The 57,671-nt window shown below is 45.7% G+C and carries 41 protein-coding genes, 1 pseudogene and 1 riboswitch (2 of these 43 cut by a window edge); of the genes and pseudogenes, 2 read left to right on the top strand and 40 right to left on the bottom strand.

What is annotated here, in order from left to right; all coding sequences use genetic code 11:
• A protein-coding gene (locus GC097_RS08435; protein ID WP_171682848.1) for a family 43 glycosylhydrolase crosses the window boundary here: on the top strand, positions 1-5,776 show its 3' portion. Its footprint begins 1,292 nt before the window's first position; the window shows 5,776 of its 7,068 coding nt (coding positions 1,293-7,068); its start codon lies beyond the left edge, outside the window; the stop codon is at positions 5,774-5,776.
• A gap of 124 nt (positions 5,777-5,900) precedes the next feature.
• On the opposite strand, the gene GC097_RS08430 is transcribed toward GC097_RS08435, so the two are convergent.
• From GC097_RS08430 to GC097_RS08250, 38 genes and pseudogenes are all read right to left on the bottom strand, one after another.
• Positions 5,901-6,227, bottom strand: coding sequence for a hypothetical protein (locus GC097_RS08430; protein ID WP_171682847.1), 327 nt, complete (start codon positions 6,225-6,227; stop codon positions 5,901-5,903).
• Between the two features lie 143 nt (positions 6,228-6,370).
• Complete coding sequence (locus GC097_RS08425) at positions 6,371-7,354, bottom strand: copper amine oxidase N-terminal domain-containing protein (protein ID WP_246294072.1); 984 nt, start codon at positions 7,352-7,354, stop codon at positions 6,371-6,373.
• A 474-nt stretch (positions 7,355-7,828) separates the two neighbouring features.
• The gene (locus GC097_RS08420; RefSeq protein ID WP_171682845.1) at positions 7,829-8,044 is read right to left on the bottom strand and encodes a hypothetical protein; all 216 of its coding nucleotides are present in this window, start codon (positions 8,042-8,044) and stop codon (positions 7,829-7,831) included.
• 55 nt (positions 8,045-8,099) lie between these two features.
• Positions 8,100-8,190, bottom strand: a riboswitch (cyclic di-GMP riboswitch).
• Between the two features lie 101 nt (positions 8,191-8,291).
• Positions 8,292-9,293 carry a hypothetical protein gene (locus GC097_RS08415; protein ID WP_171682844.1) on the bottom strand — a complete coding sequence of 334 codons (1,002 nt, stop codon included), beginning with the start codon at positions 9,291-9,293 and terminating at the stop codon, positions 8,292-8,294.
• Positions 9,294-9,345: 52 nt separating this feature from the next.
• On the bottom strand, positions 9,346-10,239 hold the full coding sequence (rfbA, locus tag GC097_RS08410; protein WP_171682843.1) for a glucose-1-phosphate thymidylyltransferase RfbA: 894 nt from the start codon (positions 10,237-10,239) through the stop codon (positions 9,346-9,348).
• Positions 10,240-10,269: 30 nt separating this feature from the next.
• Positions 10,270-11,427 carry a beta 1-4 rhamnosyltransferase Cps2T gene (gene cps2T / locus GC097_RS08405; protein WP_171682842.1) on the bottom strand — a complete coding sequence of 386 codons (1,158 nt, stop codon included), beginning with the start codon at positions 11,425-11,427 and terminating at the stop codon, positions 10,270-10,272.
• A 3-nt stretch (positions 11,428-11,430) separates the two neighbouring features.
• Positions 11,431-12,789 carry a glycosyltransferase gene (locus GC097_RS08400; RefSeq protein ID WP_171682841.1) on the bottom strand — a complete coding sequence of 453 codons (1,359 nt, stop codon included), beginning with the start codon at positions 12,787-12,789 and terminating at the stop codon, positions 11,431-11,433.
• Positions 12,789-13,718 carry a glycosyltransferase family 2 protein gene (locus tag GC097_RS08395; RefSeq protein ID WP_171682840.1) on the bottom strand — a complete coding sequence of 310 codons (930 nt, stop codon included), beginning with the start codon at positions 13,716-13,718 and terminating at the stop codon, positions 12,789-12,791. The genes GC097_RS08400 and GC097_RS08395 overlap by 1 nt, the downstream gene beginning before the upstream one ends.
• A gap of 20 nt (positions 13,719-13,738) precedes the next feature.
• Entirely contained in the window at positions 13,739-15,049 is a 1,311-nt protein-coding gene (locus GC097_RS08390) for a glycosyltransferase (RefSeq protein WP_171682839.1), read from the bottom strand.
• Positions 15,050-15,065: 16 nt separating this feature from the next.
• The gene (locus GC097_RS08385) at positions 15,066-16,256 is read right to left on the bottom strand and encodes an O-antigen ligase family protein (protein WP_171682838.1); all 1,191 of its coding nucleotides are present in this window, start codon (positions 16,254-16,256) and stop codon (positions 15,066-15,068) included.
• Between the two features lie 320 nt (positions 16,257-16,576).
• Positions 16,577-17,845 (bottom strand): flippase, encoded by a 1,269-nt coding sequence (locus tag GC097_RS08380; protein ID WP_171682837.1) that lies wholly within the window; start codon positions 17,843-17,845, stop codon positions 16,577-16,579.
• Between the two features lie 20 nt (positions 17,846-17,865).
• Positions 17,866-19,110: a UDP-N-acetyl-D-mannosamine dehydrogenase gene (gene wecC, locus GC097_RS08375; RefSeq protein WP_171682836.1), complete on the bottom strand. Its 1,245-nt coding sequence runs from the start codon at positions 19,108-19,110 to the stop codon at positions 17,866-17,868.
• A gap of 23 nt (positions 19,111-19,133) precedes the next feature.
• On the bottom strand, positions 19,134-19,835 hold the full coding sequence (locus GC097_RS08370) for a sugar transferase (protein WP_171682835.1): 702 nt from the start codon (positions 19,833-19,835) through the stop codon (positions 19,134-19,136).
• Between the two features lie 10 nt (positions 19,836-19,845).
• Positions 19,846-20,739, bottom strand: a complete 894-nt coding sequence (galU, locus tag GC097_RS08365; protein WP_171682834.1) for a UTP--glucose-1-phosphate uridylyltransferase GalU — start codon at positions 20,737-20,739, stop codon at positions 19,846-19,848.
• Positions 20,740-21,005: 266 nt separating this feature from the next.
• Positions 21,006-21,695, bottom strand: coding sequence for a CpsD/CapB family tyrosine-protein kinase (locus tag GC097_RS08360; RefSeq protein ID WP_171682833.1), 690 nt, complete (start codon positions 21,693-21,695; stop codon positions 21,006-21,008).
• Positions 21,676-22,431, bottom strand: a complete 756-nt coding sequence (locus GC097_RS08355; protein ID WP_171682832.1) for a YveK family protein — start codon at positions 22,429-22,431, stop codon at positions 21,676-21,678. Before GC097_RS08355 ends, GC097_RS08360 begins: the two co-directional genes overlap by 20 nt.
• 113 nt (positions 22,432-22,544) lie before the next feature.
• Positions 22,545-24,971, bottom strand: coding sequence for an S-layer homology domain-containing protein (locus GC097_RS08350; RefSeq protein WP_171682831.1), 2,427 nt, complete (start codon positions 24,969-24,971; stop codon positions 22,545-22,547).
• Positions 24,972-25,002: 31 nt separating this feature from the next.
• On the bottom strand, positions 25,003-25,776 hold the full coding sequence (locus GC097_RS08345) for a tyrosine-protein phosphatase (protein WP_171682830.1): 774 nt from the start codon (positions 25,774-25,776) through the stop codon (positions 25,003-25,005).
• Between the two features lie 497 nt (positions 25,777-26,273).
• On the bottom strand, positions 26,274-28,169 hold the full coding sequence (locus GC097_RS08340; RefSeq protein WP_171682829.1) for an ATP-dependent protease PrkA: 1,896 nt from the start codon (positions 28,167-28,169) through the stop codon (positions 26,274-26,276).
• 103 nt (positions 28,170-28,272) lie between these two features.
• The gene (locus GC097_RS08335; protein ID WP_216625687.1) at positions 28,273-30,573 is read right to left on the bottom strand and encodes a glycoside hydrolase family 95 protein; all 2,301 of its coding nucleotides are present in this window, start codon (positions 30,571-30,573) and stop codon (positions 28,273-28,275) included.
• Between the two features lie 23 nt (positions 30,574-30,596).
• A complete protein-coding gene (locus tag GC097_RS08330; RefSeq protein ID WP_171682828.1) occupies positions 30,597-32,417 on the bottom strand; it encodes a cache domain-containing sensor histidine kinase in 1,821 nt (606 codons plus the stop codon).
• Positions 32,414-33,433, bottom strand: coding sequence for a response regulator transcription factor (locus GC097_RS08325; RefSeq protein WP_171682827.1), 1,020 nt, complete (start codon positions 33,431-33,433; stop codon positions 32,414-32,416). Before GC097_RS08325 ends, GC097_RS08330 begins: the two co-directional genes overlap by 4 nt.
• A gap of 45 nt (positions 33,434-33,478) precedes the next feature.
• On the bottom strand, positions 33,479-35,614 hold the full coding sequence (locus GC097_RS08320) for a TIM-barrel domain-containing protein (protein ID WP_171682826.1): 2,136 nt from the start codon (positions 35,612-35,614) through the stop codon (positions 33,479-33,481).
• Positions 35,615-35,632: 18 nt separating this feature from the next.
• The gene (locus GC097_RS08315; RefSeq protein ID WP_246294043.1) at positions 35,633-36,613 is read right to left on the bottom strand and encodes a Gfo/Idh/MocA family protein; all 981 of its coding nucleotides are present in this window, start codon (positions 36,611-36,613) and stop codon (positions 35,633-35,635) included.
• Between the two features lie 65 nt (positions 36,614-36,678).
• The gene (locus GC097_RS08310) at positions 36,679-38,253 is read right to left on the bottom strand and encodes an extracellular solute-binding protein (protein ID WP_171682825.1); all 1,575 of its coding nucleotides are present in this window, start codon (positions 38,251-38,253) and stop codon (positions 36,679-36,681) included.
• A gap of 180 nt (positions 38,254-38,433) precedes the next feature.
• Positions 38,434-40,005 (bottom strand): extracellular solute-binding protein, encoded by a 1,572-nt coding sequence (locus GC097_RS08305; protein ID WP_171682824.1) that lies wholly within the window; start codon positions 40,003-40,005, stop codon positions 38,434-38,436.
• A 45-nt stretch (positions 40,006-40,050) separates the two neighbouring features.
• A complete protein-coding gene (locus tag GC097_RS08300) occupies positions 40,051-40,920 on the bottom strand; it encodes a carbohydrate ABC transporter permease (protein WP_171682823.1) in 870 nt (289 codons plus the stop codon).
• Between the two features lie 30 nt (positions 40,921-40,950).
• Positions 40,951-41,907, bottom strand: a complete 957-nt coding sequence (locus GC097_RS08295; protein WP_171682822.1) for an ABC transporter permease — start codon at positions 41,905-41,907, stop codon at positions 40,951-40,953.
• A gap of 100 nt (positions 41,908-42,007) precedes the next feature.
• Entirely contained in the window at positions 42,008-43,219 is a 1,212-nt protein-coding gene (locus GC097_RS08290) for a glucuronate isomerase (protein ID WP_171682821.1), read from the bottom strand.
• 43 nt (positions 43,220-43,262) lie between these two features.
• Positions 43,263-44,255, bottom strand: coding sequence for an aldo/keto reductase (locus GC097_RS08285; protein WP_171682820.1), 993 nt, complete (start codon positions 44,253-44,255; stop codon positions 43,263-43,265).
• Positions 44,256-44,273: 18 nt separating this feature from the next.
• Complete coding sequence (locus GC097_RS08280) at positions 44,274-46,043, bottom strand: glycoside hydrolase family 36 protein (RefSeq protein WP_171682819.1); 1,770 nt, start codon at positions 46,041-46,043, stop codon at positions 44,274-44,276.
• Positions 46,040-46,414 (bottom strand): cupin domain-containing protein, encoded by a 375-nt coding sequence (locus tag GC097_RS08275; protein WP_171682818.1) that lies wholly within the window; start codon positions 46,412-46,414, stop codon positions 46,040-46,042. Before GC097_RS08275 ends, GC097_RS08280 begins: the two co-directional genes overlap by 4 nt.
• 2 nt (positions 46,415-46,416) lie before the next feature.
• Positions 46,417-48,630, bottom strand: a complete 2,214-nt coding sequence (locus GC097_RS08270; protein ID WP_171682817.1) for an alpha-galactosidase — start codon at positions 48,628-48,630, stop codon at positions 46,417-46,419.
• A 23-nt stretch (positions 48,631-48,653) separates the two neighbouring features.
• On the bottom strand, positions 48,654-50,033 hold the full coding sequence (locus tag GC097_RS08265; RefSeq protein ID WP_171682816.1) for an MATE family efflux transporter: 1,380 nt from the start codon (positions 50,031-50,033) through the stop codon (positions 48,654-48,656).
• A gap of 13 nt (positions 50,034-50,046) precedes the next feature.
• The gene (locus GC097_RS08260) at positions 50,047-51,432 is read right to left on the bottom strand and encodes a family 4 glycosyl hydrolase (protein ID WP_171682815.1); all 1,386 of its coding nucleotides are present in this window, start codon (positions 51,430-51,432) and stop codon (positions 50,047-50,049) included.
• Positions 51,433-51,698: 266 nt separating this feature from the next.
• Positions 51,699-51,782 (bottom strand): annotated as a pseudogene (locus tag GC097_RS35425) (transposase); the annotation flags it as partial.
• Positions 51,783-52,124: 342 nt separating this feature from the next.
• The gene (locus GC097_RS08255) at positions 52,125-52,931 is read right to left on the bottom strand and encodes a heparin lyase I family protein (RefSeq protein WP_171682814.1); all 807 of its coding nucleotides are present in this window, start codon (positions 52,929-52,931) and stop codon (positions 52,125-52,127) included.
• A gap of 356 nt (positions 52,932-53,287) precedes the next feature.
• A complete protein-coding gene (locus GC097_RS08250; RefSeq protein WP_312875629.1) occupies positions 53,288-54,592 on the bottom strand; it encodes a sn-glycerol-1-phosphate dehydrogenase in 1,305 nt (434 codons plus the stop codon).
• A 320-nt stretch (positions 54,593-54,912) separates the two neighbouring features.
• Between GC097_RS08250 and GC097_RS08245 the strand changes: the two genes are divergently transcribed.
• On the top strand, positions 54,913-55,638 hold the full coding sequence (locus GC097_RS08245) for a DUF2161 domain-containing phosphodiesterase (RefSeq protein WP_171682812.1): 726 nt from the start codon (positions 54,913-54,915) through the stop codon (positions 55,636-55,638).
• Here GC097_RS08245 and GC097_RS08240 read toward each other — a convergent pair.
• Together GC097_RS08240 and GC097_RS08235 are read right to left on the bottom strand one after the other, a co-directional pair.
• Positions 55,635-56,612, bottom strand: a complete 978-nt coding sequence (locus GC097_RS08240; protein ID WP_246294042.1) for an NAD(P)/FAD-dependent oxidoreductase — start codon at positions 56,610-56,612, stop codon at positions 55,635-55,637. The two genes, GC097_RS08245 and GC097_RS08240, sit on opposite strands and share 4 nt — an antisense overlap.
• 42 nt (positions 56,613-56,654) lie before the next feature.
• Positions 56,655-57,671, bottom strand: the 3' portion of a protein-coding gene (locus GC097_RS08235; protein WP_246294041.1) for an MFS transporter. Its footprint extends 213 nt past the window's final position; 1,017 of the gene's 1,230 nt are visible here — the last part of the coding sequence; the start codon falls outside the window, past its right edge; it ends in the stop codon at positions 56,655-56,657.

The following is a 57,671-nucleotide window of genomic DNA, read 5'->3' as shown; positions in this document are numbered from 1 at the left end:
CAATTATCCGACGCCGTTTGGTGTAAAGAGCTCTATTCTTGCCGACGAGACCATGAATCGACTTAATCAGAGTGTGCCGGGTATTGTCGAACATTACGGTAATAAAGGCATCGGATATGTCATGTGGGAACTTGGCATCGGCAGAGATAACACCCGTTTCCCATGGGGGACTGACGTTAAACCGGCGACCTCCGAACCTGCGGTACCCTTTCATGGTATTGTGTATCCCGACGGCCATCCTTGGGATGTCAATGACGTAAAGGCGTTAAAAGGCGAAATATTTGAATCAATGCCAGTTTTCCGCGTCCAGTATTATGGAGACGAGCAATTTACGAATCTAGTGAAAAGTTCCATAACCCCGCGTATCGATTTTGATTTGGGCGACGAGAAAGGAACGGGATCGCCTGACGCTTCCGCGGGCATTGGTGAGGACCATTTTTCAGTCCGCTGGACAGGTAGCATTGAGTCGGCTGCTACAGGTGAATATACGTTCTATGCGGATAGTGACAATATTGCAAAAGTATGGGTAGGGGATTTGTTAGTTGTAGATAAGACAAGCCCTGCAAGAGAAGAAGCAAGCGGTAAAATGACACTGGCAAAAGGACAGAAGGTGCCAGTCAAAGTTGAATACGTGCATGGAACCGGAAATTCCAGCCTGCACATCAGGTGGTCGGGACCTGGCTTGACGAAACAAGCGCTGCTGCCTGTGTATTCCGGGAAAGCGGTTGAGGCCATCTCCCTGAAGCAGAGTGCCTTAACGATCAAGGTTGACGAGAAACAAACCCTTATTCCTGAGTTTAAACCGATTGATGCAGGCAATCAGGAGGTAAGCTGGACATCCAGCATCCCTGCTGTAGCAACCGTGGATGGCAAAGGCGTTGTAACCGGGATTAGCACAGGAAACGCAACGATTACCGCTACCGCTAAGGACGGCGGGGCTACGGCATCTGCTGAAGTGACGGTACAGGCCAGCACAACTTTTAAAAATCCGATTGTTCCTGTTTCCAACAGCAGCGGCGGTTCAGCTGATCCGAGCATCGTATTTAAAGATGGCTATTATTACTATGTAAAATCCAACAAGGATGCGTCTATCTCGATTTCCAAGGCAAAAAGATTGCAGGATATCGGATCAGTCCCGAGAGTAACTGTCTATACGCCGCCAAGCGGCCTCCCCTATTCAAAGGAACTGTGGGCGCCTGAGCTTCAATATCTGGACGGCAAATGGTACATCTACTTTGCGGCAGATGACGGCGCTAACGAAAATCACAGGATGTATGTGCTGGAAGGAAACTCCCAAGATCCTCAAGGAACCTATACGTTTAAAGGGAAAATATCGGACAGCACGAACAAGTGGGCTATTGACGGAACCGTTCTTGTCAAAGACGACAATACCAAATATTTTGTATGGTCGGGCTGGGAAGGCGATGTCAATGTGAAGCAGAACATTTATATCGCTCCAATGAGCAATCCTTGGACGATCAGCGGTCCGAGAGTTCAAATCTCTACGCCGGATCAAGACTGGGAGCGTAAAGGAACTCCTTATATCAATGAAGCACCGGAGATTTTGAAGAAAGACGGCAAAATATTTATCGTTTACTCGGCCAGCGGCAGTTGGACGGACGATTATACGCTCGGCATGCTAAGCAATACGGACGGCCAAGTATTGAACCCTGCATCATGGAGCAAGTCTGGCCCTGTTTTTAGCAAAGTGCCAACAGCCTACGGCCCCGGTCATAACACGTTCACCACTTCTCCCGACGGGAAAGAGGACTGGATCGTGTATCACGCCGATCAATTCTCCGGCGGAAGCTGGGGAAATCGCAGTGTCCGCGCGCAAAAATTCACGTGGAATGAAGACGGCACTCCGAATTTCGGAATGCCTGCCGCTTATGGCGCTTCCATGGAGGAGCCCTCTGGTACTCCGAATGTAATCAGATACAAATATGAAGCTGAACTTGCACGCCTCGGAGGTTCGGCAGCCATCACTTCTTCAGATAACGCATCGGGAGATAAGGTAGTCGGGCATTTGGATCAGCCTGGAAAAGATTATGTAGAATTTACGGTTGATGTCAAGGAAGCCGGCGACTATTCACTCTTGGTGATGGCTGACAATGGATCGGCCAGCGGCGCATCTGCGGCACATGATGTTTCCGTTAATGGCGGTGCAGGCCAAACGATCACCTACAAAAACTTTGGGTGGAAAGGTTTTAACCCGGTATCCATGGATGTTAGCCTGCATGCTGGGATTAACACGATCCGTTTAACCAGTAAACTGAATTTTGCCCAAGTCGATTACATCGTTCTTCAACCTCTGGAAGGGGATGACGTCTCAGCACCGGTAGAAAGCATTACGCTGGATAATCAAACCGTTACGATTGGAGTCGGAGAATCTGCTTCCTTGATTGCATCCGTCAGACCGCTGATCGGAACGAACAAGAATGTCGTGGTAACTTCAACGGCACCTGAAGTAGCGACAATTACCCAAGACAGCAAGGATACAGCTACAGGAAGCACTCTGCTGACGGTAAAGGGACTGAAAGCGGGAACGGCAACAATTCGAGTTATAAGTGCTGATAACGGCTCGGTCATTGGTGAATGTAAGGTTACTATCCGTCAAGCGTCAGGGGAACCGGATTTATCGAAGTTTACCGTTGATTCCTTCGACAGCGCAATACTGGACCCGGCATGGTCGATTTTCCAAGAAAGCAAAAGCAATTGGAGCTTAACTAAAAATCCGGGCTCGATGACTATTCATACGACGCCTACCGACGTTTATCAGGATAACAATAGTCAAAACAATGTATTCCTGAGAGATGTGCCGGCCAATGGGGATTTTGAGATCGTTACGAAAGTTACGGCGCCTATTGCCTTAAATCACCAGCAAGGCGGTCTCTTCGTCTGGCAGGATGCGGATAATTTCGTTAAGCTTGCTCATGTATGGGCGAATGGAAAAATCATTGAAACCGCTTATGAACTTGGCGGTAGTTACAAGAAACCAGGCAATGAGGCGGCTCATCCCGGCGGGGATACGTTGACGCTCAAAATTAAGAAAATGGGGAATATCTATACCACCTATTATTGGGATGGATTTGACTGGATTCAAGCGTCCAACCCTGTCACAGCGAATTTGAAAAATATCAAAGTCGGATTTTACGCAAACAATATTGTTGCAACAAACAATCCGATCGATGCCCGATTTGATTATTTCGCTGTCAGATCTATCCAAGGCGGCGTTGATCTTGACCAGAAGAAGCTTACACTCGAAGCAGGTAAGACAGCGCAGCTTCACAACTTGGGAGCTAGCGGCGAAGAAGTGACTTGGACCTCCAGCAATCCGGAGATCGCGAAGGTCAGCAGCAGCGGATTAGTAACGGCGTTATCGCCAGGCAGAGCGGTCATTGAAGCGGTATCTACAAGCGGTGATTTCCGTTCTCAAGCTAGTGTAACCGTGCCGAACTCCGAGCCTGTGCCGGAGATCCTGTACGCCAACGACTTTAGCGGGCCATCGGCTGAAGGCTGGTCTACGTTTGAAGGCAATTGGACCGTCTCTAACGGTCAGTATGTGGTAAACAGCGGTCCCGGCTATAAAGCGGTGCTTGACAGCAAAAGCTTTACGGACTTCGTACTTGAAGGCGATGTGCAAATTACGAGCGGGAACGAAGCAGGGCTCATTTTCAGAGCATCGAATGTTGCAAATGGCCCGGATCATTTAGACGGATATTATGTAGGCATTAATGCTTCCGCACAATCAGCCGTACTCGGACATATGTCGAAGGGCCAATGGCAAGAGCTTGCTTCCAAAAAGCTGCCGATTTTTGCAAACGAGTGGTATCACATTAAGGTCGTTGCGAACGAAGATCACATTCAGGTTTACGTGAACGACAATCCGCTCAACGTCAACGGGTATCCGAAATTTGACTTGTTGGACGCATCGCATATGGCTACCGGTAAAATCGGACTGCGCACCTGGAATGCGGATGCCAGATTTGACAACATCAAAGTATCTTCGTACCACGATTCGATAACTGGGCCAACTTATACCAACTCCGTGCTGCCAAACATTGCGGACCCATTCGTACTGCAGCATGACGGCAAGTATTACTTGTATGGGACGAATACAGATCCCAAAAAGTCGTCATTGGGCTTCAAGGTATATACATCGACGGATCTGGTAAATTGGTCGGAACAGAATGAATTGGCGTTAAAACAGTCCGATTCTTGGGGGACCAGCGGTTTTTGGGCGCCTGAGGTCGTGGAAAAAGACGGGACATTCTACATGTACTATGTAGTCAATGAAAGGCTAGCGGTAGCAACAAGCAGCTCTCCGTTAGGACCGTTCGTCCAAGACGTCAAACAGCCTATGCATCTGAACACGCCGGAAATCGATGCGCATGTCTTTACGGACAATGACGGAAAAAGATACATTTACTTCGTCCGCTTTAATCAAGGCAATGAAATGTGGATGGCTGAACTGAGTGACGATATGAAGAGCATGAAGGAAGATACGCTGCAATTCGTATTCCGGGCTACACAAGATTGGGAACGCAGTCAGAAGCAGCCGGTTGCAAGCATTAACGAGGGGCCGTTTATGATCAAGCATAATGGTACCTACTACTTAACCTATTCCGGCAACCATTTCGAAAGCCCTGATTATGGCGTAGGGTATGCAACGGCTCCGACTCCAATGGGACCATGGACCAAATACACATATAATCCGATTATGAAGTCCAACACTATTGTGCCTGGAGCGGGACATCATTCCTTGATCTATTCACCGGATGGTACGGAATTGTTCATGGTATACCACACACATTACAAGGCCGGTACAACCGAACCGCGGAAACTTGCGATTGACCGTGTCCATTTTGTACCGCAAGCCGGCGGTATCGATGCGATGGAAGTATGGGGACCGACCATTACTCCTCAGCTTAAGCCTTCCGCCGAGCAATCGGCAGCACCGATGGCTACATTGCAAGGAGCAAGCAGCGTGCAGGTTGGACAGTCCATCGATCTTACGTATGGTCTCAGCCATTTGAGCGCCACTCAAAGTATTTATGCCCAAGACGTCACGGTCACCTTCGATCCTGCACAGGTAGAGTTTGTTGATGCTGAGCCTGTTCAGCAGGGATTAACCGTCGCGGGTAAAAACGAAGCATCCGGTCGCGTGCGCATCCTGCTTGCCAGTATGGGATCAGCCCATGCCATCCATGCCAACGGCGATCTGCTGAAGTTACGCTTTAAGGCAAAGTCTTCCGCACAAACAGCCATTATCGGTCTATCCAATGTGACTATTTCGAATGGCCTAGGGGAGGAAAGCGTACTTGGTAATGTATTCGTGAATGTAGAAATTCAAGCAAGTGATCGAGCAGCGCTAAGCGCAGCTATATCAGCAGCGCAAGCGAAGTTTGATGCCGCCGTGGAAGGAACAGAAGTGAATCAATATCCTTTAGGTTCTAAAGCCGTATTGCTGTCAGCCATCGAGAAAGCAAAAGCTGTTCTGAACAATCCGAATGCTTCCCAACAGCAGATCGATCAAGCAACAACGGAGCTTAACAAAGCGCTTCAGGCCTTTATCGATTCGGTTAATAAAGCTCGTCCTGGGGATGTCAACGGCGATGGACGCGTTGCGATCGGCGATCTTGCCATCGTGGCTGCAGCCTATGGAAAAACTTCCGATGATCCGAATTGGAATGAGTACAAGAAGGCAGATGTTAACGGTGACGGTAAGGTAGATATTGAAGATTTGGCAGAGGTAGCCCGAATGATATTGAATTAATATGAAATGGCGTGCAAATTGACAATCAATTTGACACGCCATTTTTTTGCTTATGAGGAATGATAAACTCAAGCTTCAGCAAGTGGTCTCCCGTCGGTTTTTCGGAGCCCGGTTTTACAACATATTAAATACCTGGATAGCCAGGGGGATATGGATAGTAGGAATATGGATACGGATACGGATACGGGTAGGGATACGGATAATAAGGCTGAGTGGTGCTCCAAATAATAGGGGCTACAGCCCAAGGGAGAAAATCTACGCCGCCGACTCCAGGATCGACGAATTCCGGACCAAGTCCCGTTCCGTGACCGAATCCAGGGCCATGCCCTAATCCGGAACCATGACCAAAGTGCCCTGGGCCTCCTGGGCCTCCCAGTCCGCCATGTCCGATGCCTCCGCCATGTGAACCGCCTGCAGGCGGACGAAATTCTTCATTTTCAAGTTTCGTCATTTCAGGAATCACTCACATTCTGTGGTAGTAGTTTATAGCCTAATACACAGTATGTGTGTGAATGCCCAGTTGGTGAATGATTCGCAGAAAATGGGCGAAAATAAACCGGAAGCCATCCGTTTATGGAGGCTCCCGGTTAAGAATTAGTTGGGATTATTATCCGCTTTTGCTTTCGCTTCTTCATCCGCTTTTTTTTGTTCATATTGTCCCTTATAGGTATCGACAATGCTTGTATCATACCCATTATTCGTTAGCTTCGTACTCAAATCGTTCATGAGTTGATTGAAAGTTGCATCGGCTTCAGCGATTTTAGACAATGCTTCTGCAATTAAACTACTATCTTGGGTACTTTTATATTGATTATATAGGGAAGTCAGATCATTCTTGCTTTTCGTTTGAAGCTCTCTTAGCTTCTCCTCTGTCTCGGATTTAATCGATTCAAAAGAAGGCTTCGCGGAACCTCCGCTAACCGGTCCTCCACCACCAACGGCACCGCCTCCTCCAACTGCTGGCGCTGTCGGCTCAGGTTTAGGAGTCTCCGGTACTTTCACCTCAGGGGCCTTCTTACTAACGGCTGAAACCGTGTAAGTTTCAGGGTCCCATTGAATCGTTTTGCCAACTGACTCGGAGAAAAAGCGAATAGGAACATAAAGACTGCCATCGACAATGTAACCTGGCAAATCTTCAGGCGGATTTTTCGCAACCCCATCGAAAACATATGAAATCTTCTCTTTATAAACATTCAACTTGCTGACTGCCAAATTCGCTTTGTCTAACTTTTTCTCATTACTTTTCGAGTAAACCTGCGTGTTGAGCTTGTACTCTTTGATATTAATTTTGTCTGCTTCCTTAGGTTCGGATATCGTAACTGTATATGTATCCGCATCCCATTTCACCGCTTTATCCAAGGAGTAAGAAATGAACCTGATCGGGACATAAGTACTGCCTTCATAAATAAACCCCATCTGGCCTTCCGGCGGTGCATACTCTTTGCCGTCAAATGTGAAATGCATAGGAACTTGATACACATCCACATCAACAGGAGCTTGTGCGGCGGATGCCCCGGTACTCATTCCCATGAATAATGCTAAAGATAATCCTGCTGCAGTTTTGAACCGATTTTTCATTTTCACTTGATCCACACCTCGTATATTTATTTGGTTGTAACAACTTTTGGCACTGTTTTTATCTAAATTCCAAGTAATAGGTAACTATCCATCATGCCGCGGTACATCAAAGGTTATAAGTTCACATTTTTTCTCAAAACATAGCGCTAACTTTGCAGGGATATACGTGCATCGATGAGAATTAGAGAGTAGCTGCTTATAGCGCGCAAATACTGCATCTCTTTTTGAATTTGTAATATCTAAGTGGCTGTATTTAAGCATAAAACAAAGAGGTGCAGCATTTTGATCGATGGCATGAACGAAAACAAAAACAATCGCTTTTTGATGTTTAAAGGTTGTCTATGGGGACTGCTTATTATGATCCCATTTTGGGTTGTATGTATTTATCTCATAATAAAGTACTTGTAGTCGTTCTTGTCTATATGCCACTTAAACATAAAAAAAGCACCCTTATAGGTGCTTTAATCAATCCCTTTATGATAAACAGACCTGTCCAATAACTTCATGCCCTTTTTCAAAGCGCTGAACATCGTCTGTCATACAATAAGTACTGGAAACTGTGTTTTGAGGAAACTCTTTTGCAAACATAGCCTCAGCCATCTGATCTGCTTGTTTAGCAACTGCAAATATACTAACATAAAAAATACACCCCACAATCCAAAGAATAGTCAACATGGTTAACCAAAACATATTCTTCTCTACCTCCCAATCGTTTGTTCCACATAAGAATCAGACGGAGGCCGTATTCGGCAGCTGGCTGACATACCGGTTCTTTTCCCAGTTTAGTCCCTTTAGCTTTGCGTCACTGACTTTCATCAATTTTGCCATTGTCTTACGATTTATGTGATTGTCGTTTATAGGATTATTTTAGCAAAAGATACAGATGTAGCATGAGCCATCCGAACCATTATTTGGATTCATAAACGGGTCGGTGGAACTACTTGTTTGAAAGAGCTTTTTCGATCTGACCAACTGCACTGTTTTGCGCCGCTTGCTTCATAGCATTATAGGATTGCTTCCAGCCATCAATCTCGCCAGAGCCTACTCCAGCTTTCCCCGCATCCGAAAGGATCCCATTAAAGCCAGAATCGCACTTGGACTCCGCATCCACAAACTTTTGCATAAACGCGCTTTGCAGCTCTTTAAGGCCCAGATCTTTGTTCCCTTTCTTTGCGTTTACTACGCTGGAGACAAGATTGCTGATGTTGCTTTGGCAAGAATTTTTTAGCGAATCTAGCTTGGAGTTGTAGGTTTCGATAAGTGCTGGATCTGACGGTGCAGATGACGGTTCGACTTGAGATGTTAACTGTTTTTCTTCATCTTTGACAACAATCTCTTGTTTATTGTTCTGCTCCTGGATTTGTTGGCTTTTCAGCGACTTTTCCTTGTCTTGTAACTCACTAAGGATTTTTTTACGTTCTTCTGGGTCATACACACCAATTAACTCAATTGGATAATCAGGATCAAGGATTTTTAACTCCTTGCCGTAAGGGGTGGTTATCGCTCGTAATGATTCTATTTCTTCCTTTGTAAGCTTAGAAAGAAGCAGATCGCGAATTTTTTGTTTCTCACTATTGGAAAGCTTATCACTTGCCTGACCTGTTAAATAATAGACTTCTTTCAAGCTAAGACCTGACTTGAGCAAAATGGCCGCTACATCTAATGCATCTTGCGATTGGATCGGCTTGGATGCGAATTCATTGGCTTTATCCACAGGTGATGATACGAAAGAAGGAAGAGCAGTCGAGTTTGTTTGGCTGTTATCTTTTAAACCCTCGATTTGTTCCCCAGCAACACTCGGAGCGTGACGCTTCAAAATATCTTCCATTTGAATAGCATTAATTTTGTAATACATAAACCCAATTGCAAGTAAAACTACAACCAAAAACGAACCAAAAATCCATATCGTCCAACGAATCCAGGGCTTTAACTTTTTCACAATAGGCACCTCCCTCATTCCATAAAGCTTTTACATATCTTCAATTTCCACTTCAAATATAAATAGGTTTCTTCCTCAGACCCTGATTCGCTATTTTTAGTAAATACTTACCGTACTCATTTTTAATCATAGGCTCGGCCAAATTTAATAGCTGATCCTTTGATATGTATCCTTTGTTAAAGGCAATTTCCTCAAGGCATGCAATCTTTAAGCTTTGTCTTTTCTCAATGGTCTCAATAAACTGTGAAGCTTCTAATAAAGATTCATGTGTGCCGGAATCCAACCAGGAATATCCTCTTCCAAGAATCTCAACATTTAACTGTCCAAGAAGCAAATATTCTTTGTTAATATCCGTTATCTCAAGTTCTCTACGAGCTGAGGGCTTAGTTCTTTTTGCCATTTCTACCACTTTGTTATCATAGAAATACAACCCCGTGACTGCATAGTTGGAGCGAGGTTCTACAGGCTTCTCTTCAATCGAGAGCACTTTTCCCTGTTCATCAAAGTCAACTACACCAAAGCGCTCCGGATCATTTACATAATAGCCGAATACTGTCGCTCCACGGCTTCTCTCTACTGCTCTTTGTAACATTTCTGTCAATCCGTGGCCGTAAAACAGATTGTCGCCTAAAATAAGTGCCACTGAATCATCACCAATAAAATCTTCTGCAATAATAAAAGCTTGAGCAATTCCATCTGGCGAAAGCTGAACAGCATAAGTAAGCGAAATTCCGATATCCGCCCCATCTCCTAATAATTGTTTAAATCTAGGAGTATCTTCGGGTGTAGAAATGATAAGAATCTCCTTGATACCAGCAAGCATTAATACGGATAATGGATAATAAATCATCGGTTTATCATAGATAGGAAGCAACTGTTTTGATACTGTTTTCGTTAACGGATATAATCTTGTTCCACTTCCACCGGCTAGAATAATTCCTTTCAAATTGAACAGCTCCTTGCCACTTATTACTTCTTAATTTGTTAAGAACAATCGCTCATATTCATTCACTATTTTTAGCCATGAGTATTCTTCGTTAATTCTTTGTTTGGCCTTTTTCGATAAACCATCAATCATTGGAGAAGAATATTGATCCACCTGATTAACTAAAGCCGCGAATGAACCTTCTTGTTTATTAAAATAAACAGCCCCATCCAACGCAACTTCTTTATTAAAATTAACATCGAGGAGCAAATTTAATTTGGTCGAAGCCAATGCTTCCAGTAAGGAAGGATTCGTTCCTCCTACTTCGTGCCCGTGCAAATATCCATACGCCAGCTCACGAATCTTTTTCAACAATTGTTGATCGTAGACAGTTCCAACAAATTTAATTCTTTGATCCTTGTTAAACTGCGTACGTTCAGATAGACCTTGGAAGAATTGATTTTGTTCCACATTGGTTATAATGACTAAATCTTTATTTGAGTTCGATTTCATAAATTCGCGAATCATTAACTCGTAATTATTTTCCGGTACGAACCTTCCTACTATTAAGTAGTATTCGTTCACTCTGATTCTGTGCTGCTCCATCCAAGTTTGCAGTACTTCTGATTCATCTGTCAGATTTGATTCTGTTACATCGGCTCCATATGCAATAAAAGTTGTTGCCGGGTTATAGGTTTTATATTCGGATTGGATATAACTCTCTATTCCTTTTGAATCGCAAACCAATAAATCCGCATGTTTAACCATCATGCCTTCTGAAATCTTCCAATACTTCTTAATAGCAGCGTTCCATTTACTACGTTTCCATTCATGCCCGTCAGGATTCACATACACAGTGACACCCATCTTTTCCAATTGCCTCTTATAGGCATAAAAAAAAGGCCCGATGCGGCAAGCCAAAATGTAAACTGCACAGTCTTTTAATTGATTTGTTTTTAAATACTTGATGCATCTTCTTAGACTTAGAATATCGTAAAGAACTGCAGTGGCTCCACCAATTTTCTTTGTCTTCACATTGAAGCAGCGGGCGCCATTGTATTCAAATTCATTGTTGTTATTAGCCAAGCAAGATACGTGATAGCGGATGTTTTCGCTTTGCTTTCTCGCGGTAAGCTGCTCTACAAATGTCTCGAAACCGCCATACTTAGCCGGGATACCTTTTGAGCCTATGATGAATATGTTTTTCATTTTCTAAACTCCTGTAGTATAAAAATCAATCATTTGATTCGTATGCTGCTGCATAGAAAATACAAAATCATGATTCAAAATATTTTTATTCATCTTTGATAAAATCTCTCTATTCTCAATAATGGCTGAGATTTGCTCAGACAGTTCCTTTTCGTCTGCTTTAAATATGATTCCTGTTTCTCCATGAGTGATAATATCTTGTAATCCTACATGCTCAGAAATCATGATCGGCACTCCATGCGAGAGCGCTTCAAGACCGATAAATCCAAATGTTTCTTTCCATATGCTTGGTACAATTAGTATGTCTATTTTTTTAAAAATACTCGACAGATCAGCGTGTTGGTACCTTCCATGGAACGTATAATGATTGGAATCGCTATCAACGTCGGCTTTTGCTGAATCTCCGTATATATGTAAGTGCCAATTCCCCCCTTTTAACTCATTTAAAGAATTTTGTAAAAAGTAAAAGCCCTTATATCGATCTACCGGGCCAAGGTAAGCGATTTGTAAGGGCTTGTTATTGTCATATTGTCGTGAAACTCGAGAATCGTGAATATCATTATGTGTTATTGGGATTACTTTCCCTTGAATATTTAAGTACTTCTCAAACTCACTCTTTGCTGTGGAGCTATTAAAATGGAATATATCAATTAAAGAAAACATTTCAAGATAATAATTTCTCAAGTCTACATATTTATTTGCATGAGTTTCATTCAGTTCCGTTAGAACTGCTGATTCCTTTTCATAAATAATATGGTCATTTTTACTTTTTTCTCGTTGACGAATTTTTCTCATAATTGATGTATCTTTCACAAACCGATAAAGTTCGGATTGCATAGCAAGAATTTTGAGTGTACTGTAGCCATTTGCATTGCAGTTGATGCATTTCTCTCCAGCATCGTAGTTATTGCAAATGTTACCGAGATGATCCATCAAATTAACTTTTGGACATATTCCGAAATAATCGTGAGTGGTATAGATGATTCTTATTCCCAACTTTTTCGCTGCCTGAAGAAATTCTTTATGAATTCCTTGTAATGTATGAAAATGTATAGTTTCAGGCCTTATATCTGAAAGGAATTTTAAATACACTTGTATATTAACTGACTTCCTAAATGATTCTGGTTCTTTAATTCCTCCAAGTAAAGGAACTAAAAGTGGGTTAATTATCTCATAAACATTTATCCCTTGAAAATCTCTTTTTCTGGAAATACCCAGACCTCCAAGATGATAAGACCCAGGATATAAAAGAGATACTTTATGTTGCTTTTCCAACTGCATTAACATTAAATCTACAGAGTATTTGGTTAGTCCTCCTGTTCGAAATGGAGGCACACCTAGAGATACATGTAGTATATTCATTATTTTTTTAGCTCCAGGTTCTGTGGCTTTTCTTGGAACTTCATTAATTTTCTTATTTGTTTTAGATACTCTCTTTTTCTGCTTACTTTACATTGAAGTGCAAAACTATTTCTTCTTAACAGTAACAGTGGAATATCTTTACACCATAGCATCATAAATCTTAAAGTATATTGTAGTAGGACATCCGTCTTTTTTTTCGTTTCCATATGCCATTGAGCCATTGAAGCTCCTTCAAGTTTTAGCCTTCTTAAAACATAGTCTTGACTTACTTTATTTCTATGTACTTTGTGTCGAACATAAGCTTCTGGCAAATAATAAATATTTCTCCCTAATTTTCTTATCTTTTCACATAAGGCATTCTCCTCACCTAAAAATAGCTCATCGCCTTTAATCCCTAAGTTAATATTAAACATTCCTGTCTTTCGGAATATCTCTTTTTTAAAGATCATGTTGCATCCTATTGGAACTTCTTGAAACTTTAAAATTCTTTTCTTTTCTCCATAAGTTGTTTCTCCAATAATGGAAGCAAAATTTTTGACAAACCATTCCGGCTTTTCAAATTCCCAGACAGGTATTACCTTCCCACCAGCACAAACCTCTTCTGGATGCTCACAAAAAAATGAATGAATTGCTTGAATATATAATGGACTTACTACTACATCATCATCGATAAATGCAACAATCTCTCCAGTTGCTTCGGCAATACCTGTATTTCTTGCAATCGACAAACCAACCTGTTCTTCTTTTACATATCTTACATTACTGTAATTATTGGTGAAAAGTGAAACAATCTCTTCAGTATTATCATTCGAATTATTATCGATTACCAAGAGTTCAAAATCATTTTCCACTTGATTCTTTAGTACGCTTTCAATACACTCCCGAAGAATTTCACTTCTATTATAGGTACAAATTATTACTGAGATCATTCTATTAGCTCCTTAGCCTGTTACATAACATTCAGTTCACTCTTCTGTAAGAAGTTATCTAATCGTTTTGTTAATTCTGATCGGTTAAACATATTAAACCTTTCCACATCCTGAGATGTAGATAAGCTATTCATCATCCAGTCTTTATAGATCTTTTTCAATTCATCTTTAATCGACTCTTTAGTATTATCTTTCACGTTATAGCCCAACTGATATTTATCCATAGCATCACATAAAAGTTCATCATTACTGATACTCAATATTGGCCTCATAGCCCCTATATACTCAAAAAGTTTACCAGGTAATGCATAGTCACTTTGGTTGTTAGTATGAGTAATAATTAAATTAACATCTGATTCTTGCTCTAATCTTATTACTTCTGTATGTTCCATTCTCGGTATTAGTTGAACGTACTCAGAAATATTATATTCTTCAATAATTTTTTGTACTTCTTCTTCTACACTTATCCCCTGAAATTTACCTACCAAATTTACGTTAATATTCATATTCTCATTACGTATCAACTCACCAGTTGCTTTAATAAACTCTACTGGTGATCTCGTACCATAGAAACTTCCAAAATGAGAGATAACAAGTTTATCTTTCTTTGTATATACACTTTTAACATAATCATCTGAATCAAATCCATTCGTAATTACTTCAAACTTTTTGTCTCTAAGTTCATATTTAAACTCATCATAGTATTTGTTCTTTATGTTTTCAGTCAAATAAATGAATTTATCTACATATTTCATTGATTTCTTTTCAAGATAATAATTATATGATTGCTCTAAAGAAGTTAATTCACTATTGTATATTCCATTTGAAAACATTAAGTCTCGAATCTCTTCTATTAATTCAATCTTTGGATTCATTGCTTTAATAAATGCACCTAACACAAGAACATCAAGTGTTGGAACTGTGCACAGGACTTTGGTGATATTCTTTTCTTTAATTAGTTTTCTCGCTTTAACATATGATGTGATTGACCATGAACTTACACTTAATATTTTATATAGAACTTTTAAACAACCTTTAAAAATTTGCTTATTTAACTTGTTATACTCGTTTGGGAAGTTATTTGTTCGTATAGAACCTTTTTCACTTTTAAATTTAGACCTCAATAAATTGATTTTATTCTCATTGCCTATGAAATTACTTGGTTCAATTATCTTGGAAATAACATTTAATTCTATTTCTGAACTAGTTAATACGTAAACATCCCAATCCATCCGTCTCAAATATTTTATTATTGACTTCAATCTAATCGCAGCTATTTCCAATTGAGGAGGAAAATGACTTGTTATGATTAGTATTGTTTTCCTATCCATATCGAGTCTCCTGAAGTTATTTATTAAAAGAAATCCTACTTTGAGAAGCGTATACTGTCCAAAACAAAAAACCTATTGCAGTATGATTAATAACGGGATCGATAAAGCTCACTAAAAATATATATAAATAAAGAAAAGAAGCTTCTTTATAATAGAAAAATGAATTGTTCTTCTTATTAATAAATTGATTCTTTACCATTTGATAGACAACTAACATAAATGAAGAGAACCCAATTACTCCGGTTTCCACCAATATTTTCACATAATTATTATGAGCATCGATACTAATCGAAATAACTTTATTGGAAATATTAACAAAGTTTTGAAGTCCAAAGCCAAATAATAAGCTATCCGATAACAATAAAAGAGAGCCTATCCACAAGTTAATTCTCCATGCGAATGAATCCGTATCGGCATCTCCATTTAATGCATTATTTAGATAATTAATATTTGAAAAAATGTTAAAAACATCTTGAAAACGTTCCTGTACCAATTCAGATTTCTGAAATAAAAATATTAGGCTGCCGATTAGCACAGAAATAACTAGTATTGCCGTAAGTTTATTTTTTGTTCGTGAAACTAACATTACCACAATTGTTAATATTAACATCATCAAAGCAGTTCTTGAGTAAGTTAGTACGACTTCATATAAGATAAGACCAAAAAAAGTAGCATAAAGCAACTTCATGTATTTATTTTTTTCAGTAATAATTTTCCCGAATACGATAATGCCTACTAACGAAATGAAATAAGCAAAATGGTTAGAATGTGTAAATCCACCAGTTATTCTAATTACTGTTCTACCGCCTATCCAAGCTGTTATAGGTGATTGATGTGCTATCAGTTGGAAGGCGCCATAGCACATTGGAATCACTGCCGAAAGTATAAGCAGATTAATAATTATTTTCATATCGCTTTTTTCTTTTATTAGATCGGGTATTATCAAAATCAAACAAAAATAGAAAAGCATTTTAAGCAATTCCTTTACACTCGCAAATACATCTATTGCAACTATTGAAGATACAATACATGCTGCTATATATATAGCAAATGCTAAAATCACGCCCTTCCTAGTATTGAAATGGACCCGATTTTTCAAAATATGAAGCAATGATATATAAATAAAATATGCTGACAGAATAGCGTTAAGCATAATAGATCCATTAAAACCAACACCAAGTTGGTTCAATATTTCAACAGAAGGCATGCATAGCAACAATGTAAAAAAAAATCGTCTAATATTCAAACAAAACACCATTATCAATAATACGAGCGGTACTATTAATAATAAAATTTTTCCACTTAGTAAGACTGCAGATATTGATGTAGCTACTAACAAAAAGGCAATGCTATAAATTAAAATTTTGCGACTTTCTAATATTGGAAAAATGGGATCACCCCTTCTTATAGGCTGTTAGAATAACCGTATAATCAGCTTTTGAGAATAAATACTGGTTAGACCCTACAATATTTTCTTAGCGATACATACGTCTGATAACTTTATTGATATATTTCCGATGATTTATTCTAACCTTTAGTACTGAATACCATTCTATAAAAGGAAATATTAACAAAGTAAGCTATTATTAATGTAATAGAACTTGCTAAGGCTATACCGAGCATACCTAAGTATCTAATCAAAATAAAATTAAGTACTACATTTATTACAACAGAAATGATATTTGCATATAGATTCAAGTCAATTCTGCCAATACTCATTAGTGTATTATGTTTAGGTGAATACATACTCCAGAATAACAAACCTATTAATAGCACCTTGAAATATGGTATTGAATTAATATAATTAACTCCGAATGCGAATGGAATTAATATTGGCAATATTAAATATGATAAGATGACAACAACAAACATTACAATAATCACTCTTTGTTCATATTTCTTCAATAACCTATTTATCTCTAAACGATCGTCATGTTTCTCAGATATATATGGAACCATTATCTGAGTTATCGTACTTGGAATAATCATCATGGTTGTTATGATTAATGTACCAATGCCATAGTATGCTATCTCATGACTATCAACATTCATGTAATTCGCCATTATGATTCCAATTGATTGTAATGCTTGCCATGAAATACTTGTTGCGAGTGCAAGTCCACTAAACTTTAACATTTTTTTAGTGGTTTCACTTCCACTTTTAGTAAAAAAAACGAACTTCATATCCCTCTTAATAACCATTATTAAAACTATAAATGTAAGTACATTACTAACCACTAATCCGATAACATAACCGTAAATTCCAAACAGAAAAGCTGTGAAAGTGCTTAGTAAAATAATGAGCACTCTCGAATAGCTTTGTACTTTAGACATTTTATGTATTTTTTTCTGTGATTGTAAATAAGCAACAAATAAGTTTGTAAATGCAAATAAAGGTATCAGAAGCATATATAGCTGCATAATTGAATTAATTGCATTGTCATTTGAAAACCCACCTAATCTTGCTATTACAAATACTACTATAATACTTAAGACTGAAGTTATCGTACATATTAATATCCCTTGATTTAAAATCTCATTTTTCGTTTTTTCTGTAATCTTTTCAGAGCATAGTTTTAATATCGTAGTGCTGACACCAGCCGAAGCTAGAATAGTAATAATTCCAAAAAAAGATTGGACTACTCTAATCCTACCTATATCATCAACTGGAACTATCCTTGTTAACAGGATCTGACCTCCGAAACCGGCAATTTGGAGTAGTAGGTTTGCTGAGAGCAAATGAAAAAAGCCCATTTTAAGAGCCTTATTCATAAGCTGTATTATTTTCCCCCTCATAATTACTCCTGCCCCATACTTTATTTAATAAACCCTCTAGTATCAATAACTATCTTTTCTTTAAGTAAGTTTCGATCTATTGAACTGAAGACTTTATGGTCAACCAAAAGAATGACAATATCAGAAGAGCGAATCGCATTCTCTGTTGTTGTCAATGTAATATTATCCTTTTCCAACTTCTCAGGAAGTTGATTAACATGCGGCTCAGCCACATACAACTGCCCAACATTGCTCCGCGACAAATGCTCAACAATCTCAACAGCCGGACTTTCCCTCAAATCATCAATGTTAGCCTTAAAAGAAAGACCAAGGCAAGCGATAACAGGCTCTTTAAATCGTTCTGCTTTCGCTTTTACTTTTTCAACGATATATCCTGGTTTATAATCATTCACAACACGTGCTGTCTGAATTAGTTTAGCCTGCTCTGGAGCCGCATCTACAATGAACCATGGATCCACCGCAATACAATGTCCTCCTACGCCTGGACCAGGTTGTAAAATATTAACTCGGGGATGGTGATTGGCTAAACGAATAAGTTCCCATACATTAATATCCAAATGGTCACAAATCATAGATAATTCATTGGCAAATGCGATATTGACATCACGGAAAGAATTTTCCGTTAGTTTAGCTAATTCCGCAGTCCTTGCATTTGTTTCCAATATCGTACCATTGATAAATTGACGGTAAAATTCAACTGTTTTAGTTGTAGAAGGTTGATCAATACCACCGATGATCCGGTCATTATCAACTAATTCTTTTAAAATATGACCTGGCAGCACTCGTTCAGGGCAATGTGAGACGTAAAATCTATTGCACTGTGAGTTCATCTCAACTGGTACCGCCAATTCCGGTCTTTCTTCCAATATCCATTGAGCTACTTTTTCGGTTGTACCTACTGGACTTGTTGACTCTAAAATAACCAAATCATCTGCTTTTATATAAGGCGCAATTGATCTAGAGGCACTTTCTACGTAAGTTAAATCGGGTTTAAAACCATCCTTAAACGGTGTCGGTACCGAAATAATAAATATATCAGCCTCTTCAGGCTTTATGGACGCTTTAAGTTTTCCGCTTTGTACTGCTGCTTTAACCAGAATATCCAGATCAGGCTCATAGATATGTACTTGACCGTTGTTTATCATATTAACTGCATTTTCATTAACATCTACGCCATGCACATTATATCCTTTAGTTGCTAGTAAGCTTGCAGTAGGTAAACCAATATATCCCAAACCCACTACACATATTTTTGATTTATCCATATGATCTCCCACTTACCCTCTCGCTAAAATGCATCTTTTGAACCAAGCAATACAAAAAATGTTTTACATATGATCTTAAAATCGAGTGAGAAGCTTCTCTTCGATATATACTCCAAATCCAAAGCAACCATCTCTTCAAACCCTACGTTGTTTCTCCCGCTAACCTGCCAAAGCCCCGTGCAGCCAGGCGTTACCTGCAAACGCTGCTTATGATAACTGCTGTACTCCTCAACCTCGCGAACAAGCGGGGGCCTCGGCCCAACTAGGCTCATCTCGCCTTTTAAAACATTCCAAAGCTGGGGAAGTTCATCGATACTGGTCTTTCGAATAAATCTTCCGACTTTCGTGATCCGTGGATCTTCTTTTATTTTGAACATATGTCCTTCGATTTCATTCTCCGATAGTAGACTCTCGAGGAGCTCCTCTGCGTTGCTAACCATGGATCTAAATTTGTACATTTTAAATAACTTCTCATGTTTGCCTACTCGCTGCTGATAGAAAAATACTGACCCTTTCGGATTCTCCACCTTTATCAGTGCCGCAGTAATCAGAAATAAGGGAAATAACAACAAAATGCCAATACCTGCACCTACTATGTCCATCAGCCGTTTAATAAACAAGTAGTAGGAAGCCGGACTTTCCACTGTTTTTGCTTTTGTCTGACTAGTCCTTTTGTAATATTGGTTTTTCTCTAGCATCGGTGTATCATTAGATAGATTCGACATTTAGTCCCTCCTACACAATTGCACGGGGCGACGTTTCTCGTTGAATAATTTCATTAATCGCTTGTAGTAACGGGATTCTAAGCTCATCATTTCTTAGGGCAAATTCTAATGAAGTAAGAATAAAGCCGAGTTTCTCCCCTACATCGTAGCGAGTGCCGCTAAAATGATAAGCATAAACGTTTTGAATGGCGTTTAATTTACTGATTGCATCCGTCAGCTGGATCTCTCCGCCGGCTCCCGTTTCCTGAAGTTCTAGGAAATCAAATATGTCAGGGGTCAAAATATAACGTCCCATAATCGCCAGATTGGATGGCGCTGTGCCTGGAGCCGGCTTTTCGACAAAGTTCCGGACATGATATAAATTCCCTTCGTTACTAATCGGATCAATAATGCCATATCGATTGGTTTCTTGATCGGATACAGGCTGTACGCCAATCACCGACGATCGGGTAATTTCATATTGTTTCATCAGTTGTTTTAAGCAAGGGATACTCGCGCTCACGATATCATCCCCTAGTAAAACGGCAAAAGGCTCATTTCCAATAAAACGGCGTGCGCACCATACGGCATGACCTAATCCTTTGGCTTCTTTTTGCCGGATATAATGAATTTCAACTTTAGCCGGTCTTAATACCTCTTCAAGAAGCTCGAGCTTTCCTTTTTCCGCCAAGTTATACTCCAGTTCAAACGCACTATCGAAATGATCTTCAATAGCCCGCTTTCCTTTACCTGTAACGATGATAATATCTTCAATGCCTGATTCAATAGCCTCTTCAACGATGTATTGAATGGTAGGCTTATCAACAATTGGAAGCATTTCCTTAGGCATCGCTTTGGTTGCCGGCAAGAATCTTGTCCCTAAACCCGCTGCAGGAATGATTGCTTTTCTTACCTTCCCCTCCATGTGTATCCCTCCATTTTTTTCTACAGTCACTTATATATTCATCAAAAAGTAAAAAAGCCAGGCATGTTGTCTTACTCGAAAACAACACGACTCGATTTTTTAACAAAAAACAAAGGGCATCGAACCCCACCTCACCCCACACCACCGAAGATAAACATCTAAGGCGCAAGCACCCACAGCATGGACGAGTATCTACAGTGATAAAGGTTCAGTAGATATTACCTAATCTAACAAAACAACTATTCGCTAACCGAAGCACATCCAGCCTATTTACTCTCACCGTAGTAATAGTAATAATATGCATCTCTATTTTTTCTATCTACGTTATTAAGAACAACGCCGAGTATTCTGGCTCGTACATTATCAAGGTTTTGTTTCGCCTTCAGTGCAGCGTCTCTTTTCACTCTGTCCGAATCTACCACTAAAATAACGCCATCCGAGCGGGTGGCTATGATCTGAGAATCGGTCACTGCTATAGCAGGCGGAGCATCGATAAGCACAATATCAAATTGCTGCCTCAGCTCATCTAGAACGCTTGTCATTTTCTTGGAAGCAAGAATTTCTGATGGGTTAGGCGGAATTGGACCCGACGTAATGATGTTTAGATTCTTGATAGCACTTGCTTGTAACACTTCCGGAATGGATAGCTGATTGGTCAACAAATTGGTAAGTCCCCAACGGTTCGAAACTTGCAAAGTGTGATGCATTGTTGGTTTTCTGAGATCCGCATCAATAACCAATACTTTCTTATCCGCTTGCGCATAGGCTACTGCGAGGTTGACAAGTGTGGTCGATTTCCCCTCTCCCGGCCCTGCAGATGTGATCATCAGCACTTTCAATTCTTCATCGATAGATGAAAACTGGATATTGGTTCTCAGCGTTCGATACGCCTCAGAAATGGGCGATTTCGGATTTTCATGGGTAATAATCGGCCTTCTATTGGTTGAGTTTGACATGTGACGGCTCCCCTACCCTTTGTTCGAATGTTCTCTTACTTTGATTCTGAAAATCTTCCGGTTTCATCTTCGTAATCATCGTTAACGTTGGCAATCCCAAATACTGCTGTACTTCTTCCTCTGTCTTTAATTTATCGTTCATATATTCCAGCAAGAAGGCTATTCCCAAAGCAAGCATGAGAGATACAACAAAGCTGATAGCAACGTTTAATTTTTTATTCGGCTTCACCGGTATCGGTTGATCGATATCTTTTGCTTCATTTAATAGTGAGATATTATCCACTTTCATAATTTTAGGAATTTCGCTTTGGAATACTTTCGACACGGCATTCACGATATTCGCTGCTCGATCATAGGAAGGATCTTGAACGACAAGGGTCATGACTTGTGTATTATTAACCGAGCTGACTTTTACAGTCTTGACTAATTGCTCGGCAGTTATTTTCAATTCCGGGTGATCCATTACTACCTTGTCCATAATTCTCGGAGTTCTAATAATTTCCTTATAGGTATCAATCAGTCTGATGTTCACATTAACGGTATTGATATCGACTTGAGATAAACCAACTTGATCATTCGATTTATTGACGATTAATTTCGTTGAGGCCTCATAAATCGGCTGTATGAAAAAATAACTAACAACACCTGTTGTAATCGTTGCCAGTAAAACAATTGTAATTATCATCCACACCCTTTTTTGTAAAATTTTCAAATAATCTTTTAAATCCAGTTCCATTCCATTCCCTCCGTATCCGATCTGTCGGTATCATCTGTCGGTTTCATCTTTCGGTCTTTTGTGAAAATTCAAGGAACCCCCCTCTAATTCAAGAAGAGGATTCCTCTATAAGCTTATTTATTCAGTAAACGGTAAATCACTACAGCAGCTTGAGCACGAGTCGAATTTGCATTGGGATTGAATGTATTGCCTTCTTCACCAATAACAATTCCTTCGCTTGCGGCAAGAGCAACGCCCTCTTTCAGGGAACTGTTAATAAAGCTCGAGTCAGCGAATCCTTTAAGCGCTTCTTCAACCTTCGCCGGAGTTATCGACACTCCCTTGAGCGACAGAGCTCTGGAAGACATAACTGCCATCTCAGCGCGTGTAATCTGTCCATTCGGATCAAACTTACCTGCTTCTTTCCCATTCACAATGCCATTCTTAACTGCGGAAGCCACATATAATTTGAACCAATCCGTATCATTCACATCATCAAAGTTTTCCGTTGCATTGGCATTTTCCAAAGCGAACGTTTTGACGATCATTTTAGCAAATTCAGCACGTGTCACGAAGCCATTAGGATCGAAAGCATTCTCAGCGCGTCCTTCTAAAATCCCTTTGGCAGCAGCGACTTGAATCTGTCTTCCTGCCCATCCTTTGACTGAAGCTGTATCCTCGAAAGATACTTTGTTTTCAACTACGGTATATGTGGAGAAGGAGTTACGAACACCTTTCAATGCCCCATTCGCATAGCTTCCACCGTAAAATTCTAGTTTGCCGTCTACGATTTTGGCGAGTGACAGCAGCTCAGTGTCGAATTGCTTGCCGTTAGGTACCGGAATCGTCACTTCAACAGGCTTGTTGAAGCTGCCCACTTTGCTTCCGCCAGAGGTAAATTCAAACTCATATACACCGGATGCTACTGGCAGCTGTGTCACACTCGTTGCAACTGCTGTATCTTGGTTAGTCACTTTAAGTGTTGTATCCGCACCGAATTCAGATGGGCTAACCGCAAGGGATAGGCCGTTCATGGCAATCGCAATCGAATCTACGCCATTCGCAATTGCTGCTGCTAACAGCTCTTTCGCTAATGGAATTTCTGTTTCCTTCGCATTCACGGTTCCGAATTGAAGGGTAAGCGGAATCTTCGCTTCCTTCGCATTAGGGTTCAGAGCCTTCAATTGATCGTTAAGCGTTTTGGCTTGGGTAGCGATATCCTTTAACTTGCTAACGAGATCCGCTACATTAAGCGTTGGTTTCGCCGTGTCGCCTTGTATCGTAATCAGCGAGTTAAGATCCAGCGTTGCAATTTCTTTAATTGCATTTTCAACCTTGGATTGTGCTTCTTTGAAGATCTCTTGTTTTCTCGCATCAGATGCATCTTTCAGCTGGTCTTTCAGGCCAGTTAGATCATTACTCGTTGGGGTTGCTGGTTCAGGCAAACCTCCGCCCCCTCCGCCGCCACTTGTTGTTTCTTTAGAGAGTGAAGTGGCATTAGGCGAGATATAAAGCAGCATACCGAATTTAGAATCTTTGGCCTGAATAATGCCGCTTCCGGAGTTCGCACCATCAAGCACTAATTTGTTTCCACTGAATTTAACATTTGACCCACTTTGAACGCTCCATGTAATGTAATCATTCACTGGGATAGTAAGTACTTTTAATCCTGGTACCACTTCTGTTTGAGTAGTTGATACAGGTGCATACTGAATATCGCTTTTAAGAAGATATCTAATGCTGGCAGACTCAAGTGCAACTCTAGCATCTTTTGCTTTAATTGTAGCGTCTATTAATTCAATAAAGTTCGTGACTTTATTTTGTACTACATCCATATCGCTTAATGTAATACCATAGTAGTTCATTAGTTGGCTAATAAGTAAACTATTAGGTTCTACAATCGCAGTATTAACAATATTGCTAACTGCGTTTTTAATCACTTGCGAGTCAACTTCATTTCCAGTAAGTGCGGATGCGAGTGTTCCTATAAGCTGCCCTTTATTTGTAACTAAAGCTTGCAGAGCTGCATCTTGGAAAGCGATGACGTCTTTCTTAGTCAACCCGCCAACTTCATCAATACCTTTAAGATTTGCTGAAAGGAATAAATCATTGATAATAGCACGGTTATCCGCATCATTCATTAATTCTTCAATCTCTTCTTTTGAACCACTGTAAAATACATCTAGTGCAGTAACAAGCTTGAATGCATTGTCAATATTAAGAACAGATGGGGAGGACAGTCCCGGAGCAGAATTATTACGTTTTGCTTCAATCTTATCCCAAATTACTTTAATCAAATCATACTTTTCATTGGTAGTTGCCGTTAATTGATCTTTCACATAACTCCTAACAGCAGCAACATTCTCAGCACCTGCCGTATCTCTAGCAAGCTCAGCTTTCAATGCATTCAATTGATCAAATGCAGAAGCAGCCGAAGCCACGCTAACCGTAAATCCAAGCTTGCTTGCCAATCCTTTCTCACTCAATGGAAGTCCAGCAATAGATGCAAACATCATGCTTGCGGCCAATGTAGTAACAGTAACTTTCTTTTTCATCGTCATGCTAAAATTCACCTCAATTAATTTAGTTTACTTATATATTGGATTTCCAAAATTGAAACCATTTTGGTCTCGCCCAAACAGGTTGACAGCTCTCGATTTCTAAGTCATGGACGACACTGCTGGCGTTATTTTGGAAGGTGTTCACAACATCTGTTCCCAGCTTTTCTTGCAATATGTGATAGGCGCCGGCAAGTGCGAAGCCCCGATTCGTTGTATTATGAGCATCAGATGAAACAAAGTGAGCCAAATGATTTCTGCATAAATGAAGCGTTAAAGCTTGAATGGATTTGCCGAAATGACCTAATAAGGAATGAGCTGTAATTTGGGATAAAGCCCCTAGCTGCACTAGCTCAAGAAGCTTCTCAGGATGCTGGACGATCTCCCGGTTGCGCTCAGGATGAGCAATAATCGGTACAATTTCCATTAACCTCAGCTCGTGCAAAAGGTCATGAAAACCGGACGGTATCCGGTCGGAAGGAAATTCCAACAACATGTACCGCGAGCCGTTCAGCGTAGAGGTTCTCTTAGCTTCAATATCCTCTACCAAATTTCGATAAACGCGAATTTCTTGACCGGCATGTAGGCGAAGCGGAATATTCCTTTTTTGCAGTTCGACTTGAAACGCTTTAACTTGCAATTCAACGAACTGAGCGTCATTGGTGTATCTGCCGTTCTCATGATGAGGTGTGGCAATAACGGAGTGTATGCCCTGTACGACAGCTTCTCGTGCCATCAAAATGGATTGTTCTAAATCGCCGGCCCCGTCATCGATATCTGGAAGTATATGGCTATGTATATCAATCATTTTGAAACCCCAATCCGACAAAAAAAATATGAAAGAACAAGATGCGACATTGTTCTATGTTTAATTCTCATTTTGAAGTTTACCATAATTATAAATGCCTTGCCTACACCTATTGACATATTTATGGTACTTTTGTCGCAATTTGATGTAATCTTTATAAAACAAAAAGTGAGTCAATTATACCGTTCATTTTTCGAGAAATTCAGAAAAGAACAGTACCAAGGGCATATTGTAATTTAAACGTCATCATTCCTATAATTTCGACACGAATCGACACAAAAAGCCAAGAGATTCGACATGAACACAGCTTTACAATTTCGAATTTTCAGATTGTTCAGGCTGCCCTTTTCACATTTTAAAGCGCCGAAGCGAAAAAAACGCCTTAATAATTTGTTCACAAAATTGAGACTTGATTTATTAAGATTTCCAAAATACACCTTTTTCCAACGTAAAAAAGACCCGAGGCATCATCGGCGCCTTAGGTCCTTAACGTTCTGTTATCTGTTCAGCAAACTTCCCACATAACGCAGCAATTCATTCGCACATACCGGGCAATAGCCGTGCTCATCGATCAACTGCTTCGTAACATCATTAATCTTCTTCAACTGCTTCTCATCCGGCGTCTTCGACGATGTCGTAATCTTCACAATATCTTTCAGATCGGCAAATAGCTTCTTCTCAATCGCTTCGCGCAGACGTTCGTGGCTGCTGTAATCGAATTTCCGGCCTTTGCGGGAATAGGAGGAAATACGAATGAGTATTTCTTCGCGGAACGCTTTTTTCGCGTTTTCGGAGATCCCGATTTGCTCCTCGATCGAGCGCATCAAGCGCTCATCCGGATCCATCTCCTCGCCGGTAAGCGGATCCTTGATTTTGCCCCAATTGCAGTACGCCTCAATATTGTCGAGATAGTTATCGAAAATGGTTTTGGCCGACTCTTCGAAGGAATAAACGAATGCTTTCTGCACTTCTTTTTTGGCGATGTCATCGTACTCCTTGCGCGCGACGGAGATGAAATTCAGGTACCGCTCACGCTCATCCTTCGTAATCGACGGATGCTGATCGAGACCGTCCTTCAGAGCGCGCAGCACATCCAGTGCGTTAATGCACTGAAGATCCTGGCGGATCAAAGCACTGGAAATCCGGTTGATGACGTACCGCGGATCAATGCCGCTCATGCCCTCTTCTTGGAATTCGTTTTGCATTTCTTTCAGATCGGCTTCCTTGTAGCCTTCGACGACTTCACCGTCGTACATCCGCATTTTTTTGACCAAATCCATCCCTTGCTTCTTCGTTTCTTTCAAGCGGGTCAAGATGGAGAAGATCGCAGCCACCCGGAGCGAGTGCGGAGCAGTGTGAATGTGCGACATATCGCTCTGTCCGATGAGTTTGTAGTAAATTTTTTCTTCATCGGAAACCCGCAGGTTATACGGAATCGGCATAACAATCATCCTGGATTGCAATGCTTCATTCTTTTTATTCGCAATAAAGGATTTGTACTCCGTTTCGTTCGTGTGGGCAACAATGAGCTCGTCGGCGCTAATAAGCGCAAACCGTCCGGCTTTGAAGTTCCCCTCTTGCGTAAGGGAAAGAAGGTTCCAGAGGAACTTTTCATCGCATTTCAGCATTTCCTGGAACTCCATAATCCCCCGATTCGCCTTATTGAGCTCCCCGTCGAACCGGTAAGCGCGCGGATCGGATTCGGAACCGAACTCGGTGATCGTCGAGAAGTCGATGCTTCCCGTCAGATCGGCAATATCCTGCGATTTGGGATCCGAAGGACTGAACGTCCCGATACCGACACGGCCTTCCTCGGAAACGAACACCCGCTCCACCAAGACGTCTTCGATGCACCCATTGTAGTCGGTTTTCAGACGCATTTGGCAGGACGGACATAAGCTGCCTTCAATTTTTACATTTAACTCCCGCTCGATCTCGGGGCGCAGTTCCATCGGAATCAGATGAAGCGGCTCCTCGTGCATCGGGCACCCTTTGATCGCATAGACGGCCCCTAAATCCGTTTTGGCGAACTGCTCCAACCCGCGTTTCAGCATCGTCACAATTGTAGACTTACCACCGCTTACAGGACCCATTAGCAGCAAAATACGTTTACGAACATCCAATCGACGGGCTGCGGAGTGGAAATATTCTTCTACCAGCTTCTCAATCGCTCGATCCAGACCGAAAATCTCTTGGTTGAAAAATTTGTAAGACTTGTGCCCCGATTGATCGTTAATCCCTTGCGAAGCAATCATATCATAGACTCTGGAATGTGCGGTTCTTGCGAGTCCAGGATTTTTGCGAAGCAATTCTATGTACTCCGCGAACGTACCGGTCCAGCTCAATGCATCCTTCTCCGTACGATGCTCCGAAATTCTTTTGAATATGTCCATGGGTACCTCCTTTCACTGCTGCCTTCAAATATAGGTCAGCTCGTGATGGTGAATTGTGTACTACAATCCTATGCACCCACAGAAGATAACTTGCCCGAAATTTTTATGAGAATTGGTTTTCACAATAAAGTTCATACGTCTTTCCAGCTTCAACGGAAAACGCTATGACCCGCTGTCCGCCGCTTGCGGGGATGTCATCTTCCCCGCATCGTACGGCCACCGAATCGACGGTCCGGACTTGGCAGAGGCCGCCCCTCGTCGCCTGAATAGCTGCTCTCGACAGCTCCCCGCTGCGCCAAGTCACGTCAACGATATAGCCTCCGCGAGCTCTTAACCCGGTTACTTGGCCATCCGGCCATGCAAAGGGCAGAGCAGGCAGCAAGGCCAGTTCTCCGGCATGCGACTGCAGCAGCATTTCTGCGATGCCTGCCGTGGCGCCAAAATTACCGTCAATTTGGAAAGGAGGGTGCGCGTCAAAGAGGTTGAGATAAGTTGATTTGCGGAGCATATGCTGCAAATGGGCATACGATTGCTCTCCTTCCTCCAGCCTGGCCAGCATATTCACGATCCAGGCGCTGCTCCAGCCCGTATGCCCTCCTCCGTGCGCCAACCTGCGCTGTAGCGTTGCCGCAGCCGCCTTGGCTAGCTCCGGCGTGCGGTTCGGGCTGATTTGTGTGCCTGGGTGCAGCGCAAATAATTGGGAGATATGCCGATGGCCGGGATCAGCCTCCTCATAATCCTCCAGCCATTCCATGATTTGTCCGTGTTTGCCGATCTGCGTCTGAGGCAGCCGCTCCTGCAGCCCGGAAAGCCGGCTGCGCAGCTCAACATCAATCTCTAGATACATGCTGCTCAGTCTGCAAGCTTCAAACAACTCGTAGATGATCTGCGAATCCATGGCGGGTCCCATGCATATGGCGCCCTTGGTGCCGTCCGGCAAGACGTAAACGTTCTCAGGAGAAACAGAAGGACCGGTTACGAGCCGGCCATCCGGCAACTCTGCCAAATAATCGACAAAAAATGCCGCCGCCTCCTTGAGGATGGGATAAGCCTTTTGGCGCAGAAAATCCATATCCTGTGTAAACCTGAACCGTTCCCACAGATGCAAGCTTAGCCATGCAGCTCCCATCGGCCATATCACACAGGTTGGAAATAAGCCTTCCGGCCGCGTTTCTCCCCATATATTCGTGTTATGATGCGCAACAAAGCCCGAGCAGCCATAGAGCTCTCTCGCCGTCTCCCGGCCGCTCGCCTGCATCCTCTCGATATGGTCGAACAGCGGTTCATGGCATTCCGTTAAGCCGCAAACCTCGGCAGGCCAATAGTTCATTTGCGTATTGATATTAATTGTATATTTGGACTCCCAGGGCGGCGTAAAGCTGTCATTCCAGATGCCCTGAAGATTGGCAGGCAAACAACCGGGACGGGAGCTGGCGATGAGCAAGTAGCGGCCGTAATGAAAGTAAAGCTCCATCATGCCGATGTCCTCCGCCTCACCGGGCTCCTGCAGCCGTTTCAGCCGCACATCGGTAGCTATGGCATCGAACGGATCCTGATTCGTCAAACGAAGCTCAACGCGATCGTATAAGGTCCGATAATCCTCCGTATGCCGGAGTTCCAGCTCGCTGTCTGTGAACCGGCCAGCTTCATCGAGCTGATACCGGCAAGCCGCCATAGGATCCGCCTCGCGGAACGTACTGGCTGCCGCAAGCATCAGCGTAACAGAACTGGCGCCTTCAACCGATAAGAAATCGCCGATAACGGATATTCGGCCATCGGCAGAGCGAGCTTGCACCATACAGGCATAATCTACCCCGTGCTTGCCGCATTCGCCGCTCATCCAGATGCGATCCGACGACTCAGATCCGCTTTCTCCTTCATACGGTCTGCGGTTTAAACCTGCTGACAAGTTCAGCATCCCCGGGCTGTCACACGCCAAGCGAATGATGAGCAGTTGATCCGGGTAGCTGGCATACATCTCGCGCCGGTACGTGACGCCATTGATCTTATACGTCGTTCGGGCAATGGCTTGGTTCAAGTCCAGCTCCCGCCGGTAATCTTCGACATGCCCCTGCTGCCCATGAAAGTACAGTCTTAAATCCCCTAAAGGCTGATAGGGATTATAATATTTGGGTGTAGAAAAGAGAGCCAATCGCGTTAATCTCGTGGCCTCTTCTACATTTTCAGCAAATAGATGTTCGCGAATTTCACCTAAATAACGGAAGCCATCCGGATTCAGCCCTTGCTTAGGGCCTCCATACCAGATGGAATCCTCATTTAATTGAATCTTTTCCTCTTGCACATGACCGAAAATCATCCCGCCCAGACGGCCATTGCCGATCGGCAGCGCCTCCACCCATTCTTTGGCAGGCTGCGAATACCACAACTTCTTGCGATTGCTCAAACAAATTCCCCCTCTGCGCCGCCCTAGAGTGCATTTTTAGACGATGCCGGCATCATCATGATCATTTTGGTTCCTTGTTCGGCTTTGCTTTCAATTTGCAAGCCATACTGTTCCCCATAGACCATTTGAATTCTGCGGTGAACGTTCAATACGCCAATTCCGCCTTTTTTACCCGCTTCATCCACTTCTCCGTCCGCCAATCGATTAGTATTCAATTTCTCTTGGAGCTGACTGAGCTTCGTCTCCGACATCCCGGAACCATTATCCTCTACACTGATCCAAAAGATGCCTTCGCGAATCCCGCCGTCGATCCGAATATAGTGGTAGTCCTCCAGACCGTCCGGAAAGGCATGTTGAAACACATTTTCAACCAGCGGTTGAAGCGTCAGACGAACCATGACATGAAGCAAATATTCAGGCTTAATGGCAACGTCGATCTCGAACTCCCGACCTATGCGATGCTTCAATACGAGCAAATAATACATAACGTGCTTCAGCTCGTTAGCCACTGTAATTTCTTCCAGATTCGTCTGAACGGAGTATCGCAGCATATACGCGAGCGCTTTCACGATTTCTGAAATTTCCTCGGAATCCTGAATGGTTGCATAACAAACGATTGTCTCCAGCGTGTTGTACATAAAATGCGGATTGATCTGCAGCTGCAGAGATTGAAACTCCGCCTTCTGCCGCTCCATCCTAATTTCCGAATTGCTTAGTTCCACTTGGACTACGCGATCAACGGCTTCCGAAAGCCGCTTGACCATCAAATTATAGCGGACCATCAATTCAACAATTTCGTCACGGTGAGGAGGGAGCGGAATCGTGGCCCAATTCCCCTTTTCCGTCTCCCGCATGCCGCTTTTGAGCGTTTGAACCGGTTTGGCAATCGATTTGCCGAATCTGTAGGCGAGCAGGAGCGCTAATACCAACGTGAACAGACCGACAACGAGCGTTGTCGAACGAATGTTGGATAGCGGCTTGCGCAGCTCGCGAAGCGGCATGGAAACAACGAGCTGCCAATCCGAAAACTCAGATTTGCGGGCTACGTACATGCGCTCATCGCCTTCATTGGCGTCGGTAAAGGCACGCGAACCGGCTTGATTCAGCTTTTCAAAAAAAGCTTTTGGAACCCCCGTTCCGACTTTTCCTCCATTGGGGTGGTAAATGTAGCGCCCTTTATCGTCAATGATAAACAGGTAGCCATACTTCCCTAAATCGATGCCTTTCCATAAGGCAGACAGGTCGGCAGACCGCATTTCAATCGCTAGCAAACCGGACATTTCCGGTGACGTATAGCCGCGAATACGGCGGACAATCGTCAGCATCTGGTTCTCTTGCCCTTCAATAATCGTGTGATTCAGTATGCTTAATTGCCCGTCCGGCGTCGTATTCGCAAGAAAATAATCGCGCTGCTTTTGAATATCCTCGGCGTTGAAGGACATCTCGTTCACATTGTTGTAATAGTAAACCGCATTCTTCTTATCGCTGATCAGATAGACGGAAGCCAGTTTGGGATTGCGAATAAATAAAGGATCTACGCTAAATTCCCGTATCGTTTTCCGATACATATAATAATCATATTCTTCCCTTGTGACAGGCAGGTCAATGAACTCCATGATCTGTCTATTCGTTAGTAACGAGACAATGGAGCGCTCGTAGTCCTTTAAATACAGATCGGTATGGTGAACGGCGTTTCCGGCAATTTGATTCATTTGGTCCTCTACCATTTCCTCCAGCTCACCGGAAGTAATCATATACGAGAAGAAACCTACACAACTGAGCGAAAGGATAATGACAATGAGAAAATAGACGAATATCTTCTTCGTAAAACCTCTTATCTTCATTTGATACCTAGTCTGGCGCGGTATTCCGTCGGGCAAACGCCGACTATTTTTTTGAAGGTTTTTGTAAAATGGGGGTAATCGTCATACCCTACATCCGCCGCGACATCGACAATTCGAACATGCGGAACAGCCAGCATTTCTTTCGCTTTGGCCATCCGTTTGTTGATCCGGTACTGCACGAAGGTCTCTTGGGTTATCTTTTTAAAAAGCGAGCTGAAATACGTCGGCGTCAATCCGACCATGGCAGCGACTTGATCCAGGGAAATATCCTCCGACAGCCTGCTGTCGATATACGCCTTGGCTTCTTCCATCGGATCTTTGAAATGACCGCTGCGCACCGCATGCAATCCACTGAGCATCTTCAAAAGGCCTTTTTCAAATGCGTCCAGCGCTTCTTTAACACTATCCGCTTGCAAGCGTGCAGGAACGGACGAAGGCGAGTAATGGCGAGCTTGGAAGCGTTTCACAAGCATCGCATTGCAATCATCCAGCAGCTCTTTCAGCTGGGCAAGCGAAATATTGGCAGACAGGCAATATTCGCGCCAGCGAACGATGAGGCTTCGGAGTTCCTCCGTTTGCAGCGCCCAAATTTGCTGTTCCATTTGATCAATCCATTCAATATAACGGGACGGCGATAAATAACCCTGTTTCGGTTTTTTGATCAATTGATCCAGCATGTCATGGACATCGCTCTTTGTAGCCGGTTTCAACAAATAGTGCCTGACACCGTAGCTCATACTTTTCTGCGCATATGCAAAGTCATTGTAACCGGATATGACAACGGTTTTAATATGAGGAAATTCCTCATGAATAATTTTGCATAATTCCAGTCCGTCCATTTTGGGCATGCGAACATCCGTTAACACCAGATCAGGCTCAGAAGCCCGGATTTGCTCCAAAGCAGCTTCGCCGTTCTCGGCCGTCTGAATTTTGGAGAAGGCTGGGGCGTACATTTCCGCCATTTTTACCATTCCTCTGCGAATAACAGGTTCATCGTCTACGATTAGTACATGCATGTCAGACCTCCTTATGCTTTTCCGCGTTGTTAATCCAATTATGACTCACGACCGTTCGTTCATCAACCTCGTTTGCGAGAATCGCCAGTTGACAACGTGGTAGGAAGACGAGGCATCATTTTCTCCCGTCCATACACCGGCATAACGGCCATCTTGATCTTGGGCAATCGACACTTCCCACCAGCTGCATTTGCCTTGCTCATAATCGAAGGTTTCCCCATCATCGTCATAGAGCCGTGCTGTCCCGGGTTCTAAGCCAAAATGCACGAGCTCGATCTCCGTCCGCGTTCCACATGCCGGTACATGCGGCAGGGCAGCCATCATTGGAAGGATCGATCCGCTTTTGACGAAAATCGGGATATGATCCAAGCCTGCTTGTACCCGGATCACGCAGCCGCCGGTATACCGCTCCCCGGTTTCCAACCCATACCAGACGCCCGCAGGCAAAAGTACGTCGCGTTCCGTCTCCCCCTCAACCATCGGAGCTACGAGCAGCGCATCGCCAACCATGTATTGGTCGTCCCACTCTCTCGCTTTTTTCTTGCCGTATGCGGCATCTGTCGTATTCAGCAGGAGCTGCTCATCTGCGGCTGACTTCGCTTCAGCATCGGCAATCTCATTTGGCGTCAGGACGAAAGGCATCGCCCGGAAAGGCGGAATTCCCTGCTCACGGTAGATGGCGAAGGCGGTGTACAAATACGGCAGCAGCCTCATCCGCAGCTTAATATAATGCCGAACAATGCCCTCCACTTCCGGGAAGGACCAAGGCTTTGTCCCGTCACCCCAAGCGTTCAGCATAGCCAACGGGGAGAAACAGACGGTTTGCATCCGCCGAACCCAATCTTCGGCGTTTCTCGCCCTGCGCACCTCCGGTGTCCACAGCAGGCCGCTGAATGAGGAGTTGCAAAGCGCCCGAATAAACTGCTTATGGTCGTACAGATCCGAGTACAACACATAAGGCATCGTGGAAGCTGCGGCATTCGAAGCCCGGACGAGTCCGTACGTTCTGCGGTTGTGGCTGCGGAACAGATCGGCCGTCATTTTTTGAAACATTAACCCGTACATCTGCCTCATCTGTTCGCCGTCCAAGCCGGATGGGAACCGGGCATGCGCCGGGAACATCCATGAGTGATTCGTCAATTCACTGCCATCACACTCATCCAGCTTGTACCCGGACACCCCAATGTTGACGTGCTGCTCTTCATGCTGCTTCTTATAGAGCCCAGCTGCCTCCGGCAGAGCGTAGTCCGGCGCAAGCCCGCCCCACACGGTATGGCTTCCCGAAAGCGGCTGCAGCGCAGCATACAAATCGCTCTGCGGCGAGACGTAGGGGTGCTCCCAGAGGTTCACGCGAAAGCCCTTTTGTGCGAGCTCACGGACAAAGCTTTCGGGATCAGGGAATCTGCTCTTTTCCCATTCATAGCTGACCGGATAGCTATGGCTATGCCAGCCGGGTTCCAGTCCGATCACATCGCAAGGAATATCGCGAAGACGGAACTCCCCGGCTTCTTCGAGCACTTGCTGATCGCTATACAGCGTCGGGACGCGGTGCCAGAAACCAAGTCCCCATTTGGGAGGCAGCACGCCTCCACCGCAAAATAAATTGTATCTGGCAACCACATCCGAAAGAGCAGGCCCGCCAAATAAATAGATGACTGCGCCTTCGGCAGGAATCCGAATCTCGACCCGCGAAGCTACCGGCGTAGCCTTCCATCCCTTATCCGTATTGCGATCGCGAATCTCCTCGTTCTTCGTATCTTCTTGTTTTAAAGTAGAACCGCAATACAGTGTCACAATACGGGAAGTATCGACCCATACACCGTAGCCCTGATCGCTTACATAAAAAGGGACAGGCGCATGCGTTTCACCGGTATCCTGCTTAGGATCGCTGTTGACCCGCAAATAACGGCTTTTCCCCCGTTGATTCATTCGCATCAGCTGAAGGCCTGTACCATACAGCTTTTCGGTTGGATTCAGCGGAAAGGATAGAATGAGGCTCTCGCCGACTTCCTCAAGCTCAATAGCGTCCCAAGCAAAAGGCGGCTGTACCAGCGGCATCTGCTGCAGCGCTTCATCCTTGGGCGAAACGCCCATCCAACTTAGCGGAGTCATCCCCCGAGGCTCTCTAATGGTTAAGCGCCAAATGCCTGGCGCCGTTTGTTCCCAATTTTCGATCGGCATACTCGATTCTCCATTCATCTATAAAGTCGGAACCTCAATGACGCAAGTCTGACCAGACTCGCTTGCCAGCTTGGCATAATGCACAATCGCCTGCGTTTTCAAATAATCCCTGCCGCTTGTTTCCGCTTCGCGCCTCTCCCGCAGCGAATCCACAAATTCGTCCAGCGTATCCGTTTCGTCCACACCGCTGTAATCTTCGATCAGCAGCGCCTTCCCGTCCTTGATGACGCGAATTTCCTTATCGACGACTTCGATCGCTCCCTCAGTGCCTTCGATTCGCCAATTTCCGCTCCATGGCGTTTCGGTCCCTCTGGCTGAGATGGATGCGCTGTACGAAGCCGTAATCCCGTTATCCATTTCAAAGAACGCGTAAGCATTAATGACGGCGCCTTCCTGTTCCCACGCATTAACCGGATTATACAGCCTGGCCTGCACCGATTTTCCTTCTCTACCGCTTAAATAACGAAGCAAGTCCATGTGATGAACACCGATATCATCCAGGACACTGACTGTATATTTCCTTTGTACGTTGTGGTACCTGTAAAACTGTATATCCAAAGAAGACAAACTTCCGATAACGCCTTCGTCCAGAAGCTGTTTCGTTTTACGGATATACGGCATCCTGCGATAATTTTCGGCAATCATAAAAGGCAGCTTTTCCCGCTCTGCCCGGGCGACAACTTCAATGGATTCCTCATAGTCAAAAGAAATCGGCTTTTCGCACAAAACTGCCAGCTTACGGTCAAATGCCGCGTGATTCACCGCCGTGTGCATCATCGGCGAAGTCACGTTGACAAGAAAATCCGCCTGCTCATGCTGCAAGGCTTCCTCTAACGAAGTATAAAAGGGAAAGGGATCTTCCCCCATCTTCGCTTTCATCGCCACATCCACCTCAACCACTGCTGCTAATAATCCACGATCTCGCAAACGTTTATACCAACTAAATCCTGCAGCACCCAAACCCACCAATATCGCTTTCAACTGCTGGTCCCCTTCCATCGTTTCGAAAAAAGTATCCCTCAGCAGGTTACCTTGCTGTAAGGATACTTTCTTCGTTCAACAGCCTATTTAATATCGATCATAACCGCGCCTTGCTTCTTGTTCCAGCGCTCTGTCGCTTCTTTAATAATTTCATTGCCGCCTTTGGCCTTATACTCTTCGATCACTTTTGGCCAATCGGAGATAGGTTCTTTACCGTAAATCATTTTAATCATGTGATCCACGATGATTTTGGGACCAACGTCGGGTTGTGGCGCCGCTAAATCAGGGAATTTGGAGAACGTGCTCAAATCCGGATAAAATCCGATGCCTGATAGCCCTTCCTTGGTCAATACCTCATCGAATGCTTTCAAAGTCGCTTTGCCATCCTCGTTCAGCAGCAGCCTTGGCTTATTGTAAGTGGAGTCATGCACGGCCCACAAGGTTCCGCTGCGGAAACCTTCTTCATCGGTCTCTTCCTTCGTCGTAGGGAATTTATAATTGATGTTTCCGCTGCTGTCCTTGGTGTAGGTATCCCCTTCAATTCCGAAGGTGAAGAAGGTTTCGGCTTCCGGCGACACCATCCAATCGAACATTTTAACAATGTTTGCTGCTGTTTCTTGCTTCACATTTTTGTTAATAAAGAAGGTACGGATGACCGGCGCATAGTAGAAGTATCCGCCTTTGCCTTCCGGTCCTTTCGGCGATGCGACAATATCAACCTTGGACCCCGGTACGGCTTGCTGAATTTTCGTGCGGTACCCCGGCAAACCTGAAGCGTTCTGCGACCAAATCCCCGCTTTGCCCGATTCAATATTCTTTGAAAAATCGGTGGAGGTGATCGTAGCGAATTCCTTTGGAATCAAGCCTTCGTCATACATCGTTTTGTATGTAGTAAGAGCTTTCTGGACATTTTCCACATCGAAAAATTTCGGGACAACCTGACCGTCTACCAGCTCAAATTGATCCTTATAAGGCAGTACATCGTACGCTCCCAAAATAACGTCCGCATACTTGAAGTTTTCTCTCATTTGGTAAGGATTCTCTACACCGAGCTTCTTGAACGCCCGCAGCACATTAAGAAATTCATCCACCGTTTTCGGCGGTTGAAGCCCTGTTTTTTCCAGTAGATCTGTACGAATGAACGTAGATCGACGGGACGGATTGCTCAGAAATTCAGGAACCCCATAAATTTTGCCGTTATAGGAGACGCTGTCCCAAGCCGCCTTTGGAATTATTTTCAGCAAATTCGGAGCATTCTGCTTCAGCAGATCGTCCAGCGGCATAAATACGCCGTTCTCCACGGAACCGGACATCGATTTGCTGCCCGGGCCGCCGATACTGCCGACAACATCGGGAATATCGTTGCTTGCGAACATAACGCCGAATTTGGCATCCTCCATCACTTTAACGTCCAAATCCGTGTTCGTTAACTGCTCAAGCTTCAGCACCCATTTGTCCTTGTTCAAATCCGGCACACGGGTATGATAGCCCGTACTTACCGTCGTTGGAAAAAGGATAGAGAATTTCGCCGGTTCTTTCTTCGTAATTGCAGACGGCTGCGACGATGCTTTTTCAGTTGTTTTCTCATCTGTCGAACAAGCCGTGAGTGCAGATGCTGTCAGGATGACAGCCAGAGCGAGACTGATCGGTTTTTTCATATAACCCCTGCTTTCCTTGTTTGTTTGCAAGCGATTTCAATGATCTGACATTATCATAGCGATTATGATTTATTTTCTAAATGTATAAATTTAAGGAGACCTGTCATTTTATACGATTGCCAGACGATTAGCATGTGACAAAAAACCGTCCCGCACAGGGACAGTCTTTTCATTTGTTTTTCACAGTTTCTTCCCTAGGAGAAGTACACCCTTTTTATTCTGATAACGGTCGGTTGCTTCTTTGATGATCTCATATCCGCCTTTGCTTTTATACTCTTCAATGACCTTCGGCCAGTCGGAAATCGGTTCTTTGCCGTATATCATTTTGATCATATGATCCATAATGATTTTCGGAGCTGCATCCGAACCCGGTGAAGCAGCGTCGGGGAATTTGCTATTAGCCTCCAAATCGGGAGCAAAGCCAATGCCGGATAACCCTTCATGGGCAAGCACGTTATCAAAGGCATTCAAAATATACGGACCGTTAGGATCTGTTTCCATTTTCAGACGGTTAACGGTGCTTTCATGGGCGGAGTGCAAGGTACCCCGATGATCCTGCTCTTCTTGTTCCTCTTTGTTGGTCGGTTCCTTATACTTAATTTTACCATCGACCACCGTGTATGTATCGCCTTCGATTCCGAAAGTGAAAAACTTATAAGCTTCGTCTGACGACATCCAATCGAAATACTTTACAATTTCCGCTGCTGTCTCAGGCTTCACATTTTTGTTAATATAATGCGCACTTGTAACTGGCAAATACATGAGATAACCGCTTTTGCCTTCCGGTCCCTTCGGCGAAGAGATTACATCGACCTTAGCGCCCTTCACTGCATTCGGAATATTCGTCCGGAAGTCATTTAAGCTAACCAGGTTGGATGACCAGATGCCAACATCGCCGGCACGAATATTTTTCAACCAATCGGTAGATGACGTCGTTGCGAATTCCTTGGCCATCAGCCCTTCATCAAACATGGTCTTATAGACCGTCAACGCCTTCGTCATATTGTCTACATCGAAAAATTTCGGTACGACTTGGCCGTCTACCAATTCGAACTGTTCTTTATATGGAAGCACGTCGTATGCGCCGAGGATCGTATCGGCATATTTCAGTGTTTCACGCCCCCCATACGGATACTTGACGCCCATTTCTTTAAATTTGCGGAGTACATTCAAAAAGTCGTCAACTGTTTTCGGCGCCGGCAGCCCCGATTTCTCCAGAAGATCGCTGCGAATGAAGGTGGCGCGCCGGGACGGATTGTTCAGCCAGTTTGGAATACCATAAATTTTGCCTTTATACGAAACAGCCTCCCATGCTTCCTTCGGCACCAATTTCATCAAATTAGGAGCATTCTGCTTCAGCAAGTCATCCAGCGGCATAAACATGCCCGCTTCTACCGAACCTGACATCGCTTTATCTGTCGCTGTTCCCAAGCTTCCAACCACATCGGGCACGTCATTGCTTGCGAACATAACACTCATTTTGCTAACTTCCGTTATTCTGAGCGTGAGATCTGTGCCCGTCAGCTCTTCTAACTTTTTAACCCATTTGTCATTGTTAATATCAACACGGGTATGGTAACCGGTATTCGCAGTCGTCGGATAGGATATGGAAAATTTCGTCGGCGGTTTCTTTACTCCGGTTGTCGCTGTAGACATTGCTGTTTCCTGCGGCTGAGTTGTTCCTGTGGAGCATCCGGCCATGGTACCGAGAGACAGTGCTCCGATAAGCGCCACGGTTACTGCTTTTCTCAATGGAATCCCTTCTTTCTAATCGAAATTAGACGCGTTTCCATACGGTTAAGACTTGACTGATCCTACCATCATGCCTTGAATAAAGTGTTTTTGCAGGAACGGATAGATAAGGAGGATTGGAATCGTAGCGACGACAATAACCGCCATCTTAATTCCTTCCGGTGAAAGAAAGAGCATTAATTCGGACGATAAGTCCGATTGGCCGAACTGATCCGTGAAGACAATTTCCCGCAACTTGACCTGCAGCGGAATCAAGTTTCGGTGGTCGATGTAAAATACAGCTTCGGCATAACGATTCCAATGTCCTACTGCGTACATAATCCCCATGGTCGCCATGGCAGGTTTGGAAAGCGGCAGTACAATGTTCCACAAAATGCGAAACTCACCGCATCCGTCCATTCTTCCTGAATCCAGCAGCTCAACCGGAAGGTTCAGAAAAAAAGAACGCATGACAAATAAATTAAAAGCGCTAATCGCCATCGGGAGCATTAAAGCCCAAAGCGTATTGAGCAGACCTAACTGTTTGACCAGCAAATAATTCGGAATTAACGGCGCGCTGAAGATCAGCGTAAACAGCACCATGATCAGAATCGTTTTACGAAACAAATATTCAGGTCTGGATAACGGATAAGCCAGCGTTGTTGTCATGAACAAATTAATGAAAGTACCGAAAACAGTAATAATAACGCTGTTCCGAAACCCTAGCCAAATCGTCGGATCTTGCAGAATCAGCTTATAGCTTCCCAATGTAAAACCAACCGGCCACAACGATACATGCCCTGCGTTAATCGCAACGTTATTGCTTAAGGATTGCGCAATAATATGGATAAGGGGGAGCACCATACTTAATCCGATAGCCCCTAACAATACAACATTGAAGAAATTGAAAATTTTATGGCCTCTTGTCATAATCATAGCGATTTGCCTCCTTTCGTATCCGTGACATCAATACAAGCCTTCGCCCGTCATCTTTTTACTGAATGTATTGCTGATCATAATTAAGGCTAAACCTACAACCGATTTGAACAGCCCAATGGCCGTTGTATAGCTGTATTGACGGTCAACAAGACCTGCACGGTATACAAACGTATCGATAATTTCCCCATTTTCGTTGTTAAGCGGATTAAGGAAGACAAATACGCGTTCGAAGCCAAAGTCGAGAAAGTTGCCAATATGGAGCAGGAACAAAATGACAATGGTCGGTAAAATCGTCGGAATCGTGATGGAAAACACTTGCCTGATGCGACTGGCGCCATCGATTTGAGCTGCTTCATACAGATCGGGATTAATCCCCGCAATCGCAGCCAAATAGATGATCGTTCCCCAACCGCTGTCTTTCCAAACCCCGGAGGAGATGAGAATCGTACGGATATACTCATTTTCCCCTAAAAAGTAAATCGGATCGATGCCGAATAAGCCGAGAAGATGATTGACAATTCCCGTGGAAGGCGACAGCACGCCGACGACAACCCCGCCGACAATGACCCACGAAAGAAAGTGCGGCATATAGACCACCGTTTGCACGATTCGTTTGTAAGCCATGACCCGTATTTCATTGATCAGAAGGGCCAATATAATAGGAACCGGAAAGGCGAACAGAAGATCATACATGCCGATCAAAATCGTATTTTTCAAAATCTGCAAAAACTCCGTATACTGAAACATGCGATGGAAATTTTCCAGACCGACCCATGGACTCCCTTTGATTCCCTTGAAGATGTTGTAGTTTTGAAAAGCAATGACAGAACCGAATAACGGGATATATTTAAACAGCAAGAAATAAATAATTCCCGGTAATGAAATCACATAAATCGGCCAATGTTTTCGCATAAAAGCCCATTTCTGACTCTGCGATGAGAAATCGTAAACCGTTCGATCGGATGGCTGAATTTTACTGGCCATGTTCTCCTCCCCTTCGTGCGTGCTGCATTCATCTACTCTTTTATCTTACAAGGGTTGGTAGTAGGTAGCGATGGTGAAACTTATAGCGCTTTGTGTTTTTTTACGATCGAAAGAGTTCCTCAAGACCATACCGCTTAGCTGCGCTTCGGTACAGCCAATTCTCTGCAATCCGGATAGCCGCATCCTGATCGATCCACCCCGCCTCGATTTGGTTCCATAAGAATTCGCTCACCAATCGTTTGATCACGACAATTTTACCGTAGCTCCACTCCATACAACGGGCGTCAGACACAATCAGTGAGCTCTTGATGGCCGGAAGCGCTTCCAACCTGTACTGCATGCTGTCACGGTACGTGCTCGCCCGAAAGTTAAACCACCAATGGCCACCTACATGAACATTGGGAAAGTTCCATGCCGCTTGTACGATATCTAGATTATTAAGCTCTGAAGCCACGACAAGCTCAAACGGGCAGGCATACGTTTCGAATAGGGCAGATAGCTTCAAGATACGGGCCGGATCGTTAACCGGGGTGGCGGTTCCGCACCAGGAGCGTTCCACGCCTAGGAATAATTGAAGGAGCAGCCCTCTCTGTTCGGCAGCCGCACCGATCTCGTGCAGAAGCATCATGAGAATCTCATCTTTGGTGCTCCCCTGCCCGATGACAACCTTTCGGTTGGCGCTAGCTTCATAACCCGGCAGAGTCGTCATGATGCCTATGATGCCTTCCTCTTGGTACGCGTCCAATAACTGCGCCAATTTCAGACGTGTTTGCGCAAAAGCGGTAGCCGGGTTATTCGACGATTCGATCTCTTTGACCCATGGGCCTATTCTCCCGTCAATACGCGGGATAAGGATGGCATTCTGCCTCATGCCTTGAAACTCCGTATGCTCCGGTATATTCACGACGAACCGGCGCGCTTGCATGCGGTCCGCTACCTCCTGCGCCCAGTCGGCCCTTTGAGCGGACTGTTTGACGGCAGCAATGGCTTCCCACACGGAAGCTTTGTCGCTAATCTCAATGCCGTAAAGATCTCTGAAAATGTGGGTGAACGCTATGTTCATCAAGGTGTTTCTAGTCTCATGGTAAGCCTCCAGAAACGCATCGATCCGCAAATCCTCCGGAAGCTCCATCGCACTTGACGGATAGCCCGCTGCCTGCATCTCGCGAAACAGCCAAAAATAATGAGCGATTTCCCAAAAATCCCTTGCAGCGAGGCGATCCCCCACCAGATGGGTGTGTGTATCCAAAACCTGCAGCTGCATAATATGCGCTGCGAACGCTTCCTTACTGCGTTGTATCCCACTGTTCATCCTTGATTCCTCCCTCTGCGACAACGAACGATATCCCGATCGATTACCCTGCCAGAATTTGATCGATTAGAGCTAATTCATCTTCTGTAAAATGCAGCTGGTTCAGAGCCGCCACATTATCCTCTAATTGCTTCACTTTACTTGCACCGATTAAAGATGAGGTCACATGTCCGTTGCGCAGAACCCATGCCAAGGCCATTTGGGCCAGACTTTGCCCTCGTTCCTGCGCCAGCGCATTCAACAAGCGGGACTTTGCGATTTTCTCCTCTGTAATGTCTTCAGGTCTCAGAAACACGCTGGCGCCTGCTGCGCGAGAGTCCGCTGGAATGTTCTCCAGGTAACGGTCGGTGAGCAGCCCCCTGGCTAATGGACTATAAGCGATCGTACCAACGCCCTCTTTGGCCAGCACGTCCTGCAGCCCTTGTTCCAATCGTCTTTCGAACATCGAATAGTGGACTTGATGGATCACGAACGGCGTTCCGAGGCTTTTCAAAATACGGGCAGCCTGCTCCGTCTGCTCCGCATTATAGTTGGACACGCCCACATACAGCGCTTTCCCTTGACGTACAGCTTGATCCAGAGCTCCCATCGTTTCTTCGAGCGGGGTTTCGGCATCAAAGCGATGCGAATAATAGATATCGACATAATCCATGCCTAACCGCTTCAAGCTTTGATCGAGGCTGGACAGCATACTTTTACGGGAGCCTCGTTCCCCATAAGGACCGTCCCACATGCAGTAGCCTGCCTTCGTGGCAACGATGAGCTCATCGCGGTACGGGAGCAGATCTTTTTTCATGATTCGGCCAAAAGTTTCTTCCGCAGAACCTGCCGGAGGCCCGTAATTATTCGCAAGATCGAAATGCGTGATCCCCAAATCAAACGCGTGCCGCGCCAAAGCTCTGCTGTTCTCAAACGTATCTGTGCCGCCAAAGTTATGCCATAAGCCGAGCGAGATCGGCGGCAGCTTAAGCCCGCTATTTCCTGTTCGAGAATAAGTCATTCGGGTATATCGTTGTTCGTCAGCCAAATAGTTCATGAAAGGTACCTCCTAGATTTACGAAAAGATTAAGGTTGCAACGCCGGAAGCCGGGATCGCCAGCTGATGTATGCCAGCCGTAAGCTGTGCAGACAGCTCCTCCACGATCTCCCCCGTGCAGGATCTAATGACGATCTTGGCTGCCGCAGCACAGGACATCTCCAGGTAAAGTCCATCCTGTCTTCTGCCGTTCACCATAATCCACTGAGACACAGCCGTGTCTATGGACACAATCTTTTCATGGTAAGCGACAGCGATCCCTTTGTTCCCTTTAACGGAACGTACTAGCGGGTATAACAGCTCCGGGTTCAGCGGTTCTAAGGCGCCATCCAGTAGCAGGTCCCTGTTCTCTTTCCAAAAAGCAAGCCAGAAGGCCAGCATCGACGAATGATCCTCTGGTAGTTTATCCAGCAGGACGGATATTTGGGGCACGGAGAACAGGCCGTTAATCAGCTGTAGTGCGGCGCTTTCCACCGGCTCCTCCGGATGCCACATGATCATATCCGCGTGAGCGGCCGTATGCCCGCAGATCAGCCGGATATCGAGTGTCCGCACCCGGTTCTGGATACTGTCGTTCGGGCAATCCGATGCCCGGAACATATTGCCGTACTTGCGCATCGCCGGCCCCACATACATTTGGCGGAATTCGATCATAATATCGGGCTTCAATTCCCTCAGCCTGCCGATCGAGTCCGTTAAGAGACGGTCGACGGCAGCCGGTACCGACTCATAATCCTTCCCTTCCACCGTGGAGGGGAGCTGCGCCTCCGGCGAATAAAACGTATCGATGAAATCAAGCTTAAATCCGTCTAAGTCCCATTCCTTGACCGCTTCCTCATATTTCTCAATGATATATTCCCGGACATCCGGGTATCTCGGGTCGAGTACGGCAGCCCCGTGATTTTCATTAAACCGCAGAATCTTATCTTTAAAACGATCCCATACTTCACTGTTTTTGCCGATAAAAGGCACCGAGTACCAGAGAATAAACTTCATGCCCAGACGATGGACCGCGTCCACATGCCTTTTCATATCGGGGAATTTCCCCTCATAAGCCTCCCAATCGCCGCAATACGCATATCCTCTGCGGTTATCCTCTGTCTGCCAGCCGTCATCTACGATGACAGCCTCCATTCCTAGCTTTTTAGCAAGAAGGCACTGCCCTTCGATATCTGCATCCGTTACATTCTGGTGCATGCTGTACCAAGTCGAGTACATCGGTTCCTTGGCTGCATCAGGAACGAACGCAGGACGATATTCTGGCATAGCGCTCCACCACTCCTGCACGCCTTGCAAGCCCTCATAATAAGGAATATCTCTCGTGTCCACGAGAAGCTGGGCTTCATAAGTTTGGAAAGGCGCTGTCGCTTCTGCAAACAATTGAACCCGGCAATGGAAGTCAGCTGTTTCCTCGCTGATGCCTCCCGAGTAATGAACAGTATTCAGCGCATCCGAATAAGCGAATGTCAGTCTATTGCGACCGACACTGTTAAACAAAGCGTACACAGGGGCCGAAGCAGCTGCGTTGGATCGCAAGGTGCGCATCCAGTCAGCTTTAAAGCTTTTGTTCCGGTCTTGCGCAGGATGCCAGCTAGCTTGAATGTCGCATGCGGGATGCGACCAGCGCAGCGTGAGAACAGGAGGTATAGATGCCTGGGCAGCTTCCAAACGCAGCGTAATTAGATCAAGACCTTCCTGAAGTTTTTCCGCGGTAAGAGCAACAGTGAAAGGATGATCCTCTCCAGTTAACGTAAACGTATGGGTATCCGTCGTTATTTGCTTGTTCATACCGACTCCTCCTGCTGTTGATTCTTATGGCGGTTCAAGCTTGCATGGCACCACACCGTCACAATGGGATCCTCCTCACTTGAATTCAGATGGTGATCCTCTCCCGGCTCGACAATCACGATATCCCCGGTTGCAACGGGAGTATGGCTCCCATTGATCTCCATCGTTCCCGTCCCTTGCAAAATGATGAATGCTTCGCAGTCCCCATGGATATGATAGTCTCTGCCATGGGGTCCGTCATTCGTGTGGCTGCGCTCTCCCCGTTTAGCAAAAGAAAGACCGCCTGATGACAAATAATCACCCGGTAATACACCCTGCAAAATATGACCGTGCTTAGTATCCTGCAGCTCGCTTAAACGCAGCTTTATCATCGCTACTCCTCCATTTTCAAACGGTAAAGGCGGCTTCGGAAATCACCTTTCCAGATCGGTAAATTCAGTCCTATATGCATTAACTCGTCGCCTCCGAAGCAAGCCGCTTCCAACTCGTCCGGTGCATCTGCATCATACAATTGATAATTGCCTCCTGCCTCCAAGCCCTTCAGTCTCAGCTTCTTAAGCGGGGCATTAGGTTCAGCCAGCACTTGAAAATAAGCGACCAGCGCTTCCTTCCGATCTTCTGACACAAACATCCAAGCGGCGTCAACACCTTGAAAAGGACTGCTCAACCGGTAAAAGTCTCCGAATTGAATCAGCGGACGCAGCTGCTTATAAAGCGCAACTTGACGCTTTACCGCTTCCTTTTCCATCTCTGTAAAAAGGGTCAAATCCAGCTCATAGCCAAAATTGCCCGACATGGCCGCATGTCCCCGCATATCCAGAGGCGTCGTACGATGCACTTGATGATTCGGAATCGCGGAAACGTGCGCTCCCATCGCGCTGACCGGATACACGATGCTTGTGCCGTATTGAATTTTCAATCGCTCCACGGCATCCGTATTGTCACTCGTCCATGTCTGGGGCATGTAATAGAGCATGCCGGGATCAAACCGTCCGCCTCCACCGGAGCAGCTTTCGAACAACACGTTCGGGAATGCGGACGTTATCCGCTCCATTACCTCATAGAGACCAAGCATATAGCGGTGAGCCGTCTCCCGCTGGCGCTCCGGCGGAAGGTGCGCGGAGCCGATTTCCGTCATATTGCGGTTCATATCCCATTTGACATAGGCGATAGGGCAGCTTGCAAGAATATCCGTCATGACCGTAACGATGTAGTCCCTCACATCCTCACGTGAATAATCAAGCACCAACTGCTGCCTCGCTTCCGTCCTGCGACGGCCTGGCACGTGCAGACACCAGTCGGGATGAGCCCGATACAAGTCGCTGTCAGGAGATACCATTTCCGGTTCAAACCATAGACCGAAAGCCAGATCCTGCCGATTGACACGGCTAACCAAGTCCGGCATGCCCATAGGCAGTTTGTTTCGATCGACGAACCAATCTCCGAGTGAGCTTTTGTCATTGTCCCGTTTGCCGAACCAACCGTCGTCCAGAACTAGAAGCTCTAAACCGAGCTCCTTTCCGGCCTTGGCAAGCGCTTCGATTTTATCCGCATTAAAGTTGAAATAAGTCGCTTCCCAATTGTTAATGAGAATCGGTCTGTGACGGTCCCGAAACTCCCCACGGCATAGCCGTGTGCGGTACAGCTTATGATAGGTGCGCGACATCCCGCCAATACCTTCCGCCGAGAAGACAAGGACCGCCTCAGGCGATTGGAAAGATTGTCCCGCCTCCAACAGCCAACAAAAATCGAATGCGTTGATCCCCATGACGACACGGGTTGTTCCGTAAGGATCTACCTCCGCTTGTGCCGCAAAACTTCCGCTATACACAAGACTGAAGCCATAAACTTCCCCTTGATCTTCATCCGCCTGCTTGGACAGCAGCGCCATAAACGGATTAAGCGAATGGCTGCTGCTTCCCCGGCGGCTCTCAATGACAGACCCGCCTGTTGCAATAGGACGTCTTTCGATATGGCGCTCGCGCGCCCATGCGCCCGACAAATGCAGCATATCGAAGTCGGCATGGGGCAAATCGATGCCGAAGCTTAAGGCTCTAAGCAGCTTCATGGAGCGATGTCCGGTGTTAATGAAACGAACGGACCGGGAAACCGCATCATGATCTCGGAATACCGTATAGGTAAGAACGGCTTTCAGGCCGATCGCTGTATCTGCCAGAACAATATCGAGGCTCTCTGCTTCGCTGTCCTCTTCCACATAAGTAGCCGGCAGCCCCCCCAACCGCGGTTTACCCGCGTAAATCCGGTGAGACTCATAAATAAGCTCGCTGACTGTCGTCCCATCATCCATTTGAACTTGATAAGCCGGCACGCGAAAATCACTACCTCCGTACGCCGGAAATTCCTGCGGCAGCGTGTCAAGCGACAGCGTTAAGTCGTTCGGATCCGTAGACGGGGAAAATGAGCAACGGCGCCGAATAGCGAGCAAACTCCCAAGATTGCTTCCGCGTACTTGCCGCCCCCAATGAACGTGTGCCAGGTATTTGGATTTAACCAACTGCATGACATAGCTGGATGACTTCCCCTGAAGATGGAAAGTTTGCGACTTCGGATCATAACTAATTCCCATATCCCGCAGCTCCTTTCTTTACATTAAACCTTTACATGTTTCCAAACCATGCGTTTAAACCTGAAATAAATCAAATTTGACCGCAGAAATTGATCGCAGGCCACGGCACTCCATAAGCCGAACATCCCCCACGAGAAGATGTAAACAAAGAGATAACTGAGTAAAACCCGCACGCCCCAGACACCAATCAAAGTCGAGTATAAAGGAAACCGCGTATCCCCGGCCCCTCGCAGCGCGCCACCAAGAATGAACTGCGAGATTTGGGAAACCTGGATGAAGCCTACGATCCGAAGAGCCCATGCGCCCTCGCGAATAATGGCAGCGTCACTCGTATAAAGCCTAAAAATATAAGGAGCAAATAAGATAAATCCCGCCCCCATTACGCCGGCTACGATCATGCCGTACTTCCTAATTTGCCATACATACCGCTCAGCGAGATCGGGTTTGCTGACCCCAAGCGTTTGACCGACCAGTGTTGAAGCCGCAATGGCGAAAGCAGCGCCAGGCATAAACGAGATGCCAATAATACTCGTCACAATTTGTGACGCCGCAACGGCAACCGTTCCAAGTCCTGCGCATATTTTGACGAACGTCATAATACCGAGGCGCATAATAAGCTGCTCAAGGCTCGACGGGATACCGATTTTCAACATGCGGTAAATCATGCTTTTATCCAAACGGCTTATTTCCGCCCAACCGATTCGGACGGCAAATTTCCCGCTGAACATGACCGCTAGGAGTGTAATCATTGCCCCGGCTTGAATGATTAAGGTCGAGATCGCAGCTCCCGTCACTCCCATTTCCGGTAAGCCAAGATGGCCGTAAATCAACACAAACCCGAGGGAAATGGACAGACTCCCCGCCAGCACGTTAATTTTCATCGGTGTCCGGGTATCTCCCGCACCTCGCAAAATAGCGGACAATGCCGAAGAGATTGAGGAAAAACCGATGGACAGAAACATCAACCTGGCATAGGTTAGGCCATACCGAGCGACCTCCTCGCTTGCCCCCATCATCCGGAGCAAATATTCCGAGTACGCGGTACCAAGTACAACGACTAGGATCGAGAGTGTGGAGCCGAGGAGAAGCGACTGTCCTGCAGCGCGGTTCGCATCGTCCGAATTTCCCGCTCCCGTGGAACGGGCTACGATAACCGTCGTCCCTGTATTTAGCGCCGCAAAAAGGACAGTCATTAACATATATGGTTGGCTTGTTAATCCAACGGCTGCAACGGCAATCGCTCCTAAGTGGCCTACCAGAATCATCATCACCATTTGAGTCATATTAATGAGCATCATCTCTGCCAAGGATGGACCGGCAAGTTTGAAAATGATCCGGCGGACCGCCTTGTCATCTTGCGGATCGACGGCGGTGACGGATGCTCCATTGGGTTCTGAACTCATGGCTGTCCCGCCATTAGATGATCCATCCCGGCAAATACGCTTTCGTATTCTCCAGCATCTGATCGAACAACGCCTCAGCCTGGTTCACATCAATAGTCACAAGCGGATCGTTCACGAACGCATTGAACGCTAATGCTTTATCCTTTTGAAGCGCAGCCTTTAAAATAAGTTCCTGATTCACCGTATGCTGCAGCACCAAGTTGTTAACAGCAAGCGGAAGCTCTCCTGCATAGACAGGGCGCAAACTGTTCGCTGAGAATACAGCGTTCGTCTCGACAACAGCTCCGAGTGGAATGCCCTTCATTTGACCCACGTTCGGAACGTTGACATTGGTCACGAAAGTTTGCAGACCGATCAAACCTTTGAGCTGTCGCACTTCTTCCTCTCCCGATGCCTTCAGCGGCAGCTTCTCCTCTCCGCTCAGCAGCTTGCCATAATAAAGCTCAGTAGCAACGTGCTTCTCGACACGGCTTTTGACCGTCGTTAATCCAAACTTCCAGAAACGTACCGTTTCCGGATCTTTCATATACCAAGGAGGCATAAACTCTGCCAAATGGCGATCTCCTGCTGCCGCAATAATGCCATAACGCCGGAACAAATCGAACTTCACGCGGTTAGCTGCTGTGTACGTGTTCGTCATCCAGGCATCTTTGTTGTGCTCAAAGCCTGATTCGTAGTACTTATCTACAAACTTCCGGTACATGGGAAGCAAATCCGTCTGTTGATACGTGGCTTGATCAATCCATGTAAAATGATTAATGCCCAGCACATTCACCTTCACATCGTCCCGGTGGACGCCTTCCAAGCCTTCCATATCACGCAGCATGCGAATCAATAGCCCTTGTGTGCCGAAAATTTCATGGCAGCAGCCAAGCGCCTTGATGTTAGGAAAAACCTCGTAAAGCGTCCGCGTGCAGAGCGTCATCGGGTTTGTATAATTAAACACCCAGGCATCCGGGGAAAAGCGCTCTATAGCCTGAGCAATTTCTACATACATAGGAATCGTACGCAGTGCCCTAACCAGCCCCCCAGGTCCGGTTGTATCGCCTACCGCTTGGTAAATGCCGTATTTCTCAGGCTCATGAACATCCGATTGCATCTCGCGAAACGTTCCGGGAAGAATCGAAATGAACACAAAATCACAACCGCTTAACGCTTCCTTCAGCGATGGATACGCCTTATATGTCCATTTGGACTTCGCTTCGGCATAGTCGGAAACCGAGTTGCCTAATTTCTCGTTATTTTGCGCCTTGGCATAGTCAAGATCATACAACCGGATCGTCCCTGACAGCTGCTCATCCAGCGCCAGATCGGCAATCAGATTTTTCGCCCAATACATGGAGCCTCCGCCAATATAAGCAATTTGTATCTCGCTGACTTTCCCGCTATTGAATTTCATCTTGCTCCTCCTTATGGACTTCCCTTTCTCACAATGAGTCCCAATGACATGCATACGCTACAAGTATAGAAAACAATCCCTTTTTAAGGGATGGCAAAAATTTAGCGGGGTTGTGATTTTTTACACTTTTCATTTATGTAACCGCCCCTACTAGGACAATAATTCCGCTCTTTCCCCTCCACAATGCCAAGCGCCACCCTTCGTTCACGGTGTTTCATGATGCAAAAAGAGGCCGTCCCATAAGTGAAAATGAAAGGCGCGGGACTCAGATTATGGGCAGGCGAATGCCACCCGACCTCCAGACTTACTTTGAGTAAGCCTCGAAGCAGGAATCTTTTGAATCCACGGTTTTAGCGGACAGCCTTCACAACTTGCACTCCGGTAATGCCGGTATTCGATTTCAAAAAGGAGAGGGTGTCCCCAGTCATTTCCATGACTTATGGGATACCCTCTTTGTGTAATTTTGCTTTTGCAGTCAAATTAGAAGGAAAATTTTCCTCTAATCTGACTGCAGAAGCCTCTCAGATTCCATTTGGCTGGAAAAACTCCCTCTATTTGCACCAATTTCATGAGAATTCTCTGATTCCGGTCAAATTAACGGGAGAGGTTTTCCTTCTAAATTCCCTGCAAGGTCATCATTCGAATCATTTAGTGGGAGATTTCCCCTTTAACTCCAATAAAATAAAATGCCCTTATTTTGTGATTTGGAAATTGGCAAACTGAATTTTGGCTTCCGGCATATCCGTATAAATCTTACGGTAAATGCCCCATTTGGGACGATTGATGGTGGCTCCTTCTCGCCAATTATCCTTCGTACCGCTATAGGACATCAGCACGGTACCGTCCAATTTTTTGAGCGTCATATTAATCGCTCCGCTATCCGTATGTTTCACCGTAACGGATGCTTCCACCCATTGGCCGTCGATGTTGGAGAAAGAAGTTTGGGCTAACGTTTCAACTTGATCCATGGTTGCGCCGATCGGGCTATGTCTGAACTTCAGGTACCCTCCTTCCAATGAAAAAGTCAAAATCGGTGCGCCATCATCGCCGTCTTGAGCTTTAAGCTGGAAAATATGATGGAAATTCCCTGACGGAGGCATCGGATAGGGACTAACCGCTCTAAACTGCCATTTGTATGTCGTTGTCTGTCCGTTCGTTGCCGTTACATTGCTGGGTGAGCTCTTGTATGCTTTAACCTCAATACGCTGCCTGTCGGTATTGCTGCCGTCTAATACAGCGGTATCCGAAGAAGTGCCTGCCTTGAATTGAAACACATTGCCTACATGCGTAGAAGTGGATTCATACAAGTGGCCCGAATCCGTGGGGCCATCGATCGGATTTGGCCCAAAATATTGCTGGAAAATGGCAAGCGCACTCAACCCTGTATTGGGACCATCGGAGTTAATGGTAACAGTGGCTGCATAAACGGTTGTTGCAACGGCAATCGTGGACAGGAGCGTTACGCTTGCTACCATCATTTTGACATTTTTTTTCATCATCATACTTCCCTCCATATCAACCCTAAGTTTACTGAAGAAACGAAAACCTTGCCGCATTGCATAGGTCGTTTACTGAGAACTCAGATCATGCTGCTTGGTAATATCCATCCTCCTCTCTGTTTAGAATGTGATCTGCTTCAAGGGATCTGTTATGTACGCGCTTACAATCCTTGAACGGTTCTATCATAACCCGCTTGCGAGAAAAACTAGCTGCAGTTTTTTACGATACATCTGTATTTTTTTAACATTTTTCATGATCCGGGTTCGACACTACCTTTGTAATAGGGTGGAGGAAGTCCCGAGGCTCAGCACAAAAAATCCTCTCCAGAACAGGAGAGGATCGTTGTCATTAGCCCCTATAAGAGCCGCAATAGCCGCAAAATCGTAAACCGGTTGCGCACGAACAGCGCATCCTTCAGAGACGCCTCCACCAGCTCAGGCTCCACGCCGAGCTGCTCGGGCGTCAGCGGTCCCTGCACAGCCCCGAGCCAAGCGATGAGCTGCTCGGGTGCAGGGACCGCACGGGCGATGGCTTGCACATCGCCCCACCTCGAAGCGATGCGCGCCTTCAGCGCTTCGCTATCAACAACCACGCCATCCGCCGGAAAATTCTCGGCGATGACCTGCTCCGCCATGGCCCCGTAGGCCCCGCGGATGCGTTCCGCATCCGTCTGCCGGCTTGGGGCCTGGCTTTGCGCTAGGCGCGCAGCGGCCTCAGCGGCCGTGACGTCCCGCAGCGACGCGTAGCGCTGCGCCATCAGCACGGTCGCGACGCCGACCTTCGCGCCGTGCAGCAGCGCCCTGCGGCGCTGCTGCAGAAGCACCATCTCCCAATAATGGGAGAGATGGTGCTCTGCCCCGGAGGCCGGCCGGGAGTGGCCGACCAAGAGCATGGAAAGGCCGGACAGCAGCAGGCCTTCCATCAGTTTCAACAAGCCGAGATCCGTGCGCTGCGCGATCTCGTCCAAGTTAGCCGTGCACAGCTCCACGGCTTCCAGCGTCAACTGCGCGCTAAGCTCGCAGTAGTGCTCATCAAGCAGCACGCGGCCCAGCGACCAGTCCGCAAGCGAAGTGTGCTTGCCGAGCATGTCGCCGAGGCCGGCCGCGATCATCGCTTGCGGCGCCTCTGCGAGCAGGGCAAGGTCGGCGAAGATCGCCTCCGGTGCGATGGCAGGGATCGTCTGCTTGAAGCCGCGCACGATAAGCGGCGCGCCGACAGAAGCGAAGCCGTCAACCGATGGCGCTGTCGGCACAGACAAGAAAGGCCGCTTCGTGCGGTGGCTGACGAAGCGCACGATGTCGTGCAGGGTTCCCGCCCCCACGGCAACAAGAGCTTCCGACGTTAGCGGCGTGTCCAGCAGCGCTTGGATGATCGCCTCCTCATCGGCGGCAACTTCCCCCATCGCGTTCTCGCGGATCACGCTGATGCTGACCTTGACCTGCGCGGCTTCGAGCAGGTCACGCAGCTTCGCTCCCGCCGCTTGGTACGTCTTCTCGTCCGCAACAAGCGTCACTTCACCGTAGCCGGCTTCTTTCACATAGCCGGCCACCCGCCCCAAAGCATCTCGTTCAATGACGATGCGCCGAATCGGAATTTCATGCCTCTGCCCACAAGCGCAATCAATCGTGCGACCAAGCCATTTATTCAAAACCTCACTCACTCTCATCACCCTCCCCTGTATATTCCACTAACAAAAGTTTGTCTGCTCCGTCTCTCGCTATTCAACTCCCTCGGCATCCCTGCCCAGTCTCTCGCTGTTCAACTCCCTTGAAACCCCTGCCCTCTGTCTCCATTTTCAGCTTCCTCAGCACTTCCACGCTAGCGCTCGCATTCCAGCTTTATTTTACGTTCCTTCCCGCCAACCACAGCCAACCCACAACATGTACGTACAAGTACTTCTTCCCCTATTTTAGCAAAACCTGTGTTATAATGAAACACATTCTGACTGCCTTCATCCCAAGTAGGGGGAGAATTTTCACCATGCCTATCCAAAACGAAACGGAGCTGTACGCTCCGGTTAAACAATATTTTGAGCAGCGCGGCTATGCCGTTCGCGGGGAAGTCAAGCATTGCGACTTAGTTGCCATTCGCGGTGACGAGCCTCCGATTGTCGTCGAACTGAAAAAGAGCTTCAACATCCCGCTCCTTGTGCAAGGAATCGACCGTTTGCGTCTCACCGAGCAAGTGTATGTCGCTTTTGAGCTGCCGAATAAAGGGAAAGCGCCGCACCGCCTGCAGTGGGAGGACATTCGGCGACTCTGCCGCATGCTGGGACTTGGCGTCTTAACCGTTCAGTTCTATAAACGCAAAAAGCCCGCAGTCGACCTTGTCTGCGAGCCTACGCCATATACGTTGCGTCATAATAAAAGAGCGGCATTGCGGGTCGTCAACGAGTTTCATGAACGCAGCGGCGACTACAATGTGGGAGGCAGCTCCAAACAAAAGCTGATGACCGCCTACCGTGAGAAATCGCTGCACTGCGCCTATTTGATGCGTGAGCACGGACCTCTCAGTCCGCGCCAGCTGCGTGACCTGACGAATAACAAAGCCGTCAGCTCCCTGCTGCAAAAAAACTACTACCGGTGGTTCGTACGCCAAAGCCGCGGCATCTACCACATTACCCCGCTCGGTGAGAAAGCATTGGCGGAATACGTACACGTTACCGCAGCCTTTTCTCCCTCCGCCGGCTCCACTGAACTCTCCTAAGAGCGGACGACCACCCGGTTGGCGTTCGCCTCTTCTTTTAACATCAGCAGCACTTTGTTCATCCAAATCGCAGCTTGCGCACCCTCGCCCATGGCAATCGTCACTTGCTCGGCGTGAACACCTACGTCACCGGCTGCCCAGAGGAACGGTACGCTGGTCATTTTCGAACGAGGATCCGTCATGATATGCCGATTTTCCATGCGTTCGGCTCCCAGCTGGCGGGCCAGATCCGATTTCACTTCATTTCCACCAAAAGCAATAAAGCCGCGCTCCGCTTCCAACCGTTTTCCACTCACCGTCACCAAGCCCTGACAAAGACCATTTTCCGCTGCAATAACTTCTTGGATGTCATCGGCTATGTAGGTAATCCCATTTTTCTTGAGCTCTTCCAAAAGACTCATTTTCACAGCGTACTGTCCATGGTTGACGTAAGTCAGCTTATCCGTCCTCAGCCTTAGCTTCAGCGCCATTCCCGCTCCGGCATCGCCTGAACCCATCACTATGGTCGTTTTATTTCTGATTTCATAGCCGTCGCAATCCGGACAGACATAGATCGTTAAGCCGAGACAAGGTTTGAGTCCTGGAATTTCAGGGATACGATCCATAAGCCCGGTCGCCAGAAGCAGCGTCGGCGCTTCATACCCATTCCCCGACTTCCCCCATAATTCGAAACCGTCCCCTGGCTTCCCTTTGTTTACAGCTTGTACAACTTCATCCTTGATGAAAGCAACCCCTAGCCTCTCGGCCTGCATCCTGCCCAGCCTGCGAAGCTCTTCACCCGACACACCGTCCGGCCACCCCAGCAAATTGTGATAGCTTTTGCACAAGGTCGATCTGCCGTATCCGGCATCAATAACAAGCACTTTATACTCATATCTGCCGAGTTGGATGGCCGCCTGAAGTCCGGCGATGCCTCCGCCGACGATCACACTGTCATACTTTTTCATAACCTGAAGTCCCTCTTCTCCTGTCATCTATCCCTAGGATAACCTTGTAAGGGCGCTTTCATGCTCCCTCTAACGATTCTTAACGGACCAGACTAAGGCAAACTGTGTGAGGGCAGCGATCAAGAGAATCCACGGAATCAATCCGCCATCCAAATCACGCCCGTATGTAATGAAGCAAAAAATCGAAATCACACGGCCGATATTGAGGAAAATTTCCCGAACGACAACGCTTTCTACTTTCAACTCGCCTTTGAGCGGCAGTTTCCCGATGAGTCCATAATAATAACCCGTCATCGTATTGCCTTGCAGCGGTGAGAATATGGAGTACAGAATCATAAAGCCTACGACCGACCAGACCGTGATACTTCCCATTAAAAACGAAACCCCGACCAAATAACCGACCGTCGAAACCGTTAAATACAAACGGGATTTGCTGCTCCTTGCATATTTGGAAATAAACATCCCCATGACAATGCTTAAACTGGAGTAAAGCACGCCTAAGTAACCTACAATATCTTCCCGCGGCATCACCTTAAATAAGAGGATATTCGGCAGGAACAGCATGATGCCCTGGAGCAGGCCCATCCCGAAAAAACCGAGCAGAGCCTTAAACCAGTCCCTTTCTTTCTTCATGATCAGGCCTGTCAGCTTCAAATAATACACGCGATGATGCCCGCTCGAGGCTTTGATTTTCAAAGAAATCAGGGCCGCCAGGAGAAACATGCAGAATGCGATCGAGAAAACGATGGTGTACCCGCTGAGTCCTTCTTTTAACCGAATAATAAATCCCGCAAGCGCAGGTCCAGCTAATGTGGCCATCGTGAAGAAAATCATGTTATAGGCGAGATAGCGAATCCGGTTCTGCTCGGTAGATACATCATACATAAGCGTTAAATAACCTACCCAGTAAAATGCGCCTGCCAGCCCATTGAAAATGGCAAACGCTATGTAATATTCCACGAGAGCTTCCTGAGCGATAATGACACTCAAATAAAATAGACCGATCAGCATAATGCCAAGGCGGTATGACACCATTCTGTCTTTCTTTTTGATCATCCAGCCGCCAATGGCAAAGCCAATCGGTGT

The organism is Paenibacillus planticolens (assembly GCF_013141725.1).
Taxonomy (GTDB): domain Bacteria; phylum Bacillota; class Bacilli; order Paenibacillales; family NBRC-103111; genus Paenibacillus_E; species Paenibacillus_E planticolens.
The sequence above is the reverse complement of the archived record's forward strand: the minus strand, read 5'-3'. Positions and strand labels throughout refer to the sequence as shown.

Excerpts from the sequence above, each read along its gene's own strand:
- GC097_RS08430 (WP_171682847.1), bottom strand. The coding sequence starts at position 6,227 with ATGACGAAACTTGAAAATGAAGAATTTCGTCCGCCTGCAGGCGGTTCA.
- GC097_RS08425 (WP_246294072.1), bottom strand. The coding sequence starts at position 7,354 with ATGAAAAATCGGTTCAAAACTGCAGCAGGATTATCTTTAGCATTATTC.
- GC097_RS08420 (WP_171682845.1), bottom strand. The coding sequence starts at position 8,044 with ATGTTTTGGTTAACCATGTTGACTATTCTTTGGATTGTGGGGTGTATT.
- cps2T (WP_171682842.1), bottom strand. The coding sequence starts at position 11,427 with ATGAAAAACATATTCATCATAGGCTCAAAAGGTATCCCGGCTAAGTAT.
- GC097_RS08400 (WP_171682841.1), bottom strand. The coding sequence starts at position 12,789 with ATGAATATACTACATGTATCTCTAGGTGTGCCTCCATTTCGAACAGGA.
- GC097_RS08395 (WP_171682840.1), bottom strand. The coding sequence starts at position 13,718 with ATGATCTCAGTAATAATTTGTACCTATAATAGAAGTGAAATTCTTCGG.
- GC097_RS08390 (WP_171682839.1), bottom strand. The coding sequence starts at position 15,049 with ATGGATAGGAAAACAATACTAATCATAACAAGTCATTTTCCTCCTCAA.
- GC097_RS08385 (WP_171682838.1), bottom strand. The coding sequence starts at position 16,256 with ATGCCTTCTGTTGAAATATTGAACCAACTTGGTGTTGGTTTTAATGGA.
- GC097_RS08380 (WP_171682837.1), bottom strand. The coding sequence starts at position 17,845 with ATGAGGGGGAAAATAATACAGCTTATGAATAAGGCTCTTAAAATGGGC.
- wecC (WP_171682836.1), bottom strand. The coding sequence starts at position 19,110 with ATGGATAAATCAAAAATATGTGTAGTGGGTTTGGGATATATTGGTTTA.
- GC097_RS08370 (WP_171682835.1), bottom strand. The coding sequence starts at position 19,835 with ATGTCGAATCTATCTAATGATACACCGATGCTAGAGAAAAACCAATAT.
- galU (WP_171682834.1), bottom strand. The coding sequence starts at position 20,739 with ATGGAGGGGAAGGTAAGAAAAGCAATCATTCCTGCAGCGGGTTTAGGG.
- GC097_RS08360 (WP_171682833.1), bottom strand. The coding sequence starts at position 21,695 with ATGTCAAACTCAACCAATAGAAGGCCGATTATTACCCATGAAAATCCG.
- GC097_RS08355 (WP_171682832.1), bottom strand. The coding sequence starts at position 22,431 with ATGGAACTGGATTTAAAAGATTATTTGAAAATTTTACAAAAAAGGGTG.
- GC097_RS08350 (WP_171682831.1), bottom strand. The coding sequence starts at position 24,971 with ATGACGATGAAAAAGAAAGTTACTGTTACTACATTGGCCGCAAGCATG.
- GC097_RS08345 (WP_171682830.1), bottom strand. The coding sequence starts at position 25,776 with ATGATTGATATACATAGCCATATACTTCCAGATATCGATGACGGGGCC.
- GC097_RS08340 (WP_171682829.1), bottom strand. The coding sequence starts at position 28,169 with ATGGACATATTCAAAAGAATTTCGGAGCATCGTACGGAGAAGGATGCA.
- GC097_RS08330 (WP_171682828.1), bottom strand. The coding sequence starts at position 32,417 with ATGAAGATAAGAGGTTTTACGAAGAAGATATTCGTCTATTTTCTCATT.
- GC097_RS08325 (WP_171682827.1), bottom strand. The coding sequence starts at position 33,433 with ATGCATGTACTAATCGTAGACGATGAACCTGTTATTCGCAGAGGAATG.
- GC097_RS08320 (WP_171682826.1), bottom strand. The coding sequence starts at position 35,614 with ATGCCGATCGAAAATTGGGAACAAACGGCGCCAGGCATTTGGCGCTTA.
- GC097_RS08315 (WP_246294043.1), bottom strand. The coding sequence starts at position 36,613 with ATGGAAGGGGACCAGCAGTTGAAAGCGATATTGGTGGGTTTGGGTGCT.
- GC097_RS08310 (WP_171682825.1), bottom strand. The coding sequence starts at position 38,253 with ATGAAAAAACCGATCAGTCTCGCTCTGGCTGTCATCCTGACAGCATCT.
- GC097_RS08300 (WP_171682823.1), bottom strand. The coding sequence starts at position 40,920 with ATGATTATGACAAGAGGCCATAAAATTTTCAATTTCTTCAATGTTGTA.
- GC097_RS08295 (WP_171682822.1), bottom strand. The coding sequence starts at position 41,907 with ATGGCCAGTAAAATTCAGCCATCCGATCGAACGGTTTACGATTTCTCA.
- GC097_RS08290 (WP_171682821.1), bottom strand. The coding sequence starts at position 43,219 with ATGAACAGTGGGATACAACGCAGTAAGGAAGCGTTCGCAGCGCATATT.
- GC097_RS08285 (WP_171682820.1), bottom strand. The coding sequence starts at position 44,255 with ATGAACTATTTGGCTGACGAACAACGATATACCCGAATGACTTATTCT.
- GC097_RS08280 (WP_171682819.1), bottom strand. The coding sequence starts at position 46,043 with ATGAACAAGCAAATAACGACGGATACCCATACGTTTACGTTAACTGGA.
- GC097_RS08275 (WP_171682818.1), bottom strand. The coding sequence starts at position 46,414 with ATGATAAAGCTGCGTTTAAGCGAGCTGCAGGATACTAAGCACGGTCAT.
- GC097_RS08270 (WP_171682817.1), bottom strand. The coding sequence starts at position 48,630 with ATGGGAATTAGTTATGATCCGAAGTCGCAAACTTTCCATCTTCAGGGG.
- GC097_RS08265 (WP_171682816.1), bottom strand. The coding sequence starts at position 50,033 with ATGAGTTCAGAACCCAATGGAGCATCCGTCACCGCCGTCGATCCGCAA.
- GC097_RS08260 (WP_171682815.1), bottom strand. The coding sequence starts at position 51,432 with ATGAAATTCAATAGCGGGAAAGTCAGCGAGATACAAATTGCTTATATT.
- GC097_RS08255 (WP_171682814.1), bottom strand. The coding sequence starts at position 52,931 with ATGATGAAAAAAAATGTCAAAATGATGGTAGCAAGCGTAACGCTCCTG.
- GC097_RS08245 (WP_171682812.1), top strand. The coding sequence starts at position 54,913 with ATGCCTATCCAAAACGAAACGGAGCTGTACGCTCCGGTTAAACAATAT.
- GC097_RS08240 (WP_246294042.1), bottom strand. The coding sequence starts at position 56,612 with ATGACAGGAGAAGAGGGACTTCAGGTTATGAAAAAGTATGACAGTGTG.